The organism is Enterobacter cloacae complex sp. ECNIH7, from assembly GCF_002208095.1.
GTDB lineage: Bacteria > Pseudomonadota > Gammaproteobacteria > Enterobacterales > Enterobacteriaceae > Enterobacter > Enterobacter cloacae_M.
In genome coordinates this window covers 2,407,206-2,464,876 of the sequence record NZ_CP017990.1, presented here as the reverse complement: position 1 = coordinate 2,464,876, position 57,671 = coordinate 2,407,206, and the positions used below count along the sequence as shown (strand labels likewise).

Genomic DNA, 57,671 nt, shown 5'->3' with positions numbered 1-57,671 from the left:
CCCGGCGCGCCGCGCATCGGCTTTATTACCCATATTGATACCGTCGACGTGGGACTTTCGCCGGATATTCATCCACAAATATTAACCTTTACCGGTGAAGATCTCTGTCTGAATAAAGAGAAAGACATCTGGCTGCGGGTTAAAGAGCACCCTGAAATTCTGGCGTATCCGAATGAGGAGATTATTTTCAGCGACGGAACCAGCGTATTGGGCGCGGATAATAAATCGGCGGTTACGGTGGTCATGACGGTGCTGGAAAACCTGACGGCGGAACATCTGCACGGGGATATCGTCGTGGCGTTTGTGCCTGACGAAGAGATCGGCCTGAACGGGGCAAAAGCGCTGGACCTTAAGCGCTTTGACGTCGACTTCGCCTGGACCATCGACTGCTGCGAGCTGGGGGAAATTGTCTACGAAAATTTTAATGCGGCGGCGGCTGAAATCCGCTTTACCGGCGTAACGGCGCACCCGATGTCCGCCAAAGGCGTGCTGGTGAATCCCCTGCTGATGGCGACTGACTACATCAACCATTTTGACCGCCAGCAAACGCCGGAGTGCACCGAGGGGCGTGAGGGCTATATCTGGTTTAACGGCATTCAGGCCGGGCAAAACGAGGCCATTCTTAAGGCCAATATCCGCGACTTTGACAAGGACAGCTTTGCCGCCCGCAAGCAGCAGATTGCCGACGTAGCCGCGCTGGTTGCCGCCCAGTATCCAACGGCCAGGGTGGACTATCGCATTGAAGATACCTACAGCAATATCAGCAATGCGATTGGTGAGGACCGGCGCGCCATCGATCTGATGTTCGAGGCGATGGAATCGCTCGGCATCACGCCGAAGCCGACGCCCATGCGCGGCGGTACCGACGGCGCGGCGCTCTCGGCAAAAGGGCTACTCACGCCGAACTTCTTCACCGGCGCGCATAACTTCCACTCGAGGTTTGAATTCCTGCCGCTGTCGTCGTTCGAAGCGTCTTACAACACGGCCCTGCAGATCTGCCTGCTGGCCGCCCGTTAAGCGGGCTTGCGCGCCAGCATCGTGGCAAAGCGCAGCTTGATGCGGTTGCCGTTTTCGTCGGTGCGGTGCAGTTCGCCAACGTCTTCGTTGTATTTGAGCAACTCCCAGCCTTCATAGTAGTTGCTCAGTTCACCGCTTTTGAACGCAAACGGGAAGCCGACGGTGCACGGGTAATCCGCCGTGTCCATCGCGGCAACAATCAGGTTGTAGCCGCCGGGCCTGGTGCAGCGCTGCATGTTGGCGATAAGTCCCGGGATGGTTTTTGACTCCAGGAACATCAGCACCACGGTGGAGAGAATGAAATCGTACTCGCCGTCAAAACTCAGGTTGTTGAGATCTTTAATCGCCGTGTGGAGGTTATCGATCCCTTCTTCCGCCTTAATGCGCTCGATATTCTCGATGCTCATCGGGTTCTTGTCCCATGCGGTGACATCGTGGCCGTTAGCTGCAAGATAGAGGCTGTTACGGCCGTTGCCGCAGCCCAGATCCAGCGTTTTACCGGGTTTCACAATCTCCGCGCTGTACAGCACTTCTGAATGGGTACGGGTTAAGCCATATTTCTCTGTGAAGTAATTCTCATCGACAGTCATTGTTTTCCTGCGTTCTCATAAAGTGAAAGTGCATCCTGGATGCTATTTTAAGGCGTTTACCGTCTGGTTGCCAGCCGCTCGAAAATCGAAAAATTTGCTACGTTTAGTGAAGACGCTTATCAGAGAAATAAAGATGAACAAATATCGCCTCAGCGACGAAACCCGCCTCTGGCAATGGAAAAATGGCGAAACCACCCACGCTACTACGCTGCGGCAGATTATCGCCACGGCGGACTTTAACGACGTGACTGTCGGGACGAGAGGCGGCTGGATTGACGATGAGCACGCCCTCGCGCAGGACGGCGACTGTTGGATCTACGACGAAAACAGCGTGGTGTTCGCCGGAGCGACCGTGTCCGGCAACGCGCGTCTTACCCTGCCGTGCGTCGTGAGCCATGATGCCCGTATCGGTGACAGCTGCTGGCTGGACGGCGCGGAGGTCAGCCACGGGGCGCGAATAAGTGACAACGTCACTATTCAGCAATCCTGCGTGCGGGGCGAGTGTCATATCTACGGCGAAGTGCGCGTGCTGCACCGCAGCGTGGTCTTTGCTGCCAAAGGGCTGACGCCGGACCATGACCAGATCCTGCAAATCTACGACAAGGCGACCGTCAGCCAGTCGCGCATTGTGCACCAGGCGCAAATCTACGGCGAAGCGATGGTGAATTTTGCCTTTGTTGAGCACCGCGCCGAAGTCTTCGACAACGCGATCCTCGAGGGAAACGAACTCAACAACGTGTGGGTGTGCGACTGCGCAAAGGTCTATGGCAATGCCCGCGTGATTGCCGGTTTTGACGTGGATGCCATTCCGACGGTGCGCTACAGCTCGCAGATTGCGGAGAATGCCGTGGTGGAAGGAAACTGCGTCATCAAGCACCACGTTCTGATTGGCGGTCAGGCATGGCTGCGCGGCGGGCCGATCATGCTGGACGATAAGGTGGTGATCCAGGGACGCGCGCGGATCAGCGGGGATGTGCTCATCGAGCACCGGGTTGAAATCACCGATGATGCGGTCATCGAAGCCTTTGCCGGGGAGAGCATTCACCTGCGCGGCGAAAAGGTGATTAACGGCGACCAGCGCATCACCCGCACCCCGCTGCTGGGGGCGTTATAGGGCGTAGATCTTCCCGTAGATGTTCACATCGTCAAAGCGACCGTTCAGGTATTCCGCTTCCCGCAGGCCCCCCTCCAGCGTAAAACCGTTGCGCACGGCAACGCCGTTGCTGTGCTGATTCGCCACCCGACACTTGATCACAAAACGGCGGATCTCCCCGCGTTCAGCGTAGTAGCGCATAAACGCCTGCAGGGACCGGGAGAGGATCCCCTGCCCCTGATGGCCTTCATCCAGCCAGTAGCCGATATAGCCGGTTTTGTTGGTCGGTTCAATCGTGTTGAACGACAGTACGCCAACCAGCGCATCATCCTTGAAGATCAAAAACATTTTGGCGTAGCCGCGCTGGTGCAGCATCTGGTTACTCTGCACGTTGCGGCGGGTATCCTCTTCGCTGCCTACGTGCTGCGCCCAGTCAAAGGCGGTTTGCAGAAAGGTTTTGTTTTTGACGACGAGATTATGCAGATCGGCGGCGTAGCGCTCTTCGACGGCGCGAAGCTCGAGAGCGTCAGATACCGGGATAATTTCGGATTTTGCTGCGGTCATTGCCCCTCACCCTAACCCTCTCCCGGAGGGAGAGGGAATCGATCGTTAACGCATTATCCGGTCGTCAACGTAGTTACGTTTATCCGGCGCCGGTGGGAAATACTGGTACAGCCAGGTTTCACTGATGGCGTCGCCCTGGCAGCGCAGGAACAGACGCATATCCACAGGCTCCGTCGAATCCGAGGTTGGGTACCAGTCAAACAGGATGCGATAGCCATCAAACGGCTCAACGTAGAGGATCTCAACCTGCTTCGCTTCTCCGCTGGAGAGCGTAATCACCGGCTCGATGCCTTTTGGCGCAGCGGCCTTCAGGTCGCCACCGACGAAGTCGATAGCAAAGCGACGGGCCCACACTTTCGGGTAATTTTCCCCCGGTGCCCAGCCTTCCGGGAAGCCGCCCATGCCGGTACGGGTGGCGAAGACGTTGGCCAGCGGAGAGCGCACCGGCGGCATGGCGCTCCAGTACAGACGATATTTAAAGTCCAGCTCGTCGCCCGCTTTCACCGCTTTTTCCGGCTGCCAGAAGCAGACCACGTTATCAAGCGTTTCGCCGGTGGTCGGGATCTCCATCAGGCCAACCGCGCCTTTACCCCAGTCGTTACGCGGTTCAACCCACAGGCTCGGGCGTTTGTTATACCAGCCCATCACGTCCTGATAGTGCGAGAAATCGCGGTCGAGCTGCAGCAGACCGAACCCTTTCGGGTTTTTGTCCATATAGGCATTAAACTGCAGCTTCTGCGGGTTGTTCAGCGGACGACAGATCCACTCCCCGTTGCCGCGCCACATCGCCAGGCGGTCGGAGTCATGAATTTGCGGGTGAATGGTGTCACACATGCGGCGTTCGTTATTGCCGCAGCTGAACATACTGGTCATCGGCGCAATGCCGAGCTGCTTGATGTCCTTCCGCGCGTAGAGGTGGTTTTCCACCTCCATGATCACCTGGCTCTTCTCGCAGTGGATCACGAATTTATAGGCACCGGTGATGCTCGGGCTGTCGAGCAGCGTATAGACGGTAAAAGTCGTGTCGCCTGGCTTGACGGTTTCAAACCAGAAGGAGGTAAAGTCCGGGAACTCTTCCGGGGTGTCGGTAAAGGTATCTACCGCCAGACCGCGCGCGGAAAGACCGTACTGGTAGGTGTCATCCACCGCGCGGAAATAGCTCGCGCCCAGGAAAGAGACGATATCGCGACGCGCCAGCTCAGGTGCCTTAAAGGCGCGGAAGCCCGCAAAGCCGAGATCGCTTTGCCCTTCCAGCTGTTTGGTATCCACACCCGTTTCGCCGTAGCTGAACAGCTCCGGACGGAAGTGGATCTCGCGGGCCATAGAGGTCGACTGGTCCAGCGAGAACATCCGCACGCGGCGGCGGAACCCCATCCCCATATGGAAGAACTGCACGTCCAGCTGACGCCCTTCTATGTTGTTCCACAGTGACTGTTTTTCATCGTAGCGGATGGCGTTGTACGCCTGCGGCGTCATGGTGGCCAGCGTCTCCGGCAGCGGGCGCGGCGCGCCACCCCACGGGGTTTTTGCCAGGTCATGCGCCATGGATTGCAGTACGGAGAAGTCGAAACGACGGCTCTGGCCGTCAGCAATGTCAGAGTCGGCAGCGTATGCCGCTTTGGAAAACAGGGAAGCAAGGCCAGATGTGCCGCTCAGGGCTGCCACTGCCAGCGAGCCTTTTAGAAAACGTCTGCGATTCATGCCTGGAAAAACGTCCTTATGGTCGTGTGAATGTGTTTCGCGCTCGGCGAAATGACGGCAAGAAAGAACGCACAGCCTAAACAAAAATGGTTAAGAATCCAATTGTTGGCCGGTGATTATATGAACAAAGTGAGAAATATTTTCTGTCGACCAGAACGGCCCGAAAGTGGTGTAAAGAAAGCCTGGAAAATGTGTAGAAAAATGCCCCGGCGCGACATCGTTCGCCGGGGCTAATGAGGCGGTTATTTTACGCTGACATCGATACCCGGGAAGTACTTATCAGCGAGTTTAGCGATCGTGCCGTCGGCACGTACTTTATCGATCGCGGCATCAAGCTGCTTTTTGGTGGCCTCGTCACCCTTACGCAACCCAAAACCGATCCCACTGCCGAGAATAGTGTCGTCAGACACCGGTTTGCCGATGAAGCCAAACCCTTTCCCCTGCGGCTTGCTGAGGAAACCTGCCTGCCCGGCCGCGGACATGACCAGCGAGGCGTCGATACGGCCATTCAGCAGATCGCCCCAGGCCATATTCTGATCTTTATAAGACACCACGGTGACACCCTGCTTTTCCCAGTGCTCTTTGGCATAGGTTTCCTGGATGGATCCCTGCAGCACGCCGATGGTTTTGCCCTTCAGCCCCTCAGGCGTTGCCTCAACCGCCGTACCTGCCTTGCCGACCAGCTGCGACGGAATACGGTAGATCGGCTGGGTAAAATCAATGCTCTTGCGGCGCTGCTCGGTGATGTTCATCGCCGAGTTGATGGCGTCAAATTTCTTCGCCACCAGGCCCGGGATCAGCGCATCAAAGGAGGTTTCAACCCAGCTGCACTTCAGCGCTGCCGCTTTGCAGATGGCATTCCCCAGTTCAACGTCAAACCCTTCCAGTTCGCCCGCCGCATTGCGGCTCTCAAACGGCGGATATTCCGCTTCCAGCCCGTAACGCAGCTCGGTAGCCGCAAAGGAAGAAAAAGTACACAGCAATCCCATGCCGACAACTAACGCGCGTAATTTCATCTACAACTCCTCAGAGCCTATCTCAGCGTGGTTTAACCCGACACAGGGCCTGGGCACCTGCCCGTAACGTCGCCTCATCTTTCGCAAAAGAGAGACGAATCAATTTATTATCCGTACCGTCCGCATAAAACGCCGACAGCGGAATGGTGGCAACGCCGTACTCAACGATCAGCCGTTTCACCAGCTCACTGTCGCGCTCGTCGCTGAACTGGCTGTAGTCCGCCAGCATGAAGAACGATCCGGCGCTCGGCAGCAGCGTAAACGGCGAATCGGCCAGCAGGCTGTGTAGCAGATCGCGCTTGCGCTGGTAAAACGCCGACAGCGACAGCCAGGTTTGCGGGTCGACCATATACTCAGCAAACGCGTGCTGCATTGGCGTATCGGCAGAAAACATTAAAAATTGATGCACTTTACAAATCTCGTCCATCAGTACCGCCGGTGCAACACAGTAACCCACGCGCCACCCGGTGACGTGATAGGTTTTTCCGAAAGAGGAAATAATCACGCTGCGCTCCGCCAGCTGCGGGTGCGTGGCCATCCCGTGGTGTGGCTCGCCGTCAAAAACGACGTGTTCGTACACTTCGTCAGACAAAATAATGATGTCGGTATTGCGCGTCAGCGCCGCCAGCTGCTGCAGGTCACTGGCGGAGAAGACCTGACCGCTCGGGTTGTGCGGCGTATTAATGATGATCATGCGCGTGCGCGGCGTGATCGCGGCGCGAACCTCATCCCAGTTGACGGCAAAATCCGGCACGGTGAGCTTGATGGCAATCGGGGTTGCCCCCTGAAGACGGACAATCGGCGCGTAGCTGTCAAAGGACGGCTCAAAGTAGATCACCTCATCGCCCGGGTGCACCAGCCCGCTAATCGCCGAATAGAGCCCTTCGCTGGCGCTGGCAGTCACCAGCACCTCGCTGGCAGGGTCGTACTGCGTGCCGTAGAGCGTGGCAATTTTATCGGCAATACGTTCTTTGAGCGGCTGCAGACCGGTCATCGACGCGTACTGGTTATGCCCCGCCTCCATTGCGCGGGTGACGCCCGCAATCAGCTTCGGGTCGCAGGAAAAATTCGGTGCGCCCTGAGAAAGGTTAATCGCGTTATGCTGCGCCGAGAGCTGGCCGATAACGGTAAAAATGGTGGTTCCCACATCCGGCAGTTTGGAGCGCGTTTGCACTGGCGTTCGTAAAGTCATCCTCTTTCCCTTCTCATGGACATTGCATAACTATTCAAACAACATCTGTGCTGTCGGGACAATCGAATTGTTGTCATAATAGCCATGAGAAAAATGCATAGCTGAGGTGATTTTTATGTCACGCCGTTCGCTCCCCCTTAATGCCATCGACGCATTTTTAGTCACCGCGCGTCACCTCAATCTTACCCATGCCGCCGCCGAACTGTGTCTGACGCAGGGGGCTGTGAGCCGCAAGATTGCCTCCCTTGAGGCGTGGTTTGGCTTTCCGCTTTTTGAGCGCCACGCGCGCGGGCTGCGCCTCTCACCGCAGGGTAGCGCCCTGCTTCCGGAGCTGCAGTCCGCTTTCGAGCAGCTGCTGTCCGTGGCCGACCAGGCCCGCAGCCAGCACAGGGTGATCCGGCTGAAGGCCCCCACCTGCGCCATGCGCTGGCTGGTGCCGCGCCTGCTGGAGGTGGAGCGCGAGCATCCTGATCTGCAGATCGCGCTGACCACCACCACCGATCACAACGTCAATTTCAAAACCGAATCTTACGACGCGGCCATCGTGTTCGGCACGCACATGAGCGCAGGCGATCTGCTGTTCGAAGAGGCGCTCACCCCGGTGATAAGCCCGGTGCGGGCGGGGGCAACGCTGGGTTCGTTAACGTTCCTTCACCCCACAAGGGATAAGACGGACTGGTCGCTGTGGCTGACGAAACAGGAAGGCCCGGGCTTTGCCATGCACAAAAATCAACACTTCGACACGATGGATCTCGCCATTACGGCCGCTATTCAGGGGCTGGGCGTCGCCATCGCCGACGAAACGCTGGTGGCAGAAGATATTCACGCTGGAAGGCTGGTACGGCCCTATGAGACAAGCATAAAAACTGGCGCAAGCTACCGGCTGGTGCTGCGCGAAACGCCAGACGAGGAAAATGGTCTCGCGGCGTTTCGCGCCTGTTTGCTTAATCGAGGCTGACGTGGTGCTTCATTACCCGCTTGAAGAGGCTCATGCGGGCGCGCATAAAGCGGTTTTCAAGCCTGAACGCTGCATGTTTATTCACGCCAATGCGTAACAGAACGTCCCGACCTTTGCGGCACGCGGGCCAGTGCGTCGGCCCGGGCAGGATGTCGCGAGGACCCGCGTCACGCGCAAAGCTCACCCAGTAATCCGCCACGTGGGCAGCAAACTGCAGATCTCGCTCATTGACGTACTGACGCGAAGGCTCCACCTGACCGAGCGTATCGAAGACGTAGGGAACTTCGTTGCCGTGCCAGGCACCGTTGATGTACGTGGCATGTTCCGCCTCTGCGACATAGTCAAACCAGTAGCGCCAGCACAATCCGCCGACACGCTGCTGGGCCTGCATTACCACGTAGCCCATGGTGGTAAACGCCATGTCGCGGCACACCTGCCTGCCCAGCTCTTCATCGCCCTTCACGCCCGGATAGAGCAATTTAATCAGCCCGAGCCCGAAGCGGCGTTCGCGCCGAAGCTTCTGAATTTGTCCGGCGAGATCGATGCCAAACACCGCCATCACGCTGGCCTCATCGCTGTTGGAGCCAATCATTACCGGCACCGGATGCTGACGGGCGGCGAAAAAGACGTCCAGCATGGCTTCCGGCAGAACACAGTCTCCGGCAATGGGCGCCGGGGCGACGTTCAGCGGCGCGGTGAGCGGCCAGAACGCCTCGGGCGGAATGGCGCGCAGCTGCCCGGCGGTCGCATTTTCCAGGCCGAAATGGGCGGCCAGCGCTTCCCCCTTCTGCAGTGCCAGCTCGCGCGGCGTGTCAGGTAAGGTGTAACCGCTTTGTACAATCGTCTTATGGAACAACCCTTCTGCCAATGGCGAGGCCAGCAGCGAGAGCACGCTGCGCGCGCCAGCGGATTCGCCAAACAGGGTCACATTAGCGGGATCGCCGCCAAACCCGGCGATGTTATCCCGCACCCATTCGAGCGCGGCGATCTGATCCAGCAGAGCAAAATTATGCACCACGCGCCCTTCCTCGCCTTCCAGCGCGGGATGGGCGAAAAAGCCAAGATGGCCGAGACGGTAGTTAATCGTGACCACAACCACGCCGCGCGCGGCCAGCGCTTTGCCGTTATAAGGCGGCAGACCACCGGCACCAATCGTAAACCCGCCTCCGTGCAGCCAGACCATAACCGGCAGCGGCTCGGCGCGCTCTGCGGGAGACCAGACGTTAAGGTAGAGGCAATCTTCGGAAAACTGCCCCGGATCGCCGCCGCCTAGCTCCTGGCAGTACTCGCTGCTTTGCCAGCTTGAGGGCGAGAAGGCCGTGGCCTCGCGCAGGCCATCCCAGCGTTCAGGCGGCCGGGGCGAGCGCCAGCGCCACTCCCCCACGGGCGGCGCGGCATAGGGAATACCGCACCAGACGTGGACATTCTCATCGGTTAAACCAGACAGTGCGCCCTGGCGCGTTTCAACCACAGGGGCGGAAGGATTTTGCATAACGACCTTAATTTTTCCATCACACCCCAGCAGAGTAACGATTTCAGAGCAAACCGCAACGCTGTTTGCTGCGCGTTTCAGCCTCCTGGTAGAGCGTAAACTCGTCATACACCGGGCATCCCAGCACGTCTTCAAACGCATCGCGGCTGGCGTTACCGTGGCTGCGGGCCTGGGTTTCGTTCCCGAGGTTGGACTGGAAAATCCCCGCGGCGCTGACCGGGAGGAAATCTTCGTAGGTGATCGGCTGGGCAACCACCCATCCGCGCTCGATCAGCGGCTGCGGATCGTCTCCGGGACGAAACGCATGCCGATGCGCTTCCCCGGCTGGCGTCAGGCGGTAGCGGAAATAAGCCAGCTCCTGACGGCGCATGAGCATTTCGCTATCCGGGAAGGCGTTAAAAATCTCCCGCAGATGCAGCTGATGGGTCAGGTTATCTTTACCGGTACCGGCCTGGGCGAGGAGGCTATCGTACAGTTCACGGCCTTTCGGGGTCAGCGCCACGCCGCGCTGTTCAATCTCACCGAAGCGCGCGGTGTGGGTGCCTTTATGTTCACCGGCAAACAGCACCGGCTCTTCCAGCGCCTTGAAGCTGGTTTGACGCAATAAAACGGGCACCTCGCGACGCGGCGGCCCTTCGATCAGAATTTTTGGCTCGATACCGTACTTCGGCATCAGCTCCTGCACCCGGTCAATGTCCAGCGTGCGCGGCGTGAGATGGTTAATGTGGCAGCCCGGGAAGCAGACCACGTCGGCAATCAGGCGATGCTCGTTGCTCAGGACCAGATAGGTCTCCCGATCGACCGTCGCGTGACGGTGCCAGCGGAAGGTTTCTAACGCTTCCTGCACAAACTCATGGGCCTGTGCGTCAGAAAACTCCCCTTCCGACTCGTGCAGGTCGATCAGTTCCAGGCAGCGCGGGGTGAAGATGTTGCGGTGAGACAGGATCTCCGCGGCACGCTCGCGCAGCGCGACGTTTTCAATCAGCTCAAGACGCAGCAGCGAGGTAAAAATACGAAACGGATTCCGGCACAGCGCCGCATCCTCTATCGGACGAAACGCCGTTGAGTGGACGGGCACCCCCGCCTGAGAGAGATCGTAATAGCTGACCGGGTACATGCCCATAATTGCAAACATACGGCGCAGGGTTGAAAGTTCCTGTGCCGTGCCGACGCGGATCGCCCCGTGACGCTCCACGTTCAGGCGCGCAAGCTCATCGGCGTTAGCCAGGTGTTCATGTAATAGTGGATTATTTTCCAGAACCGCCAGGTTTACGTCCGCAACCAGTTCAAGCAAGGTGCCGTACTGCGGAACTTCCTGCTGGTACATCGCCGACATAGCCTGCGAAAAGTGTTCCCGAATGTCATCAGCCGTGATGGTGTTCGCCATGATGTCATGCCTCCAGTGAATATTACCTGGAGTGTAGAGAAACCCGTTCCTTCCGGGGGGAAGAATTTCTGAATTGTGATCTTAAGACGACAGTGGTCAAACCGTGTGCTACTGGTCCCTGAACAGCGCCGAACGGAACTGCCCTTTAAACCTGAACGCTTTTATCCAGGATTTTCCTTATAATTATTTAGGGTTCCGCTTTCTAGCTATAAAGGAGTATTTTTTGGGTCTCTCCTGAATGCAAACTAACCAATTCGAGTAAGCCATTATTTTTATCCTCACCTTTCAAATTTTTAGCTCGAAGTTAGGATTAATCTGAATGGCTGTTTACAAGTCCTTCCTGTCTATCCATATTTCCCTTTTAAGCGAAGCGTAAATTTACAAATATTTAAAAATAACGCAACCGCAAATAGCAAAACGCATTTGACGGATGCCGCACAGCGACTAGAGTTATTACTCGAACGACGAGTGATACGGAATATTTTCGTATCGTACTGGCATAACCAATATATGACTATGAGGTTTAATATGGCAGAGCATCGTGGTGGTTCCGGTAATTTCGCTGAAGACCGTGAAAAAGCATCAGAAGCTGGACGTAAAGGTGGCCAGCATAGCGGTGGGAACTTTAAAAACGATCCGCAACGCGCTTCTGAAGCGGGTAAGAAAGGGGGACAGAACAGTCACGGCGGAGGCCGTAAATCTGATAACTCCTGATCTTATTTAATACTCTTTTAATAAAACCAGAGAGCATGCTGCGGGCTGAAAAGCTCGCAGTACCCTTTCTTTATTTTACCGGAGCGTAATTATTATGAATATGAAAAGCGTCGAGGATGTCTTTATTCATCTTCTGTCGGATACCTACAGCGCAGAAAAGCAGCTTACCCGAGCGTTAAGCAAGCTTGCCCGCGCCGCCTCCAGCGAGAAGCTGAGCGCAGCTTTTACCGCACACCTGGAAGAGACGCAGGGTCAGATCGAACGTATCGACCAAATCGTTGAGCAGGAAGACGGTATTAAGATCAAACGCATGAAGTGCGTGGCGATGGAAGGCTTAATTGAAGAAGCCAACGAAGTCATCGAAAGTACGGAAAAAAATGAAGTACGTGATGCCGCACTTATTGCCGCCGCGCAAAAAGTCGAGCATTACGAAATTGCCAGCTACGGTACCCTTGCCACATTAGCAGAGCAACTGGGCTATAAAAAAGCCGTTAAGCTTCTTGCCGAAACGCTGGAAGAAGAAAAAGAGACCGACCTTAAACTCACCGACCTGGCCGTAGGAAATATTAACCAAAAAGCGCAGAAATGACGCAATAATACAGGTTAAATAAAATGAGCATCAGTCCCAGGACAATTAAACGGTGCCATTTAGCGGCAGCCATAATATGGTTCATTCTCGCCACCCCCTCCGTAATATGGTGGAAGAATAGCGTGCTATGGGTCATTATCATCAGTATTTACGCCAATATTGTCGGCCATTTATCTGGCTACAGTGCCGCGCGTGCCGATCAGGCTGCTGAAAGTGAGACCAAATAAGCGAACCCCTAATGAGGATACAATAATGAATCACGTAGAACACTACCATGACTGGCTACGCGATGCCCATGCGATGGAAAAGCAAGCCGAATCTATGCTGGAATCCATGGCCAGCCGTATCGATAATTATCCTGATGTTCGCGCCAGAATTGAGCAGCATATTAATGAGACAAAACGGCAAATTACATTGCTGGAAGAAATCCTCGACCGTAATGATATTTCTCGTTCGGTTTTAAAAGATTCGATGAGCAAAATGGCGGCGCTCGGGCAGTCCATTGGCGGCATGTTCCCGTCGGATGAGATCGTAAAGGGCTCGATCAGCGGCTATGTTTTCGAACAGTTTGAAATAGCCTGTTATACCTCCCTGCTCGCGGCGGCTAAGAAAGCAGGCGACGTCGCCTCGGTGCCGGCCATCGAGACGATTCTGGCGGAAGAACGCGAAATGGCCGACTGGCTGATCCGCCATATTCCGCAGACCACGGAACAGTTCCTGTTGCGTTCAGATGCATCGGGCGTCGAAGCGAAAAAATAATCCGGGAGAATCGCCATGTTCCGACACGTCAAACAGCTGCAATACACGGTTCGCGTTGCCGAACCGAACCCTGGCCTCGCCAACCTTTTACTGGAACAGTTCGGTGGGCCTCAGGGCGAACTGGCTGCCGCCTGCCGGTACTTTACGCAAGGATTGAGCGATGACGATCCGGGCCGTAAAGATATGCTGATGGATATCGCGACCGAGGAGCTAAGCCACCTCGAAATCATCGGTACTCTGGTCGGCATGCTTAATAAAGGTGCCAAAGGCGCGCTGGCGGAAGGGGTGGAAAACGAGGCCGAGCTGTATCGCTCCATGACCGAAAACGGCAATGACAGCCATATCACCTCCCTGCTGTACGGTGGCGGCACCCCGCTCACTAACTCGGCGGGCGTGCCCTGGACGGCGGCCTACGTCGATACCATCGGCGAGCCAACGGCGGACCTGCGCTCAAACGTGGCAGCAGAGGCCAGAGCGAAAATCATCTATGAACGGCTGATCAACGTGACCGACGATCCCGGCGTAAAGGATGCCCTGGCGTTTCTGATGACGCGCGAGGCGGCGCATCAGCTCTCCTTTGAGAAGGCGCTGCAGTCCATCCGTAATAATTTCCCCCCGGGAAAATTGCCGCCAATCGAGGAATTCACCAACAAGTACTACAATATGTCTGAAGGTGGAGAGGTTCGCGGAAGCTGGAACAGCGATAAACATTTCGATTACGTTGAGTCCCCCCAGCCTGCGGTTGACGGCGGCGATGGCAGCGCAAGCGTCACGCTCACGACCGAACAGGCAACCCTGGTCAAGGCGATGTCTGCCCGCACGAAGTCCGATCCACATTCTGACCCGCTGACCGGTGCCGAGCTGGGTGCCGGTAAGACTAAACCGTAATCGGTTTTGCCGGGCAGCCATAAACTGCCCGGCAATTCTCGTGCCCCATCGTTTCAGAGGTACGGACCATGTTCGAACTCGACGCGTTCCATCTGGCCAGAATTCAGTTCGCTTTTACCGTCTCGTTTCATATCCTTTTTCCTGCTATCACCATCGGCCTCGCCAGCTATCTGGTGGTGCTGGAGGGCATGTGGCTGCGCACCAAAAACGACGTCTGGCGATCGTTGTACCATTTCTGGCTCAAGATATTTGCCGTTAACTTCGGGATGGGTGTCGTTTCCGGGCTGGTCATGGCGTACCAGTTTGGCACCAACTGGAGCGGGTTCTCACAGTTCGCGGGCAGTATTACCGGCCCCCTTCTGACCTATGAGGTGTTAACCGCCTTCTTCCTCGAGGCCGGTTTCCTTGGCGTCATGATGTTCGGCTGGAATAAAGTCGGTCCGGGCCTGCACTTCTTTTCAACCTGCATGGTGGCGCTCGGCACGCTGATGTCGACCTTCTGGATCCTCGCGTCCAACAGCTGGATGCATACGCCGCAGGGCTTCACTATCGAAAACGGACAGGTTATTCCGCAGGACTGGCTGGCGATCGTATTTAATCCCTCCTTCCCTTACCGCCTGATTCATATGGCTATCGCCGCGTTTCTGAGCAGCGCGCTGTTTGTCGGCGCGTCGGGCGCATGGCACCTGCTGCGCGGTAACGATACCCCCGCCGTCCGCACCATGTTTTCCATGGCGATGTGGATGGCGCTGCTGGTCGCCCCTATCCAGGCGGTCGTGGGCGATATGCACGGTCTGAACACGCTTGAGCATCAGCCAGCTAAAATTGCCGCCATTGAGGGGCACTGGGAAAATCCGCCGGGCGAGGCCACTCCGCTGCTGCTGTTTGGCCTGCCGGATATGGACGAGGAGCGCACCAAATACGGCCTGGAGATCCCCGCGCTCGGCAGCCTTATTCTGACGCACAGCCTGGACAAGCAGGTCCCGGCGCTGAAGGATTTTCCGAAAGAAGATCGGCCAAACTCGACCATCGTTTTCTGGTCGTTCCGCGTCATGGTCGGGATGGGGCTGCTGATGATTACCCTCGGGCTGATTAGCGTCTGGTTGCGCTATCGCCATCGGCTATACCACTCTCGCCCGTTCCACTGGTTTGCCCTCTGTATGGGGCCTGCCGGGCTGCTGGCGCTGCTCGCCGGCTGGGTCACCACCGAGGTGGGCCGCCAGCCGTGGGTGGTCTACGGCTATCTGCGCACCATCGACGCGGTATCGCTGCACAGCACCCTGCAGATGAGCATCAGCCTGCTGGCGTTCTTCGTCGTTTACTCGTCGGTGTTTGGGGTGGGCTATGTTTACCTCATCCGGCTGATTAAGAAAGGACCGCAGCCTGTCGATACGCTGACGTCAAACACCTCGGGCACGCCCGCCCGTCCGCTGTCTGCCGCTGAGTCTGTTCCTGAAGAGGAGAGAACCTGATGGGCGTCGATATCTCAGTTATCTGGTTTGCCATCATCGTCTTTGCCACGCTGATGTACATCATCATGGATGGCTTTGATCTGGGCATCGGCCTGCTGTTTAACTTCGTGGGCGATGCGAAGGAGCGCGATGTGATGGTCAACAGCGTGGCGCCGGTCTGGGACGGCAACGAGACCTGGCTGGTGCTCGGCGGCGCGGGTCTTTTCGGCGCGTTTCCGCTGGCCTATGCGGTGATCATTGATGCGCTGACGATCCCCCTCACCGCGATGCTGATCGGCCTCATCTTTCGCGGCGTCGCCTTTGAGTTCCGCTTCAAAGCCACGCCGTCGCACCGCAAATTTTGGGATTACTCCTTTGCCGGCGGCTCCCTGCTCGCGACCTTCAGCCAGGGCGTGGTGGTAGGGGCCGTGATCAACGGCTTTGACGTCGAAGGCCGACGTTTTGTCGGCTCTGCGCTAGACTGGCTCACCCCCTTCAATCTCTTCTGCGGTATCGGTCTGGTCGTCGCCTACACGCTGCTGGGCACCACCTGGCTCATTATGAAAAGTGAAGGCGCGCTGCAGGCCCGCATGCGCGAGCTGACCCGCCACGTGCTGCTGGCGCTGGTGGTCGTCATCGCCGTGGTGAGCATCTGGACGCCGCTCGGCTGGCAATACGTGGCCGAGCGCTGGTTTACCCTGCCCAACTTCTTCTGGTTCCTGCCGGTGCCTCTGCTGGTTGCGCTTTTCAGCGTGCTGATCTGGCGCCTGACCCGCAACCCGGCCAGCCACTCCCGCCCCTTCCTGCTGACGCTGGGGCTTATTTTCCTCGGGTTTAGCGGGCTCGGCATCAGCCTCTGGCCGAACATTATTCCGCCGCGCATCACCCTGTGGGAAGCCGCGGCCCCGCCTGCCAGCCAGCTGTTTATGCTGGTAGGCACGTTGCTGATTATTCCGGTGATCCTGGTGTACACCGCCTGGAGCTACTACGTCTTCCGGGGCAAAGTGTCGGATACTGAAGGCTATCACTGAGGAACGCTATGACCGACTGGCATACACGAGCCATTATTTATCAGATTGATACCGCGCTATTTTATGATTTGAACGGCGATGGCTGCGGGGACATCGCCGGGATCGCGGCCAAGCTGCGCTATATTCGCCGCATGGGGGCGACGGTCATCTGGATCACCCCGTTTTACCTCACGCCCTTTCTCGATGAAGGCTACGACGTCAGCGACCACCTCCAGGTGGATCCCCGCTTCGGAAAGCTGGACGATATCATCGCCTTTATCGAGCAGGCCCGCGAGCTGGGCATGCAGGTCATTATCGAGCTGCTGATCCAGCACACGTCGGACGCGCATCCCTGGTTCCAGCAGGCCCGCCGTAACCCGGCGTCACCCTATCGTGATTACTACCTCTGGTCGGATAACGACGAGGACGATACGCCCCCCATGTTTCCCGGCGTGGAAAAGAGCATCTGGACCTGGGACGACGAGGCAGGACAATACTACCGGCACATGTTTTATCGCCACGAGCCGGATCTGAACCTCACCTCGCCCGCAGTGCTTAAAGAGATTGAAAACATCATCCTCTTCTGGCTCAAGCTTGGCGTGTCGGGATTTCGCCTCGATGCCGCATCCCACCTCACCACCCAGGCAGGGAACGGTGATGAAAAAAAGGGTCTGTGGATCCTCGAGCATATGCGGCGTCTTATCGAAGAGCGCAATCCGGACGCGATCCTGCTTGGCGAAGTTGACGTAGACGTTGAGGCCTATAAAGACTACTTCGGCAATAACGACCGCCTGAATCTGGTGCTCAACTTCTGGCTCAACAAGTATTTCTACGTCAGCCTGGCCCGCAAAAGCGCCCGTCCGCTGCGCAATGCGGTGAAGAGGATGATCGTCCCGCCTGACTCCTGCTGTTTTGCCAACTGGCTGCGCAACCACGACGAGCTGGATCTCGAAGGCATTAGTCAGAAAGACAAACAGTTTGTCCTCGACGGGTTCGCCCCTGATGAGGAGATGAACGTCTATCAGCGCGGGATCCGCCGTCGCCTGGCCCCGATGCTCAACGGCGATCGGAAGCGGCTGGCGTTCTGCCACGCGGTGCTGTTTTCCCTGCCGGGTGTCCCGGTGATGCGCTACGGCGACGAGATCGGCATGGGTGACGACCTGGATCTGGAGGAGCGCTACGCCGTCCGCACCCCGATGCAGTGGGCGGGGTCACAGGGAGGCGGTTTCTCTGCAGCCGACCCTGAAAAATTTATCGCGCCGATTATCGACCACGGCCCTTACCGCTATCAGAAAGTCAACGTCGCCGATTCGCTGCTTCACCACAACTCGCTTCTGCACCGGATCATCGATATTGCCAATACCCGCTCGGAGTTCCCCGAAATTGCCGTTGCGCCCTTTCGCCTTATCACAATAGATGATGACGCGGTGCTAGGGCTCTATTACGAGACCGACGAGCGCAGCATCCTGACCTTCGTCAACTTCAGCAACCAGCCGGTGCAGTTCACCGCCAAAGGGATCCGCAACGCCACCTGGACCGCCTGTCTCGAGGACAAGCGCTACGATGACGCGCTGATTTGCGGTAAAACCGTAAAGCTCAGTCTTGGCGGCTACGGCTATCGCTGGTTCTGGACGCACCGTAGCGCGCTGCGCTGATTACGGTTTCCGGCGGGTTATCAGACGCGTCAGCACTATTCCCGCCACCGCGAGGGCGCCCAGCGCCACCTTACCCGGCATGCCGGAGGTGACGGACGGTGCGCGGGTTTTCGCCTCGTTAGTAAAGCGGCCATGGATTTTATGCAGATCGTTAACCGGCTGGTCGAGATAGTCCCGACGATCCGGCGCGTTGAGATCGTCGGTCATCTGGCCTTCCCACGCCTTTTTCACCATCAGCCGGTCGAGAAAACCGGGGAAGAAAAATTGCCCGACAATTGACTGGATGGTGCTGCTGCCGACCCACAGCTCGCGAACCGGTTTTTGCGCCACCCTGAAGATGGCGCTGGCGGCCACCTCAGGCTCAAAGACAGGCGGCACCGGGCGCATCGCCCAGGCAAACTTATTCCTCGCCCATTCGAACTGCGGGGTATTGAGCCCGGGCATCTGCACCATCGAAAGCTGAACCCGGCTGTTCTCATGCATCAGCTCGGTACGCACCGCGTCGGTGAACCCGCGGATCGCCGCTTTTGCCCCGCAGTAGGCTGACTGCAGCGGAATGGAACGGTAGGCCAGCGCGGACCCCACCTGGATTATTACGCCCCTGTCGCGCGGAACCATAAGTTCGAGCGCGGCGCGAGTGCCGTTCACGTAGCCGAGGTACGTCACCTCAGTCACGCGCCGAAATTCGTCCGGCGTGAGGGTTCGAAACGGTGCCAGAACGGCCCCCATGGCGTTGTTCACCCAGACATCAATCGCGCCGAGGCGATACTCAATTTCGTTAGCGGCATCCACCACCGCCTGGCTGTCGGCGACGTCCGCCTGCACGGCGTGGGCATTAACGCCAAAGCGCCGTAGCTCCTCTTGGGTAGAGTGCAGGCTGGCTTCATCGCGGGCGATGAGCCCCACGTCGTAACCCGCCTTTGCAAAGTGCAGCGCCGTGGCTTTTCCCACGCCCGCTGTCCCGCCGGTAATCACTATGACAGCCATAGAACCTCCACGTGAGTTTATTCGTTATTCCCGTCCGACAACGTTGTCACCAGTTCAGCCAGCGAGTAATGCACCGCTTTTTCGACCACGTCCTGACAGTCACCGGAGAAAAGCACGGTGCGGGTCTTCGTCTCGCCGCGTATGTTCCACGCAAAGCAGACCGTCCCCGCCGCCGTGCCGTCGTCGCCCCCTTCCGGGCCCGCGTAGCCGCTGATGGCGATGCTGATATCCGCCTGGGCGATGTCGCGGATACTGGCGGCCATTTCGGTTACCGTCTGCTCGCTCACGGCAGTAAACCGCGCCAGCGTCTCAGGGCGCACGCCGAGGATCCGCGCTTTGGCTTCATCGCTGAACACGACCAGGCCGACATCATAAAATTCGGCGGTGTTTTCCTCTGCGCAAAGCGCCACCGAGAGCTTTCCGCCCGTGCAGGATTCCGCGGTGGTTAAGCGAAGCCCGAGATCGGTTAATTTGCTCGCCAGCTTTTTCGTCAGTTCACCTACGGTATTATTGCTGTCGTGAAAAAGATTGCTCATCTTGCCGCCTCTTATTTCTCGAAAGGAATGATTGAAATATGGCCATTGCGCTCAAGTATGGCATATTTAATGTCGCTTACTTCCGTAATGCCATTATTTTGACGCGCTGACACCAGAATATCATCACAGGACACGTCAACTTTTTTCAGTTTATCGGCTAACGGCACGCCGTTCTCAACCAGAATAACAGGAGTGCCATCCAGAATATTCTCAACCGGCGAGAAATATTTCTTCATCAGCCCGAAAATAATATCCACTACCACCAGCGTGGTAATGGTAATCATCGCACCGGTGACGGAAAAATCCTGTCCGAGAAGCGCCTGCTGCGTGGCTTCACTAATTATAAGGAGCAGAATGAGATCGAAGCTGGTCATCTGCAGCAGCGCGCGCCGCCCTGCCACTTTAAATACCACCACGAGAAACAGATAAATAGCCAGCGCGCGAAAGACCATATCCATATCAGCCTCCTAGGGGTAAATAAATTGCCAGATGTTAATTTCCGGCTCGCTGTTGACGCGGAAGACGGTGTTCCATTTACCGGCTCTGGAAGGTGTCGTGAAGAGTAACACGGAGAAGCGGTCGGTTTTTTTCAGGTTGTTATAGACAAAAAAGAGGGTCTTTCCGCGGCTGAACATAGCGTCCGGCTGCGGCCAGACGCTGCCGGGCTCATACGCATCGCTGCTCTCGCTGGCCATGCTGAGGACATACTTCCCCTCCGTTTGCACCGGAAACGCGAGCGCCATCCGCGTCTCTGTCTCCCGTCGCCCAAAGCGTTCATAGTTTATAGTCAATGATTTAGCAGAATTCGTTTTGACAGTATCACTGACCATTCCGCTGGAAAAAAAACCGGCAATCGCCGCGACGATAATACCCAGCAGAACAATAAAACCCACCTGACGAAACGCGTATTCAAACGTCAGCAAACGGTAACTCTCATCTATCCCGGGTAACTTTTCATTTTCACGCTTCATGGCCATCGTCACCGTTTCGCTTATTATCCGATAATTTTGATTTCTAACGCGAATGTTTTTAGGACTTATCACATTTGCCACATAAAGGAATAGCAACAATACTTAATAAGTCAAGACACGCAAAATGAAGGATATCGGATGAAATTATCACTTATTTCCGCTTTATTGATATTTCTGGTTCCGGCCGCATGGGCAGATAATAACGGGGGTTTACAAAAAGGCGAAGCACCACCGCCTCCCCACGCGCTTGATAGCGGATATCGCGGAACCGACGACGCGCGTATTATGACCATCAGGCAGGCAAAAGAATTGCATGATGGGGCGACAATTTCATTACGCGGTAATCTTATTGACGGTAGCGGCGATAAGTTTGTATTTCAGGATAAAACCGGAAAAATCGACGTTATTATTCCCCAGGCAGTCTTCGACGGCAGAACGGTAAAACCCGACCAGATGATCAGTATCAACGGTTCGCTTGATAAAAAATCATCTCCTGCCGTCGTCCGTGTCGATCGTTTGCAGAAATAATTCAGCGAAGCGTTAACGCTGCAGTTATCCATCAAATCTCACCCCTTGGCTTAAGGAGTCAGCTATGAGTGATACTAAACAACGTACGAACGCTTACCCGCAGCCCCCGTTCCCGGAACAGCCGCAAACGCCCCCGGGACTGGCATCCGAAATGCAGCCTGTACCCGACCACGGGGAAACAAGCTACAAAGGACATGGCCGCCTGGCCGGCAAAAAAGCGCTGATTACCGGCGGTGACTCCGGTATTGGTCGCGCGGTCGCTATCGCCTATGCTCGTGAAGGCGCTGACGTTGCCATTAACTACCTGCCCGAAGAGGAAAAAGACGCCGCTGAGGTCATCGACCTGATTGAAGCCGAAGGTCGCAATGCTATCGCGCTGCCGGGAGACGTCCGGGACGAAACCTTCTGTCAGAATCTGGTCGAAGAAGCCGTGTCGAAACTGGGCGGGCTGGACATTCTGGTCAACAACGCCGGTCGTCAGCAGTTCCGTGAATCGCTTGAGGAACTGACCACGGAAGATTTTGACGCAACGTTTAAAACCAACGTTTACGCCCCTTTCTGGATCACCAAGGCGGCGCTGCGCCACCTGAAAGCGTCGTCCGTGATCATTAATACCTCCTCCGTTCAGGCGGTGAAGCCTAGCCCCGTGCTGCTGGACTACGCCCAGACGAAAGCCTGTCTGGCGGTGTTTACCAAATCCTTAGCCAAACAGCTGGGTCCGAAAGGTATTCGCGTCAACGCGGTTGCCCCTGGCCCTTACTGGACGGTACTGCAGTCCAGCGGCGGGCAGCCGATGGAAAAAGTGAAGGAGTTCGGCGGCGACACCCCGCTGGGACGTCCGGGCCAGCCCGTCGAGATTGCCCCGCTGTACGTCACGCTGGCCTCGGATGAATGTTCATTCACGTCCGGCCAGGTGTGGTGTTCCGATGGCGGTGACGGCGTGATCTAAACCTGTAAACGCCCCCCCCTCCGCAATGAGCAATAAATGAACAAGGATGTTCGCTTTTATTCCCCCGCCAAAAAACATGTTGTAACTCAAACAGATCAAATGTTAAAAATATTTTGCTATCAGGTTATCAAAATTAAACAACTTAACTTGTCACCCGCATCGCTCTGTTTTTAACATCGCCTATGGAAAAAAATGGTCTGTTCAGTCAGCGCATACGCTTGCGCCATTTGCATACATTTGTGGCCGTCGCTCAACAGGGAACTCTGGGGCGTGCGGCTGAAACTCTCAACCTGAGCCAGCCTGCGCTCTCAAAAACCCTCAACGAGCTGGAACAGCTGACCGGTGCCCGTCTTTTTGACCGCGGCCGGCTGGGGGCGCAGCTTACCATCGTGGGCGAACAGTTCCTCACGCACGCCGTGAAAGTGCTGGATGCGCTCAATACCGCAGGCCAGTCCCTGCACCGAAAAGAAGAGCAAACCAGTGAGGTGGTGCGGGTGGGTGCTTTGCCTACCGCGGCGCTGGGCATCCTTCCACCCGTTATCGGCCAGTTCCACAAGCAGCAGCGGCATACCACGATTCAGGTCGCTACCATGAATAACACCATGCTGCTCGCGGGGCTGAAATCGGGCGAACTGGATCTCGGAATCGGTCGCATGTCCGACCCTGAGCTGATGGGCGGCCTCAACTATGAACTGCTGTTCCTGGAGTCCCTGAAGCTGGTGGTTCGTCCCGATCACCCCCTGCTGCAGGACACAGTCACATTAAGCCGCGTTATGGAGTGGCCGGTAGTGGTTTGCCCAAAAGGGACAGTTCCCCGCCAGACCGCAGAAACCTTGCTGCAAATGCAGGGGTGTACGCTGCCCTCAGGATGTATCGAAACGCTGTCGGCCTCGCTTTCGCGCCAGCTTACGCTGGATTATGACTACGTCTGGTTCGTCCCATCCGGCGCGGTGAAAGATGATTTACGTCAGGGAACGCTGATCGCCCTGCCGATTACCTCCCCCGGCCCCGGTGAACCTATCGGCATTTTGACCCGCGTAGACACGCCGCTTTCAACGGGTGCGCAGACGCTGCTGAGCGCTATCCGTAAATCAATGCCGGTCTGACATCTTTCTCTTCTCATCCTAACCCTCTCCCCAGCGGGGCGAGGGCATTGTCCTGCGCCCTAATCAATTAATGCGAAATCATTCATTAACAATTGCGTAAAACAATTTAACAGTTTTATCATAGCGGCGAATTCACCAAATGGTTCGCAAAGCATTTTGTAACTCCGAATTCACCCGTATTAATCATTCTTCCCTCCGTATTTATTACCCAACTGGTACATGCCCAGCACGACGGGGGGATCTTAAGGAGACAGAAATGGCATTTGGCAGCGCGCCACGTGGGATACCGCGTATCCTGCAGTGGCTTCTTGCCGGACTGATGTTGCTCATCGGTCTGGCGGTCGGCGGGCTGGGCTTTAAGCTCGTCACCGTAGGCGGAAGTGGATACTTCCTGATAATGGGCGTGGTGATGGTGATTGCCGCGATCCTGATTTTCCTTAACCGCAGCAGCGGGATCGTGCTTTACGGCATCGCCTTTATTGCCTCGCTGTTCTGGGCGGTAAGCGATGCGGGCTGGGATTTCTGGCCGCTCTTCTCTCGCCTGTTTACCTTTGCCGTACTGGCCTTCCTCTGCGCCATCGTCTGGCCTTTCCTGCGCGCGGCAAACCACAGCGCCGCGAACAAGGCTCCCGCTTTTGGCGTCGCGGCCGTGCTCGCGGTGGCGATGTTGGTCAGCCTGGGCTGGATGTTTAAGCCGCAGACCCTCGTGGCAGCGAACGAGCCCGTTCCGGTGAAACCCGTCGCCCCCGGCGAGCAGCAAAAAAACTGGGAGCACTGGGGCAATACCACCCACGGCGACCGTTTCGCCGCGCTGGACCAGATTAACAAGCACAACGTCAGCGACCTGAAGGTCGCCTGGGTTGCGCACACCGGCGATATTCCGCAGAGCAACGGCTCCGGCGCGGAAGATCAGAACACGCCATTGCAGATTGGCGACACGCTGTACGTCTGTACTCCATACAGTAAAGTGCTGGCGCTGGACGTGGATTCCGGCAAAGAAAAATGGCGCTACGATTCCAAAGCCACGGCGCCTAACTGGCAGCGCTGCCGCGGTCTGGGCTATTTTGAAGACCATTCCAGCGTGACAACGTCACAGGCAGAAACACAGCCTGCGGCATGCCCTCGCCGCCTGTTCCTGCCGACCACCGACGCCCGCCTGATTGCCATCAACGCGGATACCGGCAAGGTCTGCGAAGATTTCGGCGACCATGGTACCGTGGATCTGAGCGTCGGCATGGGCGAGATCAAGCCCGGATATTATCAGCAGACCTCTACGCCGCTGGTCGCAGGCAATGTTGTCGTCGTCGGTGGTCGCGTCGCGGATAACTACTCAACCGGCGAACCGCCGGGCGTGGTGCGCGCCTACGACGTGCACACCGGTAAGCTGGCGTGGGCGTGGGACCCGGGTAATCCGAACCTGACCGGCCTGCCGCCGGAAGGCCAGACCTACACCCGCGGCACGCCGAACGTCTGGTCAGCGATGTCCTACGACGCTAAGCTGAACCTGATCTACCTGCCAACCGGCAACGCCACCCCGGATTTCTGGGCGGGCGAACGTACCGCGCTGGATGATAAGTACAGTTCCTCCATCGTCGCCGTCGACGCGACCACCGGTCAGGTGCGCTGGCATTTCCAGACGACCCATCACGACCTGTGGGACTTTGACCTGCCTTCCCAGCCGCTGCTGTACGATCTGCCTGACGGTAAAGGCGGCACCACGCCTGTGCTGGTGCAGACCAGCAAGCAGGGCATGATCTTCATGCTTAACCGCGAAACCGGCAAGCCGGTGGCGAAGGTAGAAGAACGTCCCGTTCCGGCAGGTAACGTTGAGGGTGAACGCTACTCTCCGACCCAGCCGTATTCCGTTGGCATGCCGATGATTGGCAACCAGACGCTGACCGAATCCGACATGTGGGGGGCGACGCCTGTCGACCTGCTGCTGTGCCGCATTCAGTTTAAAGAGATGCGCCATCAAGGCATCTTCACCCCGCCGGGTCTCGACCGTTCCCTGCAGTTCCCCGGCTCTCTCGGCGGGATGAACTGGGGCAGCGTCTCCGTTGACCCGAACAACAGCCTGATGTTCGTCAACGATATGCGCCTGGGCCTGGCAAACTACATGGTGCCGCGCGCTAACGTGGCGAAAAACGCCAGCGGCATCGAGATGGGCATCGTACCAATGGACGGCACCCCGTTCGGCGCAATGCGCGAACGCTTCCTGTCGCCGCTGGGCATTCCGTGCCAGAAGCCGCCGTTTGGTACCATGTCGGCCGTTGACCTGAAAACCGGCAAGCTGGTGTGGCAGGTGCCTGTCGGCACGGTGGAAGATACCGGCCCGCTGGGCATTCGCATGCACATGCCAATCCCAATCGGCATGCCGACGCTGGGCGCTTCGCTCTCTACCCAGTCCGGCCTTCTGTTCTTCGCCGGCACGCAGGATTTCTACCTGCGCGCGTTTGATACCGCCACCGGGAAAGAGATCTGGAAAGACCGCCTGCCGGTCGGCAGCCAGTCCGGCCCGATGACCTACGTGTCGCCGAAAACCGGTAAGCAGTACATCATCATTAACGCCGGGGGCGCCCGCCAGTCTCCGGATCGCGGGGATTACGTTATCGCGTACGCGTTACCCGATAAGCAATAAGATGTGAAAAAGGGACCGAAAGGTCCCTTTTTTGTAGGTCAGATTTTGTAGGTCGGGTAAGCGAAGCGCCACCCGACACTGCCGACAACTCAGAACGTCTCCCAGTTATCCCCGGAAACCGTCGCCGCCGGACGCAACGGCGCGTTCTTCGCCACTGGCGCAGACGTCACCGCGCGGCCCGACTTTGCACCGCTCAGACGAAACGCCCCGACCGCCTCGGTCAGACGCGCGCCCTGTTCTTCCAGAGACGCCGCCGCCGCAGAGGCTTCTTCCACCAGCGAGGCGTTCTGCTGGGTCACTTTATCCATCTCAGAAATCGCCTGGCTCACCTGGACAATACCGCGGCTCTGCTCGTCGGACGCGGCGGCAATCTCCAGCATGATGTCGGTCACGCGTTTAACCGCTTCGACGATTTCATTCATGGTGTTACCGGCGGCCACAACCTCACCGGAGCCCTGGTCGATCAGCGAGACCGATTCGTTAATCAGGCTTTCGATCTCTTTTGCGGCATTCGCACTGCGGCTTGCAAGGGTTCGGACTTCGCTTGCCACCACGGCAAACCCGCGCCCCTGCTCGCCCGCACGCGCCGCTTCTACAGCCGCGTTAAGCGCCAGGATATTGGTCTGGAACGCAATGCTGTTGATGACGGCGGTGATCTCGGAGATTTTTTTCGAACTGGTGGAGATATTGCCCATGGTTTTGACCACGCCGGAGACCATCTGGCCGCCGCGGCTGGCTTTCCCGGAGGCATCTTCCGCAAGCTTGCTGGCATGATGGGCGTTATCAGCGTTCTGTTTCACCGTCGCGGTGAGCTGTTCCATGCTTGCGGCGGTTTGCTCAATGGCCGCAGCCTGCTGTTCGGTACGCGAAGAGAGATCGGTGTTACCGGCAGAAATCTCGCTGGTGCCGCGGTAGATCTCCTCCGCCCCCTGACGTACGGTGCCCACGGTATTTTCCAGCGAGTGCTGCATGGTTTGCAGATCGCGCGTCAGGCGGCCAATTTCGCTGCGCCCGGCCACGTCGTCCGGCATCGTCAGGTCGCCTTTGGCGATATTCTCGATACGTTTCGCTGCACGCTGTAAAGGATTGATTACCGTACGGCGCAGCACGACAAAGGTCATCGCCGTCAGCACCAGCGCCAGCGCAAACGCGCCCACCATAAACATCAGGCCCAGCTGCGTGCGGCTGTGCGCCTGCGCCGTCAGCGCATTGGCACGCTCGGTACGGATCTTGATCGCCTTTAGCAGCACGGCGTTGTAAGCGTCATCCAGCGGACGCGCCGTTTCGTTTTCGTGGTTGATAATCGCTTCGAACATGCCGTTTTTGGCAAATTTCACCATCGGCTGCATGCCCGAGATATAGGCGTTGTAGCGTGCTTTCAGATCAGCGTCCAGCGCTTCGTCTGAAGAGGTGCGCACCGTACGGTTCATATAGGCGGTAAAACTGTCCTGGGACTGCTTTATGCGCTTTTCCGCCTCGCTGATGTTCTGCTTCATCGCATCCATCTCCGCGATGCGGCTTGCCGCACCGGCGTGGATCAGATTGATACGCGCGGTTCGCAGATGGTTTGAGCTGTTCGACAGCCCCATACGCACCTGAATTTCGGATGTGACATCCTGCTGATCGTTATCGGCCTGCAGCAGGAAATACCCCGCCAGACCCGAGCTCAAGGCGAAGAGAAGAATAATGCCACCGAGAATGGAGGAAAACAGCGGAACCAGCCTGATGTGATGCAAGAAGCTCAGCTTGCGCTGCGCCTGCATCGAAGTAGTGTTGTCCATGACCGTCGACTCTCTTGTAGGTAAGATGCGTAAAAACATGCGTGTTAAATAGTCATCGGCACGGTGGGGATTTAGATTACGGCTAAAAACGCCGCACTGGTCACACTTTAGAGAAGATTATTAAAGAAACGCCAGCGGTGAAAAACCGCTGGCAGAAGAGTTACTTGTCGCCGAAATGAATGACGGTACGGATGGATTTTCCTTCGTGCATCAGATCGAACGCGTCGTTGATCTGCTCCAGCGGCAAACGGTGGGTAATGAACGGGTCGAGCTGAATCTTGCCGACCATAGCATCTTCAACCATACCCGGAAGCTGGGTACGGCCCTTCACGCCGCCAAACGCGGAGCCGCGCCACACGCGACCGGTGACCAGCTGGAATGGACGGGTTTTAATCTCCTGGCCCGCGCCGGCCACGCCAATGATGATGCTCTCGCCCCAGCCTTTGTGGCAGCATTCGAGCGCGGAACGCATCACGTTCACGTTGCCGATACATTCGAAGCTGAAGTCAACGCCGCCATCGGTCATCTCAACGATGACATCCTGAATCGGTTTTTCGTGATCCTTCGGGTTAACGAAATCGGTCGCGCCCATTTCACCCGCGAGCTTGAATTTCTCCGGGTTGGTGTCGACCGCAATGATACGACCGGCTTTCGCCTGCACCGCGCCCTGAATCACCGCCAGACCAATGCCGCCGAGACCGAACACCGCCACGGTGTCGCCCTCTTTGACTTTTGCCGTGTTATGCACCGCGCCGATACCGGTGGTCACGCCGCAGCCCAGCAGGCAGACTTTATCCAGCGGCGCCTGCGGGTTCACCTTCGCCAGCGAGATCTCCGCGCAAACGGTGTATTCGCTGAAGGTGCTGGTGCCCATGTAGTGATAAACAGGCTCGCCGTTATAGGAGAAACGGGTGGTACCGTCCGGCATCAGCCCTTTCCCCTGAGTGGCGCGAACCGCCTGGCAGAGATTAGTTTTACCGGATTTACAGAACTTACACTCGCCGCACTCCGCCGTGTACAGCGGGATAACGTGATCGCCCGGCTTCAGGCTGGTCACGCCCTCGCCCACTTCCACCACAATCCCGCCGCCTTCATGGCCGAGTACCGCCGGGAAAACGCCTTCAGGATCGTCACCGGACAGCGTAAACGCATCGGTATGGCACACGCCGGTATGGGTGATTTTGATCAGCACTTCGCCTTTCTTCGGCGGTGCCACGTCGATTTCAACGATTTTCAGCGGCTGGCCGGGACCAAATGCAACTGCAGCGCGAGATTTCATCATGTCTTCCCTTTTTGTCAGGTGTGTGGGTTTATTTTAGATAAGAGCGCAGCAAATGGCCGACTTCTGCCATGCGTACGGCTCGCTGATCCGGCGTGGTTTCCCCCGTCACCAGCTCATCTTTGAGGTGAATTTCAACCATTTCGCCCATCAGGCCATTGGCAGCCCCGCGCACGGCGGCGATTTGCTGCAGGATGGCCAGACAGGGGTCGCCCGACTCCAGCGCGCGTTCAAGGGCCTCAACCTGGCCCCGAATGCGGCGGACGCGAGTAAGAATACGTTTTTTATCTTCGGGTGAATGCGGCATACGCCCTCCTGATACTATAGGGGGGTATTGTACATATTTTATCCTTGATATGTAAACACTCTGTTTTTTATGGTTAATGCGCATTTCGTTAACGTTGCGTATTACTCCGGCAGCGCTATACCTGAAATCTCAGTACAAATATTAATGAGACGATCCTGCAATGCAACGTCGTGCGCCTGCGGATTAGCCGTCATGCGCTTCATGTGATAGAAATATTTCCCCGTTACGTCAGCCTCAGTATCACGGCTGGCGGCAAGCCAGGCCTGGGTCAGGTGCGCCTGGTCCATATCGTCCGGGGCATGCGGCCCCCCCATCTTTGTCGGCACCCAGCCAGGCTCGAGGCTGTTACTACGCACATCACGCCAGCGACGCGCCAGAGCAAAAGCCAGCATAGCGTCGTGCAATTTACTCTCCGCATAGGCGTCGGCCCCATTCCAGCGACGTTTGCGCCAGAGAATATCATCCAGGTTTGCCCGGGCATGATGATGCATACCCGAACTCAGGTAGACGAGGCGATGCGGACGTTCAATCACCGCGGTGAGGATGTAAGCCGAGAGCGTGTTGATCGCGAAAACGTGCGGCAGCCCGTCGCGGGTCACGCGATACGCTTCATTGTAGCCAACGGCAGCATTGTGGATGACGGCATCGAAGCGTCCCAGGGCGTTGACACGTAATGCCGTTTGCCTGGCACCTTCAATTGTCTCCAGGTCACCGACAACGACGGCTTCAGCCTGGGGTAAGGCGCGTTGCGCATCTTCTGCACGGTTCGCATTACGCGCGTGCAACACAACCTGATGTCCTTGTTGAACCAGCAGTTCGGCCGCCATCAGACCCAGGCCTGTGGACGAACCGGAAATAAAAATGCGTGACATACAATTTCTCCAGATTAGTAAACCGACAGCAAGCGCTGCCGGCTCGGATATTAATTCAGGATTGCTGCATCCGAGACGCACTCGCAATCAGTGCCCCCAGCAGCGCACAGGCCGCACCAGACAGATATACAGCGGCATAACTAAACTGACCGGCGATCAGGCCAGCTACCGGCCCGGCGATTCCATAAGCGACATCCAGAAATGCAACGAATGCGCCCATTGCACTGCCGCGGTTGGCTTGTGGAACACGTTTTAAGGCTTCAACGCCCAGTGCGGGGAAAACCAGTGCACAGCCCAGTCCGGTAACCAGAGCACCTGCTAGTGCCATCCATTCGTTTGAACCCAACCACAACATTGCCTGGCCAAGCGCTTCAACCACCAGTGACCAAACCGCAACGCGATAGCCGCCTGTTTGGTCTGGCAGATGCCCCAGGGCGAGGCGAACGAAAATAAAACCCAGACCAAACGCAGTCATCACCAGGCCGGCGTTCTGCCAGTGATGTGCCGCAAAGTACAGCGAGGCAAAAGCGGTTAGTCCTGACAACCCAACGCCCTGCAGCATTAATCCCAGCCCTTCGCGCCAGATGCGCCCTACTACGCGATGGAATGGCAGTCGCGGACCTCCAGGCGATATATATGATGTGGTACAAAATGCAACCAGAGCGGCCAACATCGGTGCAGCAATACAGGCAATCATCGCCATTGTGAGGCTGTAATGCTGATATAACGCCATGCCAACAGGAGCACCAATCGACAGCGCCGCGAACATCGCGATGCCGGTCCAGGACATGGACATACCGGCGCGCTGAGGGCCAACTGAGGCAATGGCCCAGGACACACATCCCGTCACGAACTGACTTTCGCCAAAACCGGCCATCAGACGACCTGCGATAACAATGCAAAGGGTTGCAGCAGGCGATAAATCCGTTACCGAAGCCACCAGATACAGCGCCCCTGCTATCGCTGAAAGGATTGCTCCCTGCAGAGCAGAACGTTTACCGCCCTGCTGGTCCGTAACCCGTCCGGCATAGCCGCGGGTGAGCACCGTGGCCAGAAACTGGATGCCGACCACCAGTCCCACCACCAGGTTGCTGAAGCCGAGATGACCATGGATGAACAATGGAATCACCGGCAGTGGCAGTCCGACTGCCAGATAGCCAAAGAAAAGTGCGGCAATAACGCCCGTTGCCGGGCGGGGAAGCAGGACGCGCGGGGTGTTATCCTCCGCGAGCCGCTTAATGGCGAGGGCTCCCATGTCATTATCCTTTATGAAATATGATTAAGTGGGTTGAACGGCCCGGTGTATCAGGCCGCTCTGTCATCAGGATGCTTTAAAAAGATCGATGTGATAGCCGCTGGCGTTGAGCAGGTAATCACGAGAAGCGGTTATCTCTGTGCTTAGCGCCGCCAGATCAATATCCACCAACTTGCCCGCACGTTTACGAAGCTGGCCGGCCACCATCACGGTATCCACATCAGACCGCTCTATCGCCTGCACGACGGTACCAATTACGTTGGTTACCGGGAAAACAGCGGCTCCGCTGGTGCGAACCATGATAATGTCGGCCTGCTTGCCTGGCGTAAGGGTGCCAATCTGATCCTCCAAACCGGCCGCACGCGCGCCATTAACCGTTGCCGCTTTCAGGACCTCCTCGGCCGTGATGGGTGACGGCACATTGTCCTCACCACGGAAGCGACGGTAGCGCATAGCCGATCGCTGTTGCCCGAACAGAGCATGCATTTCACCGAACATATCGCTGCCAAAGGCAGTATCAAGGTCAATGCCCAGTGCCGGGGTCAAGCCGCGATCGACAGCCTGCTGGTAGGCAAAACTTTCATCGTCGAAGCCAAATAGCGCATCCGACCGTGGATTGACCGTGATGTTTACTCCTGAATCGGCCAGGAACTTCCAGGTATCCTGAGGAACCCTTGAACAGTGGTTGAAGATGTTATGTGTGCCCAGTACGCCCGGCGTGGCAAACTCAGGGCCTAGATTGGCGAGATCGCCGATGAATTCGGTCAGAATACGCATGTCGAGTTTGCGAGCGACCTTCCACCAGTCAAGATTGAGCTGACCAAACAGACCAACGTGCACCAGGCTGTCACTTGTATTCCAGCTTCGCGAGAGTCGCTCCAAATCGGCAGGCAAATGCGCCGATGAAGCTTCTTTATCCATTGCTGCACCGACCATATGTAACGCGCGGATGCCGCTTTCCTTTAGAGCATCTAATGCTGCATCAGTATGCTCGGGGCTGCGCGAGTTGTGGCAGGCATCAATGATGGTAGTAATACCGGCATCCAGTGAGGCAAGTGCCGTGAGCCTGGTACTCAGGTACATGTCCAGGGGACGATAATGTTTGCCCAGTTTCTCTGCGACCACATCAATGTAATCAAACAGATCGTCGACATTTGGCATCATGCGGCGCATTACGCCAAGCCACATATGGTGATGAGCATCCACCAGGCCGGGCATGACGATATGGCCAGCTGCATCAATCACCAGGGCATCATCCGCCTGCAGTTCCGGACCCACAGCTGCGATACGGTCGCCATGGACGAGAACATCGCCCACGGAGAGGTTGGGTATATCGGCATCCAAAGTAAGGATGATGCCGCCTTTAAAAAGAGTGCGCGTCGTTGTCATTTCGTATTCCTCAGGGTTAAGTGATGCCGTTCGTTGCGAGGTTTGCCCAGCCGGGGACAGGGAAAATAGCGCCTGGCAACGAATTGGCTGACACAATAGGTTGCGCACCATTTTTGATAAAGGTAGTTTTATGCAAATTATATTTGAATAAATTCAAAGGTGAGTCTCTATGAGTTTTGACGGAAGGCTACTGTCAGGATTGAGCGTGTTGGCCGCAGTTGTCGAGGCGGGTAGTTTCAGTCGCGCTGGCGAGGTGCTGGGACTGTCCGCTTCTGGCGTGAGCAGATCGATAGATCGCCTTGAAGAGAGGCTCGGTGTGCGTTTGCTAAACCGTACGACGCGTACGATGAACCTGACGAACGAAGGCCGGGCTTTGTATGAGCGCGCCTCGCCACATCTTGAAGGGATTGAAGTTGCGGCAAGCTACGTATCCGGTGCCGCCATTGCTGTACGAGGATCATTACGGGTCAGCGTTAATCCAATCTTCGCTCGTTATATTTTGGCCCCGAAATTGCCTCTTTTGCGCGAACGTCATCCGGAACTGGAACTTACAGTAGTGCAGCAGCCTGACGTAGGGGATCTTGTGACAGAGGGTATAGATGTTGCGGTGCGTTTCGGGCCGCAACTCCCCTCAACTATTTCTTCGAAATTGCTCTTTCAGACGCGCGTACTCACTGTGGCATCACCGGCATATCTGAAACGGCATGGTCGACCTGAGCATCCTGAAGAACTAGTCACGCATGAGTGCATTCAGTATATCGATCCTCGCCGCGGGAAACCGTTTGAGTGGGAATTCCGTCGTGATCGCGAAGTACTGGCTATTGATACTCATGGTCATTTGACGACAACCGATGTAGATCTGATGGTGCAATCCTGCGTAAGTGGTGTTGGCATTGCCCAGGTACTTTCACTCAGCGTCACGCAATTGATCGCTGACGGAATGCTGGTCGAACTTTTTCCGGAATGGCCTGGCGAAACCTATCCGCTGTATATCACGCGGCCATCTCGTCGACTGCCCCCCGCTGCTGTCGAAGCCTTTATGGAATTTTGCGCTGAAATTTGCGTAAATCATGCAGCGAATTGAAAAAAAGAAGCTATCAGCTGCTGGCCGCACTTCAGCGGCGAGCAGCTGATGGCCTCAGCGATAATCAAAGAATTTGTCTGCTCACAAGCATGGCCCAATTAATTTATTCCTTATTCGAGATTATTTAATCTGCCTCAACATGTACGCTGATGTTCAGCCGTTTTGCTTCCATGGATATCATTTTTTGGGCAAGAGCCATATTGCCGCCATGTACTTGATCTATTAGGTTTTGAACGAGAGTCATCATCAAATAATCCTTATTAGCCGGATAAAAATCGATCATATCAATCCCGCTATCCTGCAGCTGCTGGTGCGTAGTTCTCTCCGTTTCAGCAACAATTTTGGCTACGCTGGCCTGCATCTTTTCGATTTGCTCAAATACAATACGGTTTATGATTTCGATTTGTTCTGGGTTTAAGTCCTTTTCCATCATTACCCCTCATAAAATTTTGTAGCTAAGAAAATTTGGATTATGACAAACCTAATATAAGTACAGGAAGTGAGTCTTCATTCATCATTCAGCAGTATCTTAGGTACGACGTAACGATTGCTGCCGCACAACGATATACCGCCAGTATAACCTCTACATAATCAGCAAGATCGGTCAGGATTTTGGCCGTTCGGTGAGGCAAAGTAGGTCATCAGGAGGATGCAATGAACGATGCAATCAAAACGGCTTACCGCGAGCGCTTCACGACGGTGTGCGACTATATCGCCCAACATCTCGATGAACCGCTCACGCTGGAGAAGCTCAGCGCGTTAGCCTGCTGTTCGCCTTATCATTTTCACCGGCAGTTCCTGGCGTTTAGCGGCCAGCCTTTGTATCGCTATATTCAGTGGCTGCGCCTGCGTCATGCGTCCTGGCGACTGGCGTTTAATCCTCAGGATAAGGTGATTGATATTGCGCTCGATGCCGGGTTCCAGAGCCCCGAATCGTTCAGTCGCGCCTTCAGAAACGCGTTTGGAAAAAGCCCGCGTCAGTTTCGGCAGCAGCCGGACTGGCTGAACTGGCACCAGCGCGTACCGAAAATGACCTTTCAGGAGCAAAAAACGATGGAAATTAAGATTGTCGATTTCCCACAGACCCAAGTGGCAATGCTTCAGCACCGTGGCAACCCGGATCGGGTAAATGACAGCGCGGCGAAATTTATTGCCTGGCGTAAAAGCTCGGGCCTATCGCCAGTACACGAAAGCAGCACGTTTGGTATCGCCTGGGATGACCCGGCAACCACGCCCGCAGACGCCTTTCGTTTCGATATCTGCGGCAGTATCTCTGAAGCGATACCAGAAAATGAATTCGGGGTTTGCAGTGGCGAAATCGACGGCGGACGTTACGCCGTAGCCCGCCACACGGGTTCTCTGGATACCATTTCCGCCACGGTGTGGGCGATGTTTCGCGACTGGCTACCGGCCAGCGGCGAAACGCTGCGCGATGCCCCGGTATTTTTCCACTACCTCAACTTCATTCACGAGGTGCCAGAACATGCGCTGCAAACGGATATCTACCTGCCGTTAAATTGACTATCCCTTGTTTCCACCTTTTCCGGGTAGCGCTGAGCTTGCCCGGCATAGCCCCCCCTTGCAAACTGCGCCAGCGTTGACGTTCCTCCTTGAGATAGCAACTGAAACCCTGTCACTAATGGGCCATCCGCGCCTGCGCGATTGGTGCAAAAAATCAAACACACCTTTAGATAAAGGCCACTTATTCTGGCATACGTTCCCAGGTAGTATTCAGACACATGACGAGTAAAGTTGTGACTTAATAGTCGCAGGACCTTTAATGCAGATAAACCAACCCACGGAGATAAAATGCTGGTATTTTTAACAATGTTTATATTTTCACTGACGCTTTCATTTTCTCCTGGCCCCGTTAATATGGTGATTATATCGTCTGGTGCCGTTCACGGCTTTAGAAAGACCTTCTCATTTGTCTCCGGTGCAACGATAGGGTTTACGTTATTACTTATCTTTATATGTTTCGGCTTTTACGCTGCAATCGAAAAATATCCAGTGTTTTTCCGGTATCTTAATATTGCCGGTTCTTTATTTATCATGTATCTGGGCTATAAGATAGCGTCGTCACGGTCCGATATGTCATTAACAAAAACGGATTCACCCGGTTTTATTCAGGGTTTTGTCATGCAGTGGATCAACCCAAAAGCATGGACCGCGTGCGCCTCAGGGGCTGCGATGTTTTCTGAACCCTCAACCCCTGTGACAGCTCTCGTCTTTATCACGGTCTATTTTTTAGTCTGTTATATGTCGCTTTCAGCATGGGCCTTGATGGGAGAAAAAGTATCTGTGCTGCTCAGGAGCACGCGGCAGCTCCGCACGTTTAACGTGTTGATGGGCGGACTGCTGCTTATTACGGCGTGTTACATGCTCTTTTTAGCGTTTTAAACCCGTTATAACGCGTGAAACTCAATCGCGTTATAAATATCATTAATCAATTTGTAGGCAATACTGCTGGTCGACATATTAGAAGGCCATACGGCATAGACTTTCAGCGGATCTAATGACCAGTCAGGAAGTATTTCCTGCATTTCTCCGCGCTTAACATCCTCTTCGCTTAAATAGCGAGGAGGTGCTGCGAGACCAATTTGTTGTCTGGCAAGGGCATAAGCGGCTTCGACATTATCTACATACACCTTGGGCGTATACGTTACGACGGCCACTTCTCCATTTTTATGTCGAAATTCCCGGTTATTCTGCCTCATATTGAGTCCAATCCATGGCAGTTTCGCCAGGTCATCAGGATGCGTAATCGTCGGGTAATGGCTGAGCAATTCCCGGGACGCAACTACCTGGCGCGGGAGCACAAAAAGATGGCGCGCTTTAAGAGAACTGTCCGGAAGCTCGCCGATTCGAAATGCCACATCGATACCGTCGGCAATAATATCTCTGCGCGTATCGCTATAAGAGATATTCAGTAAAATGCCCGGATGACGTTTTATAAAATCGGCCAGATGGCGGGTAAACGCACTCTTCAGAAAAACGGCAGGAAGAGAAACAGTCAGCTTATTCGCCGTTGAGATCGAACGCTGCTTAAATTCAATGACCCCCTGCTCATACAGCGCCAGCATCGATTTGGCCGTTTCCAGCAAGTTGGCGCCATCGTGAGTCAGAGAGAGTTTACGGGTATTTCTGTACAGTAACGCGCAGCCAAGATTTTTTTCCAGCTTTGATAAATGCGCGCTTGCCGTTGCGGTTGTAAGCCCTAACGCTTCCGCCCCACCTGAAATGGATCCTGCCTCAGCAATCTTTGCAAACACTATCAGATAACGGATGTCATCAATCATTTATCGTCCTGTTGCGACGGTGTTCCTGCGAACTACGCGTTTAATCATAGAGTTACGATATCGTACTTTCTTCTCCGGTCGCATCTCTTTTTATCTTTTGGACTTTAGCGCCCTACTCATTTTGCGAGGCGCTGCAGTGTCAACCCGGCGACATCCTCTTCTGGGAGCCGGACAGCCCGTAATGACGCGTCTGCGCCAGCGTTTGCAGCTCCTCCTTAAGCCAGCGCGTTGCGCCCCGCTGGCCGCTGCGTTTATGCGAGTAAATTTTCACTTCAAACGTGCGTATCGAAAACGGTAAAGGAAAAATCCTCAGGTCCGCTGCCGCAGCCAGCTTCTCAGCGGCAAAACGGGGGATCGCCATCAGCAGGTCGCTTTCCGCAACGATAAACGGCGCGCTGAGCATCGACGGCGTTTTGATCGCGATTTGTCGGGTATAGCCCAGTTGTTCCAGCCGCACGTCCAGAACGCCCTGCTTCTCATTCCATGGGGTCACCACCAGATGTCGGGCCGCGAGATACTCCTCCAGCGTGAGACGCGTCCGCCGCGCGTTGCTGATGACCACATACTCATCTTCAAACCAGTCGATCTCTTCCAGCTCCGGGTGCCGGATATCATCCTGAGTGCTGAACCCCAGCGCGAGATCCACCTCGCCCGCCAGCAGTTCCGTCAGCGCAGGGCTGTGCGGCAGATAGCGCAATTCGAAACGCAAACCCGGAGCAGCAAGCTGCAGTTTGTGCATCAGCGCCGGGAAAATGCACAGCGCGGTAAAGTCCGTAATCCCAATTTGTAAGCTTTCGGTACTGCTGGCCGGGTCAAACTCCGGCTGCGGGGTCAGCTCATGATTGAGGAACGACAATGCGGAAGCAATCGAAGGCGCGAGCTGAGAGGCATACACGCTGGGGGACATGCGATGCCCTTCGCGAAAAAACAGCGGGTCATTCAGGGTGGCACGCAGGCGCGACAGCGCATGGCTGAGCGCGGACGTGCTCATCGCCAGCTCGTCAGCGGCCAGCCGAACGGAACGGTGGCGGTAAATCGCGTCGAAAACGGGCAGCAGGTTTAAATCAAGACGCCTCAGTACCGGATGCATAATATTCATCATTTGTTGATTTCATTGCACTTAATTCTTCGGACAATACTCCGTATGCTTAACGCCATCAATCGAAACACAGGAAAAACAATGAGCATCACCATTCGTCAGGCCCGCCCCGAAGATGCAGCGGCAATATACGCCATGATCTACGAGCTGGCGGTGTATGAAAAAGCGCCGGAAGAAGTGGTTACCACGCCGGAGGAGATCCGCGAAACGCTCTTTGGCGCAGGCACAAAAACCGAAGCGTTGATCGCGGAGTTTGACGGCAAGATAGCCGGCTATGCCGTGTTCTTCACCAGCTATTCGACCTGGCTGGGACGCAACGGGATTTATATGGAAGACCTGTACGTTTCTCCGGATTATCGCGGTAAAGGCGCGGGAAGAGCGCTGCTGAAACATATCGCGCAGCTCGCGGTAAAACGGCAGTGCGGCCGCCTTGAATGGAGCTTGCTGGACTGGAACCAGCCCGCCATTGATTTTTACCTTAGCATAGGCGCGCTGCCGCAGTCCGAATGGGTTCGCTATCGTCTTGATAGCGACGCGCTGCTGAAATTTGCCGAATAGCGACACGTGGTACCGGAGAAGATCCCGCCCTGCGGGATCGCTCTGTCCTGCCTTGATCCCGCCTCAACAGATTCTGAATTTATGCTACCCTTCCATAAATTTCATAAACATATTGCAGAACGCCATGACGACAGCCCCTTTTATCCGCCCACAACTTTCCCTGCCAGACGGTGCCGACAGGCTGCTGTTGCACTCCTGCTGCGCCCCCTGCTCGGGTGAAGTGATGGAGGCAATCCAGGCGTCGGGGATTGACTACACGATTTTCTTCTACAATCCCAATATCCATCCGCAGAAGGAATACCTCATTCGGAAGGAGGAAAATATTCGGTTTGCGGAAAAACACGGCGTGCCGTTTGTTGATGCCGATTACGACACCGATAACTGGTTTGAGCGCGCGAAAGGCATGGAATGGGAACCCGAGCGTGGCGTCCGCTGCACCATGTGCTTCGATATGCGTTTCGAGCGTACGGCGCTCTATGCGGCAGAAAATGGATTCAGCGTCATCAGCAGCTCGCTGGGGATCTCCCGCTGGAAAAACATGCAGCAGATAAATGACTGCGGCCAGCGTGCTGCCGCGCGCTATCCGGGTATGGTTTACTGGGACTATAACTGGCGTAAACAGGGCGGCTCCTCTCGCATGATTGAGATCAGCAAGCGGGAGCAGTTTTACCAGCAGGAGTACTGCGGGTGCGTTTATTCACTCAGGGACAGTAACCTGCATCGTAAGTCTCAGGGACGCCCGCTGATTCGCATTGGGAAACTGTATTACGGTCAGGATGACAATGAGAAATAACGGGTTCCCGGTATAGAGATATATCCGAAAACAGCCCTGACGTGTACCGAATTTAGCCTTATGTTTCCCACATCCAGAAAGAGCGGCTATCCTTTAATTATCAACAAAAGGAGGTAAAAATGTCTGATTTCGGTACTGATAAAAACACCCAGTTTGCTGAAGATAAAGCAAAAAATAAATTTGACGAGCTTGCAGGTTCAGCGCAGCAGCAGTTTGGTGAATTCGTCGATTCACCAAAGCATCAGGTAAAAGGTGCGGCTAAAAAATATGCCGCACAGGCCAGCGATGCCGTTTCCGACGTTACTGAAGCTGTCAGAAATAATCCCCTCACCGGCCTCGTCGCAGCGGGTGCGGTCGGTATTGTTCTCGGCCTGCTGCTGGGTCGAAAATAATAAAAGGCCCTTCGGGGCTTTATTTTTTCTTAGCTAAAAATCCTGACCATGCGATCTAACTCTTCCTCTTTCACGGCCCGCGATAAATAATATCCCTGAAAGTTTTTGACGCCCAGCGCGACTAATTTTTCAAACTTTTCTTCACTGTCAACCCCCTCGGCAATACAGTCCGTTCCGGTCATGTCGCTGTAAATCTGTATCGCTTTAATCAGGTTATAGTCATTGTCGTTTGCCACAAAATGCTCAACGATGTCCCGATCCAGCTTAAGACCATCAAAATGCACCTGTCGCACCGGGAACATAGTTTGATGATTAGAGAAGCAGTCATCCAGGAACAATCGACACCCCGTATTTCGTAAATGCCGCATGGTTTCAGGGATCCTTTTGTCCTTCGTCACGTCAATATCTTCGGCGAATTCAAAGACCAGCTTCTCGGCCCACTGCGGTTTGAGCAGCATGTCGATAGCTTTCTTTGCCATATCAGGCAATGCATTCCCGGAAGCCAGGCGAGGCGGAATATTCACAGAAAAATAGTATTTACCGTTATACTTATTAATCCCGGACACGGCGGCATGGATGACTAACGCCGTTATTTTTAACCATATCTCATGGTTTGAAATATCCGTGAGAAAACTGGCCGGCTTGACAATTTTACCGTTTTTATTCCAGCGGATCAGTATCTCAAAGCCTACGCCTTTTTTGTCACGATCGGTAATGATCTGATAAGCAGGGAAGATCTCTTTTTTATATAATGCATTGAAAATCTCTGCTTCCTTATCCGTAAACTCCGTATTTTGACTCCGCCGCTTGATACTTCTTTCCGCATTAAAATTGTGCGAATCGTGTAACCACCGCTTAATTAAGCGTAATTTCAGCACGCCTTCCTTACGGTGCGTATAAACCGTTTTATTAGAAAGCCCCATTTCATCGCACATTTCTTTTACGGACATTCCGCGGTAGAAATTTAATAAAACGTCAATCTCTCTTTTTGTTAGCCATTTTACGTTGTCTTGCGAAGAATTATCCTTGTAGCGATCGCGTAATAAGTACGAACGATCTTTAAAAACATGATGGTGCGTTTGAGAACCAGTGACGACATCTGAAACGCGGGCTATGCGAATCAATGATAATTGATAACTATTATTTAAAAGAGTGCCCAGGGTGCGATATAGCCAGCCATCCGGTATGTCGCCATACAGGGTGACGCGTCGAATAACGGGAAGTGCATTGAGCACGGATGCCAGTCGCTTCAGGCTCTCCAGGAGACTGACGATACCTTTACCGAGAAACACCACAATATGAGCGCTCTGATTTATAAGGATATTTTCCAGATCCTGTTGGGATGCCTCATCCCCGTCAAAGTGAATATGCGAAGCCTGTATTCCGTACTGGTTAAGGATCAGACGATATCCCTGGAACGTAAAACCGCAGGCGGAGATGACAAATTTATGTTCATCGCACGCCTCATTTCTGAGAGAAATTTTGTGGGTCATAAACTGCTCCTGGGCACTAAGGCGCCATTTCCATTTGTGAATACGTAAAATTTAACGCACCTGTTATAAACATTAATTTTACAGTACCGCCTCAGGGTAAGAAACAGATATCAGCTGAACTCACAGGAACATCTTTGCGTTAATCACCGTCGTTTAAATGTACTTTTCTTTGCAAATAACAACGGCAAATATCTTATTCTCAGGGTATAATGAAAATTCCGAAAAGAAGAGTGGACACTTCATCTATCGGCTCATTCAAATACGAGAAAAATGCTATGGATAATCACATCTCATCCAGGGCCTTGCTACATCGAAGGGATGTTATAAAGAACAATCCGCGATTCGGTGAGGCAATATTAGAGCACTACACAATTAATGACTCCATCTACAAAAAACAACCTTTGTTCTACAAGACAATGCTGCAGGAATCACGATTTAACATTATTCTCTCCATGTGTTGTTTTATTTTTGGAAATCAGGCCGAGTCAGTTTCAGAGATTAAAGAGCTATGCTCTCGCTATAAAATAGCCAGCCCCAACAGCGTGATTGCGATCATTACGATACTGAGAACCACCGGGCGCATCAGGACCTGGCGCTGCACGGATGATCGACGCAAAACGAGAATCGCGCCAACTGAAAAAGGACTCAATGAACTTAAGCGTTATATGTCCGGCGCTTTTTTGCCCGTCAGCATTCTTTATCCGGCATTTAATATTAATGTTAATCTGCTGGATAATGATATTTTGAGAAACAACTTCTTCCGCCGCGCGGCTGAATATCTTTTTCGGGGATTAACGTTCAGAAAGGTGTTGCCTGAGGTGGGATTATTTATTGATAAAGATGGAGGTCGTATGATTATGCTTTATATCTATCTGCAGGCCATGAAAAATAAATCCGCTCACGGTGCGGTCATTGACTATTCAGCCAGCACGCTCGCAAAAGAATTTTTTGTTTCACGCATCCACGTCAACCGAATTATCAAATCGGCACAAGAGGCGGGATATCTTAAAGATCGTGGTGATGGTCGGATGTCGATATACCCGGCGTTTATCGACCTTGTCGAAAATTATGCCGGTTTATATTTTGCGTATGTTACGCATTACATCAACGTTGTGCCTAAAGAGCGACGCCACGCTCACAACGTGACGTCAACCGTATAATCCAGCAGGCGTTCGGAGTCCCGAACGCCATTCCCCTATCGTTCCCGCAGCGCCTCTTTTGCCTTGTTCAGCGGTTTCAACAGATAATCCAGAATGGTTTTGCTGCCGGTTTTAATATCAACGGTGGCAATCATGCCCGGAAAGACCGGAAATTCCTGACCCTGCTTATTGGTCAGATGGTTACTGTCGGTACGAATATAAACGCGATAGTAGTAGACATCCCTTTTCACCTCATCCTGCAGGGTGTCCGGCGAAATCATGGTCACTTCCCCTTCCAGCCCGCCGTAAATGGAGTAGTCATAGGCCGTAATTTTCACCAGCGCTTTCTGGCCAGGATGAATAAACGCCACATCGCGCGGCGAGATTTTCGCCTCGACTACCATCTGATCGTCAAGCGGGACAAGGCTCATCAGCTTGCCGTTCGGCGGGATAACGCCTCCCACGGTCGTGACGTCAATATCCTTCACGATCCCGCGAACCGGGGCATTGAAGGTCAGCCGGGTCAGGGAGTCCTCACGCCCTTTCATCACCGAACGCTGGGCCTCAATCTCCGCATTGGCTTTTGCCAGCTCTTCACGGGCGCGAACGTAATACTGGTTTTTCATCTCGGTGATTTTATTCTCAAGCTCATTTTTTTGACGCTCAAGACGTAACACCTCAACCTTGCTGGCCGCTCCCTGGGTCACTAGCGGTCGGGTTAACGACAGCTCGCGCTGCACCAGCTCGGCGCCCTGACGCAAGCCGGCCAGCCCTTTTTCGAGGCTTTCACGACGGGACTGATAGAGCGCCGTTTCCTGTTTGACCAGCTCAACGTCGTCATCCAGCTCCTCCGGAAACGCGAGCTCCGTGTCGTTCACCTCGGCCTTCAGGCGCGCAGCGGTTGCCAGCGCCGCATTCAGGCGAGACTCGCTCTCCAGCACGCTCGACTCGGTTTTTGTCCGGTCAAGCTGCGCGAGCTGCTGGCCGCGTTCCACGATGTCGCCTTCGCGCACCATCAGGCTGTGGATGATGCCGCCTTCCAGAGACTGGATGACCTGCTCATGCGAAGACGGTATGACCTTGCCGCTGCCGGTCGTCACTTCATCCAGATGGAACAGGCTTGCCCAGGCGATAAACACCGCCAGCAGGGCGAACAGGGACCATGCCACCAGCGACGAGCGCGGCAGGCGCGGCTCCTTCAGTCGGCTATTGAAACGAGAGAAATCATTCATGCTGCGCCCTCCTCTGCAACCGCCGCCGGCTTCATGGTCACCGTACGCTGCGCGGCTTTCTGCGGCGCCATGCCGTGCTGGTGCAGGATCGCATCGCGCGGGCCGTCCATCACCACCTTGCCGTTTTCCAGCACGATGATGCGGTCGACCAGGTCCAGAATCGGCAGGCGATGCGTCGCCACCACCAGCGTCCGGCGTTTACCCAGCCATTTGTGAAGATGCTGAATAAACTGCTTCTCGCTCATTTCGTCCAGCCAGGCGGTAGGCTCGTCCAGCAGCAGGATAGTCGGCGAGGTAATCAGGGCACGCGCCAGCAGCAGCGCCTGACGCTGGCCGCCGGAGAGGCCAGCCCCGCCCTCGTTGATGATGTAGTTCAGCCCCATTTTCTGCTTGCGCACAAACTCCAGCGCGCCGCTGTTAACCAGCGCCTGATGAATCTCATCGTCGGTGGCTAACGGGTTCCCCATCAGGATGTTGTCCCGCACGGAGCCAAAGAACAGCCGGGCCTGCTGGCTGAGCAGCTGCATGTCGCGACGCACGTCGGCCGGGTCCAGATGATTGAGGGCGATATCGTCGAGCAGGATGCTGCCCTGCTGCGGCTCCTGCATGCCCGCCAGAAGCTGTAGCAGCGTGCTTTTACCGGAGCCGTTGCGCCCGAGCACCGCCACGCGCTCTCCGGCGCGGATCTGCAGCTTGCTGATGTTGAGCACGGTGAGTTTCTCTTCCTCGTCGTAATAAAACCCGACGTCCTCAAGGCTATAGTCGCCGCGCAGGTGGGCTTTATGCACCTTCTTGCCGTGCTGCGGATCGTCAATCGGGCGCTGCATCAGATCGTCCAGCCCCTTGCGCGCCACCTTTGCCGACTGCCAGCGCGAGAGCACGCCTGAGATCTGCGACAGCGGCGCGATAGTGCGCGATGCCAGAATCGAGGTTCCCACCAGCGCACCGGTGGTCATGTCACCGCTGATGACCAGATAACAGCCCACCAGCAGCACCACCGCATAGACGATGGACTGCACCTCCTGCGTCCAGGTGAGCAGCAGGCCCGTCAGCCAGCGCTGCTTCATGCCGACGCTGGCGGCGACGTCGTTGGTGTTGTTCCACTGGTTCTGGAAACGCTGCTCGGCGCGCATCAGCTTGATGTCTTCAATGCCCTGCACCGCTTCCACCAGCGTGGCGTTGCGGATGGCGGATTCACGCATCCCTTCGCTGGAGAGTTTCCCCAGCGGGCGCTGCACCAGCAGGCCGGGGATGAGCAGCAGCGGCACGGCGAGCAGGACCACCAGCACCAGCGGGCCGCCAATCATCCACAGAATAAAGACGAACAGCAGGAAGAACGGCAGATCGGAAATCGCCGCAATGGTGGTCGAGGTGATCAGCTCGCGCACCGACTCCAGCTCGCGGATCTGCGCGATAAACGATCCGGTTGATTTCGAGCGCGCGCCGTTTTTAATCCGCAGCGCGTGGGCAAAAACGCGTTCAGAGATACGCAGGTCGGCGCGCTTGCCCACTACGTCAGAAATATGCACCCGCAGCATACGCATGATGAATTCGAACACGATGGCAATCATCACGCCGCCAAACAGGACCCACAGCGTGGCTTCCGACTGCGACGGTACCACCCTGTCGTACACCTGCATGGAGAAAACCATGCCGGAGAGCGCCAGCACGTTGGCAACCAGCGCCACCAGCATAATGTCGCTGTAGCGTCGCCAGTCCTTCAGAGCCAGCTGCCAGAACCAGTTTTTCTCATAGGGTTTGATGTAGTCGTCCACGCGGGCATCCGGCGTGGATTCGAGCGGGCGCAGCACCATCAGCCCTTTTAACCGCGCCCCGAGCTCATCGCGCGTCAGCGTGGTCTCCAGCCCCGCGTCGCCGCTAAACTGCAGGCTGACGTTGCCTTCGCTGTCCATGCGGTTAATGACCGCGATTTGTCCGCCGGTGAATTCCGCCAGCAGCGGCAGGCGCCACGGATCGAGGGATACCGCTTCAGCCGCCACCATACGCATCCCCAGCCCAAGCTGGCGCGCCATCTCCTCCAGCAGCAGCTGGCGCGGAGACTGGCTTTCATGGTTAATCGTGACCCGAACATGCTCCGCTGAGAAATCCAGCCGGTAGTGCTTCGCGATGATGAGCATGCCCTGCAGCCAGGGTTCGTACTGTGGATGTGTCTTCATAATGCTACGTCCTGTCCAGAGCGGTAATTTCGCACTGAAATGATACCTTTACGGAATGATTAAAAATCGAACACTCTCTAAACGAGCCCGCAAAATAATCTTGTGAAATATAGGGTTATCGCTATTCATGTAAAGAAACGCAAAAGGCCGCGAGGATCGCTCCCCGCGGCGTTGTTTTACGCAATTAACAGCTGATGGTTCGCCAGCAGCGTTGCCAGATCCGTCTGCACGCCGTTCAGCGTCACCAGGGTGGTTGGCGAGAACTGACCGCCGGTACCGTCCAGGTCAACCTGGATCTCGGTATTGCTGCCGTTTTGCACCACGCGGATGTAATCGCTGATATTGCCCGCGCTGCTGTCCAGCGTGGCGACGCCGTTCACGTAGCTCGCCGAGCCCGTGCCCGTATAGCCGCTGCCGGAGAGCAGATCGCGCAGGTCAATACGATCCGTGTCCGCGGTCCCTTCCCAGGTGCCGACCGTAAAGCCGTTCACCACGTCGTGACCGTTACCGCCCGTCGCATCCGAGGCGTTGATCAGCTTGTAGAGCAACGTATCGTGACCACCGCTGCCGATGTTGAAGGTGTCGTTTCCGCCGCGCCCTTCGAACTGGTTATCACCGCTGTTGCCGGTAATAACGTCGTCGTAATCCGAGCCGTTGATGCCTTCAATGTTCAACAGTCGCGTGGTACCGAACCCGGTGTTCTGCGCGGTTGAGAGGCGCAAATCAACGTTAACGCCGGAGGTCGCGTTGCGGTAATCCACCACGTCCATCCCGCCGGTGTTGCTCCAGGTGTCGTAGTCGGAGTGGGTATTCCAGCCGCCGGAGCCGTTGTAGGTATAGGTGCCGTCCTCTGCGATAAAGGTGTCGTTATACCCGGTCCCGGTGATGGTCCCGCTGTGGCCGCCGGTGGCGGCTTCGGCCGTCAGGACGTAGCCCTCTTTGCCGTTGCCCGCCTCCAGACCGCTCCAGGTGACGTTATCCGACACGCCGTTGGTGATCTTCAGGATCTCGGCCGAATAGGTTTCATTCGGATCCAGACCGTAGAAGCTCACCAGCGCAGAGGTATCGTTCGACCCGATACCGGACTGGGCGTTGATGATCTGCGAGGCCACCAGCACGCCCGCGGCGTTGTACAGATTGACCGTGTTGCCGTAGTAGGCGTTGATGCCCTCGCTGTCGACAATGTGCAGGTGCATCGCGGTGCCGTCAGCAATGGTTTTGCTGTTTTGCACCAGCACCACCTTGCCGTTCTGCTGAGAGACCAGCAGATCCTGCGCGCCGTCCCAGTTGTAGTCCACCGCCGCCACGCCGGTCGCGTAGGCAATACCGGACGCCAGCTGGCTGGAGGTCCAGGTGGAACCGTAGCCGCTGTTGGTGAACAGGGTCGCCGTCTGCGAGCCGCCGTAGGTGCTGAGCTTGATGATGTCCATCTGCCCGTCGCCGTTCCAGTCCACCGCCACCGACAGATAGCCTGCCGTGGCGTTAGAGGCTTCCACCGCGCTCTTGGTGGCAGAGAGCTTCCCGGTACCGTCGTTGTAGTAAATCACCCCGCCGTTGTTGTTGTAGCTGCTGCCCAGGTACAGATCCATGTAGCCATCGCCGTTGAAGTCCGCCCACGTCATGGACGCCGCCGTGGTGGTATTCGAGGCGTTGACCACAAACACGTTGGTCAGGTTCTGACCGATAGAGAGCGTGCCGTTACCGTTGTTGTTGATCACGGTTAACGAGTACGCGCCGCTGCGGTTGGTGTGCTGAACAATATCCACCGTGCCGTCGTTGTTCAGGTCAACCCCGGAAATTTCGCGCCCGGAATCGAACTGACCGTAGAACCCGCCTTCCCCGCCGGTGCCGTCCGGCGACAGAACGCCATTGTTGTTCACCAGGTAGGTCAATGAGTCCATACCGGCATCGCCGTACGCCAGATCCAGATAGCCATCCCCGGTTTTATCGTAGGCAATCACGCCGCCGTACCAGATGGTGGTGCCCATCGCCAGCTGGCTGGCGTTATAGGTGCTGCCATCATAGGTCCACATCACCTGCGTTGACCCGGCGTAGGTATTTTCCGTCGCGAAGATATCCTGCGTGCCGTTACGGTCAAAGTCGGCGGCGGTCTGGCTCACCACGTAGTAGCCGCGGGTGTTGGTCAGCGCATTTCCGGCATAGGTCGAGCTATCGCTGCTGGAGTATGACTGGCCGTTAGCAATGATGTTCCACAGACCGCTGCTGTTCATACCGAGGGTCATGGTGGAGTTGTTGCTGTTCCCCGCCGTGGTTGCCCAGTCGGTATTCACCGAGGTGGTATCAATCACCAGGCTGCCGGTCGCCGTACCGGTGGTATTGCCGTTACCCGCGCTGCTCTTCACCTGCGCCGTCACGCTGTAGCTCGACACGCTCAGCGCATCGCCGTCCGGGATCTGCAGATACCAGGTGTTGTGATCCGGATCGACCACCACCGCGCCGCCGGTCTGGGAGGTGTAGGTTTTTCCGTTCACCGTAACCACCAGGTATTCACCGTTCACCAGGTCAGCGGAGACGGTACCGCTGACAATCGGCGTGGTGTCCGACGTGGTCTGCGCGGTAATCGCCGCCGTGGTGGTCGGGATGCTGGTATCGACGTTCAGCACAAAGCCGTCCGATTCCGTGTAGTTACCGGCCCTGTCGGTGACGCGCACAATGTAGGTGTGGTTGCCGTCGCTGAGGCCGTTGTCCTGGAAGGACCAGCTTGCGCTGCCGTTCATGGTCACCTGGCCGAGCAGGACCCCGTCACGATAGAGCTGCACAATTTCACCGTCGTCCGGGGCGCGGTTAAGCGTACCGTTGATCAGCGGCGAGTTATCGTCCGTTGCCACCGCACTGCCAAAGGTGCCCTGACGCTCGCCTTCGCCGTCGGTATAGCTCACTACCGTGCCTACCGTCGATGGCGGCGTGGTGTCTACCGTCACCACCTGAGAGGCGGTGGAGCCGACGTTGCCCGCCTGGTCGATAATCCGCACCTGGTAGGTGTAGTCCCCGTCAGGCAGATCGCGGGTATCGGTGTAGCTCCAGCGCTGGTTGGTGACCGTGGTATCGAGCCAGGTGTTCCCGCCGTCCAGGCTGATCTGCACGCGCTCGTCGTTTGCCAGCGCGCTGCCCAGCGAACCGTTGATGGTCAGCGTGGTGTCCATGGTGATGAAATCACTCCCGGACTGGCCGGTATCTTCGCTGATGCTGTCGATGGTGACGCCGTACTGCGGCGCCTGCGTATCCACCGTCACCGCCTGCGAGGTGGTTGCCCCGACGTTCCCCGCCTGGTCAACAACCCGCACCTGATAGTTATGGCTGCCGTCGGTCAGGGTACGGGTGTCGCTGTAGCTCCACTGCGTACCGCTGACGGTGGCGTACACCCAGGTGCTGCCGCCGTCCATGCTCACCTGCACGAATTCACCCGCGCCAGGCTCTGCGCCGAGCGTTCCGTGCAGCGTGTACGAGGTCGAACTGGTCAGGAAGTCGTTATTGTCGAAGCCGGTATCCACGGTGATGTTATCCACGGTCACCGTAATCGCCGCATCCGGGGCGACCGTATCGACGGTCACCTGCTGATGGGCGCTGGCCCCCACGTTGCCCGCCGCATCCACCACGCGAACGTAGTAATCATAGGTCTGGTTACCCAGCGTGCGGCTATCGACGTAGTACCAGCTGTTGCCGGTGACGATCACGTTCTGCCAGGTGACGCCGCCGTCGATGCTGATCTGGGCATATTCGCCGTCGGCCAGCGTTGCGCCGAGCGAGCCGTGCAGCGTCAGGGACGTATCGTTAGTGACAAAGTCGCTGCTGCTCAGGCCGGTATCGTCGCTGATGCTGTCGATGGCGATGGTTTTGCTGGCGTCCGGCGCAACCGTATCAATGGTCACTACCTGGCTGGCGGTGGCGCTGATATTGCCCGCGTCGTCAATCACGCGCAGCTGGTAGTTATAATCCCCGTCGGCCAGCGTGCGGCCATCGACATAGGTCCAGCTCAGGCCGCTGACGCTGACGTCTATCCAGGTAACGCCGCCGTCGAGGCTGATCTGCGCGTGGTCGCCGCTGCCCAGCGCCGCGCCGAGCGTCCCTTTCAGGCTGATCTGGTTGTCGCTGGTGATAAAGTCGCTGCCGGACAGACCCGTATCCTGGGTGATGGAATCAACCGTAATCGTCGTTGCTACAGGCATGGTCAGGTCAATCACCACGTCCTGGCTGTCCGTCGCCCCCACGTTGCCCGCGTTATCGATCACGCGCACCTGGTACTGATACGTACCGTCCGTCAGGGTGCGGCCATCGGTGTAGCGCCAGGTGGTGCCGGTCACGGTCAGGTCAATCCAGGTGGTGCCGCCGTCGAGGCTGATCTGCGCCTTCTCGTTATTGCCGAGCTGCGCGGTCAGCGAGCCGTTGACCACCACCTGAGCATCGTTGGTGATGAAATCACTCGCGCTCAGGCCGGTGTCGTTTTGCAGCGAGTCAATGCTGATGCCCATCGACGGCGCGGTGAGATCCACGGTGACGGTGTGGTTATCGCTGCCGCTGTTGCCGATGGTGTTGCTGACCTGTGCGTTAATCACGTACGAACCGCCGTCCGCCAGCGCGGTCACGTCTGCGCTGCCGACCGTATAGCTCCAGGTGCCGTCATTCTGGACGGTCGCCGTGTAGGTTTTGCCGTTCAGCGTAATGGTCACCGTCTGGCCCGCCGGGGCGTCGGTGGTACCGCTGACGACCAGCGGCGTACCGTGCTCGGCGGCGTTAACGATATCGTCCTGCGCAAAGGTGTTGATGGTGATGGTTGGGACATCGCCGTTCAGCGTCACGTCGTGCGTTGCGCTGCCCGGGTTACCCGCCTTATCGCTCACCGAAGCGGTGATGGTGTAATCCCCGTCGCTCAGGCCGAGGAAATCACGGCCCGGCACGAAGACCGACCAGGATCCGTCCGCGCCGACGGTCGCCTGATAGCTGTGCCCGTTGAAGGAGACGGTCACCGTCTGGCCCTGTTCCGCCGTGGTGGTGCCGCTGATGGTCTGGCCCGCCAGCTGCTCCGCGTTGTTGACGATATCGTCATCGGCCACGGTGCTGATGGTCACGGTTGGCGCGACGGTGTCTACCGTTAAGGTGTGCGTGGTCTGGCCGTTATTACCCGCTTTATCGTTGACCGAGGCGGTGACCGTCAGCGCGCCCTGGCTCAGGGCGGCCAGGTCTGCCGCCGGCACGTCGAGCGTCCAGGTGCCGTCGTTTGCCACGGTTGCAGTGTAGGATTTGCCGCCCAGCGTCACGGTGACGGTCTGACCCGCCTCCGCGCTGGAAGAGCCGCGCACGGTCAGCGGCTGCTGCGCTTCTGCCGCGTTCAGCATATCGTCAGCCGACAGCGTCGCAATGCTCACGACCGGCGCAGTAGTATCCACGCTGATGCCGTGCGTCGCCGACGCGCTGTTGCCCGCGCTGTCCTGCGCCGAAACGGACACCTGATAGCTCGCGCCATCGGCCAGCGCGCCCACGTCGGCGGCCGGAACGGTGGTCGTCCAGCTGCCGTCGCTCTGGATGGTGGCCGTATAGCTCTTGCCGTTCAGCGTCACGGTGACCTGCGTACCGCTGGCGAACTGGGCGCTGGAGCCGTTAATCACCAGGGACGAACCGGCTTCAGCCGCGTTAATGACGTCATCTCCGCTAACGGTGTTGATGGTCAGCGCCACGGAGGCGGTGTTCACTACCACATCGTGGGTCTGGGTGCTGCTGTTGCCCGCGCTGTCGGTAATCGTCGCGCTGAGGGTCACGGTGCCGTCGTTCAGCGCGGAAATCACGCTGGCCGGCACGCCCACGATCCAGTTACCGCTAGCGTCAACGGTGGTGGTGTACTGGTTCGAACCGATGGTGATGACCAGCTTATCGCCGACGCTCGCGCCGGTTGCGGTGCCGCTGACGATCTGCGCCTGCCCGTGCTCCACGCTGTTAATGACGTTATCGCCCGCGACGTCGTTAAAGCTGACGGTCGGCGGCGTGGTATCAAGCGTAATCGCTTTGCCCGCGCTGCCCGGGTTACCCGCGGCGTCGCTCACGCTGACCTGCACGGAGTAGCCGTTATCCGCCAGTGCGGACAGGTCTGTGCCCGGCACGTTCACGCTCCAGACGCCGCCCTGCTGCACCTGCGCGGTATAGCTCTTACCGCCCAGCGTCACGGTGACCGTCTGACCGACTTCCGCCGTGGTGGTGCCGGAAATGGCCACGCCCGCAGCCGCTTCGCTGGCGTTAATCACGTTATCGCCTGCGACCGTATCGATGGTCACGGTTGGCGCGGTGGCGTCCACGCTGTACTCCCGGCCCGCCGAGGCGCTGTTGCCGTGCGCGTTGGTGACGCTCACCTGCACGCTGGCATCGCCGTCTTTAAGGCCCGCGAGATCCGCAGACGGCACGGTGGCCGTCCAGTTACCGTCAGCATCCACCTTCGCGGTGTAAGTCTTGCCGCCGAAGGTGATGGTAACGGTCTGGTTTTCCTCCACGTTCGAGGTGCTGCCGGACAGCACCAGATCCGCGCCTTTCTCCGCCGCGTTAATCACGTCGTCGGTGGCAATCGCATCGATGCTGATAGCCACTGCTGACAGATCGACGGTGACATCGTGGCTGATGCTCACCGGGTTGCCCGCCGCGCTCTGGCCTGCAGCGGTCACGGTGACCGTGCCTGCTGCCAGGGCCCCGACGTCCGCCGCCGGGATCGCCGCGCTCCAGGTGCCGTCTGCCAGCACGGAGGCCGCATAGGTTTTGCCGTTGACGGTCACGGTGAGCGTGGTGCCTGCCGCCAGCCCGTCGCTGGAGCCGGTAACGATCAGGTTCTGCCCGTGCTCAATGCTGTTGATCACATCGTCGCCCGCCACGGTATCAATGCGCAGACCCGGCAGGCTGGCGTCTATCACGATTTCGCGCTCGCCCGCGCCGGTGTTGCCGTGACCGTTGGTGACGGATGCTGACACGGTCAAATCGCCGTTGCCCAGCGCCGTCAGGACGGATTCCGGCACGTTCACGGACCAGGTGAGATCGCTCTGAACCGTTGCGGTGTAGCCGTTGCCGCCGATGGTCACGGTTACCGTGTTGCCCGCTTCCGCGTTCGCTACCTTACCGCTGATGGTCTGGCCTGCGGCCACTTCCGCCGCGTTGATGACGTTATCGCCCGCCACGGTATTGATGGTGACGGTCGGCAGCGCGGTGTCGACCAGCAGGTTCGCCGTATTGCTGACGCTGTTGCCCACGCCGTTGGTCGCAGTCGCGCTCAGTGTGTAGTTGGCTTCGCCCAGACCCGCCAGGTCCGCCGCCGGAACGGTCAGGCTCCAGGTGCCGTCTGCCGCCGTCGTGGCCGCGTAGTTTTTGCCGTTCAGGATCACGGTCACCACGGTGCCTTCCGCGAGGTTGGCGCTGGTGCCGCTGACGCTCAGATCCTGACCTTTTTCCACCGCGTTCAGCACGTTGTCGCCGCTGATGGCGTTGAACGCCACGGACGGCAGGCCGGTATCAACGGTCACGTTATGCGTGCCGGTGCCGGTGTTGCCCGCCGCGTCGGTGACTGACGCCGTGACGGTCACGGTGCCGTCGCTGAGGCCGGAAATCACGCTGGCCGGTACGCCCACGCTCCAGTTCCCCGCGGCATCCAGCACGGTGGTGTAGGTCTGGCCGCCGATGGTCACGGTGACCTTATCGCCCGCTGCCGCGCCGGTGGCGGTGCCGCTGACGATATGCGCCTGAGCGTGCTCAGCGATGTTAATCACGTCATCGCCCGCCACGGTGTTGATCGTCACCGCAGGAACGGTCACGTCCACCGTCAGAGTATGATCGACCGACGCCGGGTTGCCCGCCTTGTCGCTGACGCTCGCCGTCACGGTGACGCTGCCGTCGCCGAGCGATGCCAGATCCGCCGCAGGAACGCTCAGCGTCCAGCTGCCGTCCGCGCCTGCGGCTGTGGTGTAGTCTTTGCCGTTCAGCGTCACGGTCACGGTCTGGCCCGCTTCGGCGGTGGTGGTGCCGGATACGGTCAGATCGGACTGCGCTTCTGCGGCGTTCAGAATATCGTCAGCCGCAAGGGTGTTGATGGTCACGGACGGCGCGGTCGCATCCACGCTGTACTCGCGGCCCGCCGAGGCGCTGTTGCCGTTGACGTTGGTGACGCTCACCTGCACGCTGGCGTCGCCGTCCTTGAGGTGTACCAGATCCGCAGACGGCACGGTGTAAGTCCAGTTGCCGCTGTCGTCTACTGTCGCGCTATAAATTTTGCCGTTCAGGCTGATGGTCACGGTCTGCCCGGCTTCCACGTTGGTGGTCGCACCGGACAGCACCAGATCCGCGCCCTTCTCCGCCGCGTTAATTACGTCGTCGGTGGCGATGGCGTTGATGCTGATGGCAACGGTCGCCAGATCCACCGTCACGTCGTGACTGATGGTGATCGGATTGCCCGCAGAGCTGTCGCCGGTCACGCTGATTTTGACGGTCCCTTCCGGCCACGCGCTCACGTCGGTGGACGGGATCGCCGCGCTCCAGGTGCCGTCCGCCAGCACCGTGGCCGCATAGTCTTTACCGTTGACGGTGACGGTCAGCGCCGTGCCCGCCGCCAGCCCGTCGCTGGAACCGGTGACGATCAGGTTCTGCCTGTGCTCGATGGTGTTGATCACGTCATCACCCGCGACGGTGTCGACGCGCAGGCCCGGGAGGTTAGCGTCGATAGCGATCTCGCGCTCGCCGGTGCCGGTGTTGCCGTGGCCGTTGGTGACGGTCGCCGTCACGCTCAGGCTGCCGTTGCCCAGCGCGGTCAGCACGTCGGACGGCACGTTCACGGACCAGGTCAGATCGTTCTGCACCGTTGCGGTGTAGCTGTTGCCGCCAAGGGTGACGGTGACGGTATTGCCCGCTTCGGCGTTCGCCACGGTGCCGCTCAGGGTCTGGCCTGCCGCCACTTCCGCGGCGTTGATGACGTTATCGCCCGCCACGGTATTGATGGTGACGGTTGGCAGCGCGGTGTCCACCAGCAGGTTCGCGGTGTTGCTCACGCTGTTGCCTACGCCGTTGGTGGCGGTCGCGTTCAGGGTATAGTTGGCCTGGCCGAGACCGGCCAGATCCGCTGCCGGAACCGTCAGGCTCCAGGTGCCGTCTGCTGCGGTTGTGGCCGTGTAGTTTTTACCGTTGAGGGTCACGGTCACCACGGTGCCTTCCGCCAGGTTGGCGCTGGTGCCGCTGACGCTCAGATCCTGACCTTTTTCTACCGCGTTCAGGACGTTGTCATCGCTGATGGCGTTGAAGGCCACCGATGGCAGGCCGGTATCAACGGTCACGTTATGCGTGCCGGTACCGGTGTTGCCCGCCGCGTCGGTGACGGACGCCGTGACGGTTACGGTGCCGTCGCTGAGGCCGGAAATCACGCTCGCCGGTACGCCCACGCTCCAGTTCCCCGCGGCATCCAGCACGGTGGTGTAGGTCTGGCCGCCGATGGTGACGGTCACCTTATCGCCCGCTGCCGCGCCGGTGGCGGTGCCGCTGATGATCTGCGCCTGGCCGTGTTCTGCGATGTTAATAACATCGTCGCCCGCCACGGTATTGATGGTCACCGCAGGCGCGGTGATATCTACCGCCAGATTGTGATCCACCGACGCCGGGTTACCCGCTTTATCGTTTACCGATGCGGTGACGATCACGCTGCCGTCGGTGAATCCTGCCAGATCGGCCGCCGGGACGTTCAGCGTCCAGCTGCCGTCTGCGCTGACGGCTGTGGTGTAGTCTTTGCCGTTCAGCGATACGGTAACCGTCTGGCCCGCTTCGGCGGTGGTGGTGCCGGATACGGTCAGATCGCTCTTCGCTTCTGCGGCGTTCAGAATATCGTCGGTCGCCAGGGTATTGATGGTCACGGACGGCGCGGTTGCATCCACGCTGTACTCGCGGCCCGCCGAGGCGCTGTTGCCGTTAACGTTGGTGACGCTCACCTGCACGCTGGCGTCGCCGTCTTTCAGACCCGCCAGATCGGCCGCTGGCACCGTGGCGGTCCATTTGCCGTCGGCGTCTACCGTCGCGGTGTAGCTCTTGCCGCCGAAGGTGATGGTGACGGTCTGGTTTTCCTCAACGTTCGAGGTCGCCCCCGAGAGCAGCAGATCCGCGCCCTTCTCAGCCGCGTTAATCACGTCATCGGTGGCGATGGCGTCAATGCTGATGGCAACGCTCGCCAGATCCACCGTCACATCGTGGCTGATGGAGACCGGGTTACCGGCGCTGCTCTGGCCCGCAACGGTCACGGTAGCCGTGCCTGCACTCAGTGCGCCGACGTCCGCCGCAGGGATCGCCGCGCTCCAGGTGCCGTCCGCCAGCACGGTCGCCGGATAGGTTTTGCCGTTGACGGTCACGGTCAGCGCCGCGCCCGCCGCCAGCCCGTCGCTGGTACCGGTGATAATCAGGTTCTGCCCGTGTTCGATGCTGTTGATCACGTCGTCACCCGCCACGGTATCCACGCGCAGGCCCGGCAGGTTAGCGTCTATCACGATTTCGCGCTCGCCCGTTCCGCTATTGCCCACGCCGTTCGTGACGCTGGCCGACACGGTCAAATCACCGTTGCCCAGCGCGGTCAACACGTCGGACGGCACGTTCACGGACCAGGTGAGATCGCTCTGCACCGTTGCGGTGTAGCTGTTACCGCCAATGGTCACGGTCACGGTGTTGCCCGCTTCGGCATTCACCACTTTACCGCTGATGGTCTGGCCGGCTGCCAGCTCCGCCGCGTTAATGACGTCGTCACCCGCAATGGTGTTGACGATCACGCCCGGCAGAACGGATTCCACGTTCACGGTGTGCGACGTGCTGGTATTGTTGCCGACGCTGTCCGTTGCTGAGGCGGTGACGGTATAAAGCGCCTCGCCCAGCTGACCGACCTCGTTCGCCGGAACGGTAGTCGTCCATTTTCCGTTATTGTCCACCTGCGCGCTGTACGCTTTGCCGTTCAGCATCACGGTCACCACCGCGCCTGCCGCCAGGCCGGAAGCCGTACCGGATATAGTCAGATCCTGGGTTTTCTCGGCGTTGTTGATCACATCGTCACCGGAAACGGTGTCAATGGTCAGCACCGGCGCGGTCAGATTCACCTCTACGCCGTGCGTGGCGCTGTTGCTGTTGCCCGCTTTATCGGTCAGCGCCGCTGTAATGGTGTAATCTCCGGCGGCCAGCGCGGTAACGTCCGCCGCAGGCACGCCCACGCTCCAGTTGCCTGAGGCGTCCAGAGTGGCGGTGTACGATTTGCCGTTGAGCGTGACGGTGACCACGTCGCCCGCCGCCGCACCGGTCACGGAACCCGTGACAATCAGTGCCTGCGCATGCTCGGCGCTGTTGATCACGTCGTCGTCGGAAACGGTGTGGATGGTCAGCTGCGGGACGGTGGTATCGACCAGCACGTCGCGATCCGCAGAGGCCGGGTTGCCCGCCTTATCAGACACGGCGGCGCTGATGGTGTAGTTGCCGTCGGTAATGCCGCTCAGATCCGCGGTCGGCACGGTCACGCTCCAGCTGCCGTTTGCCTGCACGGTGGTGGTGTAGTCCACGCCGTTCAGCGTCACGGTGACGGTCTGGCCCGCTTCGGCGTTGGTCACGCCGTCAATAACCAGATCCTGCTGCGCTTCGGCCGCATTGATGATGTTGTTGTCGCTTACAATTTCAATAGACACCGTCGGCGCGGTGGCGTCCACGCTGTACTCGCGGCCTGCCGACGCGCTGTTGCCGT

46 protein-coding genes (2 of these 46 cut by a window edge) are annotated in these 57,671 nt (G+C 57.1%); 22 read left to right on the top strand and 24 right to left on the bottom strand.

From position 1 onward, the window contains the following. Positions 1–1,017: the 3' portion of a peptidase T gene (gene pepT, locus WM95_RS12190; RefSeq protein WP_063408414.1), read on the top strand. Its footprint begins 213 nt before the window's first position; 1,017 of the gene's 1,230 nt are visible here — the last part of the coding sequence; the start codon falls outside the window, past its left edge; it ends in the stop codon at positions 1,015–1,017. On the opposite strand, the gene tehB is transcribed toward pepT, so the two are convergent. Further along, the gene (tehB, locus tag WM95_RS12185) at positions 1,014–1,607 is read right to left on the bottom strand and encodes a tellurite resistance methyltransferase TehB (protein WP_059445509.1); all 594 of its coding nucleotides are present in this window, start codon (positions 1,605–1,607) and stop codon (positions 1,014–1,016) included. The two genes, pepT and tehB, sit on opposite strands and share 4 nt — an antisense overlap. A gap of 133 nt (positions 1,608–1,740) precedes the next feature. On the opposite strand from tehB, the gene ydcK reads away from it, so the two are divergent. Beyond that, positions 1,741–2,721 (top strand): YdcK family protein, encoded by a 981-nt coding sequence (ydcK, locus tag WM95_RS12180; protein ID WP_088544786.1) that lies wholly within the window; start codon positions 1,741–1,743, stop codon positions 2,719–2,721. Here the strand turns inward: ydcK and rimL are convergent. The 4 genes from rimL to WM95_RS12160 all read right to left on the bottom strand — a co-directional run bounded on the left by rimL (position 2,716) and on the right by WM95_RS12160 (position 7,173). Next, positions 2,716–3,264, bottom strand: a complete 549-nt coding sequence (gene rimL / locus WM95_RS12175; protein WP_059445511.1) for a 50S ribosomal protein L7/L12-serine acetyltransferase — start codon at positions 3,262–3,264, stop codon at positions 2,716–2,718. The genes ydcK and rimL overlap by 6 nt on opposite strands. Before the next feature lie 45 nt (positions 3,265–3,309). Further along, positions 3,310–4,965 (bottom strand): glucan biosynthesis protein D, encoded by a 1,656-nt coding sequence (locus WM95_RS12170; protein ID WP_023311684.1) that lies wholly within the window; start codon positions 4,963–4,965, stop codon positions 3,310–3,312. A 242-nt stretch (positions 4,966–5,207) separates the two neighbouring features. Then, a complete protein-coding gene (locus WM95_RS12165; RefSeq protein ID WP_025756391.1) occupies positions 5,208–5,981 on the bottom strand; it encodes a transporter substrate-binding domain-containing protein in 774 nt (257 codons plus the stop codon). A gap of 22 nt (positions 5,982–6,003) precedes the next feature. Beyond that, positions 6,004–7,173 carry a pyridoxal phosphate-dependent aminotransferase gene (locus WM95_RS12160; RefSeq protein WP_059445512.1) on the bottom strand — a complete coding sequence of 390 codons (1,170 nt, stop codon included), beginning with the start codon at positions 7,171–7,173 and terminating at the stop codon, positions 6,004–6,006. Positions 7,174–7,288: 115 nt separating this feature from the next. Between WM95_RS12160 and WM95_RS12155 the strand changes: the two genes are divergently transcribed. Further along, entirely contained in the window at positions 7,289–8,131 is an 843-nt protein-coding gene (locus WM95_RS12155) for a LysR family transcriptional regulator (RefSeq protein ID WP_059445513.1), read from the top strand. Here WM95_RS12155 and WM95_RS12150 read toward each other — a convergent pair. Then, entirely contained in the window at positions 8,118–9,623 is a 1,506-nt protein-coding gene (locus WM95_RS12150) for a carboxylesterase/lipase family protein (protein ID WP_059445514.1), read from the bottom strand. The genes WM95_RS12155 and WM95_RS12150 overlap by 14 nt on opposite strands. Positions 9,624–9,666: 43 nt before the next feature. Further along, positions 9,667–11,010, bottom strand: coding sequence for a 2-oxoadipate dioxygenase/decarboxylase HglS (gene hglS, locus WM95_RS12145; RefSeq protein WP_063408412.1), 1,344 nt, complete (start codon positions 11,008–11,010; stop codon positions 9,667–9,669). A gap of 528 nt (positions 11,011–11,538) precedes the next feature. Between hglS and WM95_RS12140 the strand changes: the two genes are divergently transcribed. The 8 genes from WM95_RS12140 to WM95_RS12105 all read left to right on the top strand — a co-directional run bounded on the left by WM95_RS12140 (position 11,539) and on the right by WM95_RS12105 (position 18,076). Further along, a complete protein-coding gene (locus WM95_RS12140) occupies positions 11,539–11,724 on the top strand; it encodes a general stress protein (RefSeq protein WP_004150795.1) in 186 nt (61 codons plus the stop codon). A gap of 94 nt (positions 11,725–11,818) precedes the next feature. Beyond that, positions 11,819–12,313, top strand: coding sequence for a YciE/YciF ferroxidase family protein (locus tag WM95_RS12135; RefSeq protein ID WP_023311678.1), 495 nt, complete (start codon positions 11,819–11,821; stop codon positions 12,311–12,313). Positions 12,314–12,336: 23 nt separating this feature from the next. Then, positions 12,337–12,540, top strand: coding sequence for a hypothetical protein (locus WM95_RS12130; protein WP_063408411.1), 204 nt, complete (start codon positions 12,337–12,339; stop codon positions 12,538–12,540). Between the two features lie 25 nt (positions 12,541–12,565). After that, positions 12,566–13,072 (top strand): ferritin-like domain-containing protein, encoded by a 507-nt coding sequence (locus tag WM95_RS12125; RefSeq protein WP_024908416.1) that lies wholly within the window; start codon positions 12,566–12,568, stop codon positions 13,070–13,072. A gap of 15 nt (positions 13,073–13,087) precedes the next feature. Continuing rightward, positions 13,088–13,960 carry a manganese catalase family protein gene (locus WM95_RS12120; RefSeq protein WP_008502274.1) on the top strand — a complete coding sequence of 291 codons (873 nt, stop codon included), beginning with the start codon at positions 13,088–13,090 and terminating at the stop codon, positions 13,958–13,960. 68 nt (positions 13,961–14,028) lie between these two features. Then, positions 14,029–15,432, top strand: coding sequence for a cytochrome ubiquinol oxidase subunit I (locus tag WM95_RS12115; protein ID WP_023311676.1), 1,404 nt, complete (start codon positions 14,029–14,031; stop codon positions 15,430–15,432). Continuing rightward, positions 15,432–16,442, top strand: coding sequence for a cytochrome d ubiquinol oxidase subunit II (cydB, locus tag WM95_RS12110; protein WP_063408409.1), 1,011 nt, complete (start codon positions 15,432–15,434; stop codon positions 16,440–16,442). The genes WM95_RS12115 and cydB overlap by 1 nt, the downstream gene beginning before the upstream one ends. A gap of 8 nt (positions 16,443–16,450) precedes the next feature. Beyond that, entirely contained in the window at positions 16,451–18,076 is a 1,626-nt protein-coding gene (locus tag WM95_RS12105) for an alpha-amylase family protein (RefSeq protein ID WP_088544785.1), read from the top strand. On the opposite strand, the gene WM95_RS12100 is transcribed toward WM95_RS12105, so the two are convergent. Genes WM95_RS12100 through WM95_RS12085 form a run of 4 tightly spaced genes read right to left on the bottom strand, consistent with a single transcriptional unit; the run spans position 18,077 to position 20,570 of the window. After that, positions 18,077–19,063 carry an SDR family oxidoreductase gene (locus WM95_RS12100; RefSeq protein WP_059445520.1) on the bottom strand — a complete coding sequence of 329 codons (987 nt, stop codon included), beginning with the start codon at positions 19,061–19,063 and terminating at the stop codon, positions 18,077–18,079. Between the two features lie 17 nt (positions 19,064–19,080). After that, a complete protein-coding gene (locus tag WM95_RS12095; protein ID WP_059445521.1) occupies positions 19,081–19,599 on the bottom strand; it encodes a 2-oxo-tetronate isomerase in 519 nt (172 codons plus the stop codon). 11 nt (positions 19,600–19,610) lie between these two features. Beyond that, positions 19,611–20,057, bottom strand: a complete 447-nt coding sequence (locus WM95_RS12090; RefSeq protein ID WP_045354912.1) for a DUF421 domain-containing protein — start codon at positions 20,055–20,057, stop codon at positions 19,611–19,613. 9 nt (positions 20,058–20,066) lie between these two features. Then, positions 20,067–20,570 (bottom strand): hypothetical protein, encoded by a 504-nt coding sequence (locus WM95_RS12085; protein ID WP_045355011.1) that lies wholly within the window; start codon positions 20,568–20,570, stop codon positions 20,067–20,069. Positions 20,571–20,708: 138 nt separating this feature from the next. Here WM95_RS12085 and WM95_RS12080 point away from each other — a divergent pair, with 138 nt between their 5' ends. The 4 genes from WM95_RS12080 (at position 20,709) to WM95_RS12065 (ending at position 25,791) form a co-directional block, all read left to right on the top strand. Next, positions 20,709–21,098 carry a YdeI family stress tolerance OB fold protein gene (locus tag WM95_RS12080; protein ID WP_039262530.1) on the top strand — a complete coding sequence of 130 codons (390 nt, stop codon included), beginning with the start codon at positions 20,709–20,711 and terminating at the stop codon, positions 21,096–21,098. Between the two features lie 64 nt (positions 21,099–21,162). After that, positions 21,163–22,047 (top strand): SDR family oxidoreductase, encoded by an 885-nt coding sequence (locus WM95_RS12075; protein WP_063408407.1) that lies wholly within the window; start codon positions 21,163–21,165, stop codon positions 22,045–22,047. Positions 22,048–22,229: 182 nt separating this feature from the next. Next, entirely contained in the window at positions 22,230–23,153 is a 924-nt protein-coding gene (locus tag WM95_RS12070; protein WP_023311667.1) for a LysR substrate-binding domain-containing protein, read from the top strand. A gap of 256 nt (positions 23,154–23,409) precedes the next feature. After that, positions 23,410–25,791, top strand: a complete 2,382-nt coding sequence (locus tag WM95_RS12065; RefSeq protein ID WP_063408406.1) for a glucose/quinate/shikimate family membrane-bound PQQ-dependent dehydrogenase — start codon at positions 23,410–23,412, stop codon at positions 25,789–25,791. Positions 25,792–25,880: 89 nt separating this feature from the next. Here the strand turns inward: WM95_RS12065 and WM95_RS12060 are convergent, their stop codons facing one another. From WM95_RS12060 to WM95_RS12035, 6 genes are all read right to left on the bottom strand, one after another. Then, positions 25,881–27,572, bottom strand: coding sequence for a methyl-accepting chemotaxis protein (locus tag WM95_RS12060; RefSeq protein WP_063408405.1), 1,692 nt, complete (start codon positions 27,570–27,572; stop codon positions 25,881–25,883). A 160-nt stretch (positions 27,573–27,732) separates the two neighbouring features. After that, positions 27,733–28,851, bottom strand: coding sequence for an S-(hydroxymethyl)glutathione dehydrogenase/class III alcohol dehydrogenase (locus WM95_RS12055; protein WP_032668253.1), 1,119 nt, complete (start codon positions 28,849–28,851; stop codon positions 27,733–27,735). Between the two features lie 31 nt (positions 28,852–28,882). Then, positions 28,883–29,158 carry a metal/formaldehyde-sensitive transcriptional repressor gene (locus WM95_RS12050; protein ID WP_023311663.1) on the bottom strand — a complete coding sequence of 92 codons (276 nt, stop codon included), beginning with the start codon at positions 29,156–29,158 and terminating at the stop codon, positions 28,883–28,885. A 101-nt stretch (positions 29,159–29,259) separates the two neighbouring features. Next, positions 29,260–30,030: an SDR family oxidoreductase gene (locus WM95_RS12045; RefSeq protein ID WP_063408404.1), complete on the bottom strand. Its 771-nt coding sequence runs from the start codon at positions 30,028–30,030 to the stop codon at positions 29,260–29,262. Between the two features lie 55 nt (positions 30,031–30,085). Next, a complete protein-coding gene (locus WM95_RS12040) occupies positions 30,086–31,285 on the bottom strand; it encodes an arabinose transporter (protein WP_081247929.1) in 1,200 nt (399 codons plus the stop codon). Positions 31,286–31,351: 66 nt separating this feature from the next. Continuing rightward, positions 31,352–32,674 (bottom strand): amidohydrolase family protein, encoded by a 1,323-nt coding sequence (locus tag WM95_RS12035; RefSeq protein WP_063408403.1) that lies wholly within the window; start codon positions 32,672–32,674, stop codon positions 31,352–31,354. A gap of 169 nt (positions 32,675–32,843) precedes the next feature. On the opposite strand from WM95_RS12035, the gene WM95_RS12030 reads away from it, so the two are divergent. Further along, positions 32,844–33,758 (top strand): LysR family transcriptional regulator, encoded by a 915-nt coding sequence (locus WM95_RS12030; protein ID WP_063408402.1) that lies wholly within the window; start codon positions 32,844–32,846, stop codon positions 33,756–33,758. A 124-nt stretch (positions 33,759–33,882) separates the two neighbouring features. Here the strand turns inward: WM95_RS12030 and WM95_RS12025 are convergent, their stop codons facing one another. Next, positions 33,883–34,188, bottom strand: a complete 306-nt coding sequence (locus tag WM95_RS12025; protein WP_063408401.1) for a hypothetical protein — start codon at positions 34,186–34,188, stop codon at positions 33,883–33,885. Between the two features lie 224 nt (positions 34,189–34,412). Between WM95_RS12025 and WM95_RS12020 the strand changes: the two genes are divergently transcribed. Together WM95_RS12020 and WM95_RS12015 are read left to right on the top strand one after the other, a co-directional pair. Beyond that, entirely contained in the window at positions 34,413–35,279 is an 867-nt protein-coding gene (locus WM95_RS12020) for an AraC family transcriptional regulator (protein ID WP_045620237.1), read from the top strand. 288 nt (positions 35,280–35,567) lie between these two features. After that, on the top strand, positions 35,568–36,158 hold the full coding sequence (locus WM95_RS12015) for a LysE family translocator (RefSeq protein ID WP_063408400.1): 591 nt from the start codon (positions 35,568–35,570) through the stop codon (positions 36,156–36,158). A 5-nt stretch (positions 36,159–36,163) separates the two neighbouring features. On the opposite strand, the gene WM95_RS12010 is transcribed toward WM95_RS12015, so the two are convergent. Next, on the bottom strand, positions 36,164–37,057 hold the full coding sequence (locus WM95_RS12010) for a LysR family transcriptional regulator (protein WP_063408399.1): 894 nt from the start codon (positions 37,055–37,057) through the stop codon (positions 36,164–36,166). A gap of 139 nt (positions 37,058–37,196) precedes the next feature. After that, positions 37,197–38,159, bottom strand: coding sequence for a LysR family transcriptional regulator (locus tag WM95_RS12005; RefSeq protein WP_063408398.1), 963 nt, complete (start codon positions 38,157–38,159; stop codon positions 37,197–37,199). A gap of 78 nt (positions 38,160–38,237) precedes the next feature. Here WM95_RS12005 and WM95_RS12000 point away from each other — a divergent pair, with 78 nt between their 5' ends. The 3 genes from WM95_RS12000 to WM95_RS11990 all read left to right on the top strand — a co-directional run bounded on the left by WM95_RS12000 (position 38,238) and on the right by WM95_RS11990 (position 39,899). Continuing rightward, positions 38,238–38,714: a GNAT family N-acetyltransferase gene (locus tag WM95_RS12000; protein WP_063408397.1), complete on the top strand. Its 477-nt coding sequence runs from the start codon at positions 38,238–38,240 to the stop codon at positions 38,712–38,714. Between the two features lie 124 nt (positions 38,715–38,838). Next, entirely contained in the window at positions 38,839–39,507 is a 669-nt protein-coding gene (locus WM95_RS11995; RefSeq protein WP_023311652.1) for an epoxyqueuosine reductase QueH, read from the top strand. A gap of 119 nt (positions 39,508–39,626) precedes the next feature. Further along, positions 39,627–39,899, top strand: a complete 273-nt coding sequence (locus tag WM95_RS11990) for a DUF883 family protein (protein ID WP_023311651.1) — start codon at positions 39,627–39,629, stop codon at positions 39,897–39,899. Between the two features lie 29 nt (positions 39,900–39,928). Here WM95_RS11990 and WM95_RS11985 read toward each other — a convergent pair whose 3' ends face one another. Beyond that, positions 39,929–41,392, bottom strand: a complete 1,464-nt coding sequence (locus WM95_RS11985) for an EAL domain-containing protein (RefSeq protein ID WP_063408396.1) — start codon at positions 41,390–41,392, stop codon at positions 39,929–39,931. A gap of 275 nt (positions 41,393–41,667) precedes the next feature. Between WM95_RS11985 and WM95_RS11980 the strand changes: the two genes are divergently transcribed. Further along, on the top strand, positions 41,668–42,552 hold the full coding sequence (locus tag WM95_RS11980; RefSeq protein WP_088545038.1) for a MarR family transcriptional regulator: 885 nt from the start codon (positions 41,668–41,670) through the stop codon (positions 42,550–42,552). Between the two features lie 35 nt (positions 42,553–42,587). On the opposite strand, the gene WM95_RS11975 is transcribed toward WM95_RS11980, so the two are convergent. From WM95_RS11975 to WM95_RS11965, 3 genes are all read right to left on the bottom strand, one after another. Next, on the bottom strand, positions 42,588–43,763 hold the full coding sequence (locus WM95_RS11975; RefSeq protein WP_029740549.1) for an HlyD family type I secretion periplasmic adaptor subunit: 1,176 nt from the start codon (positions 43,761–43,763) through the stop codon (positions 42,588–42,590). After that, positions 43,760–45,940, bottom strand: coding sequence for a type I secretion system permease/ATPase (locus WM95_RS11970; protein WP_063408395.1), 2,181 nt, complete (start codon positions 45,938–45,940; stop codon positions 43,760–43,762). The genes WM95_RS11975 and WM95_RS11970 overlap by 4 nt, the downstream gene beginning before the upstream one ends. Before the next feature lie 176 nt (positions 45,941–46,116). Beyond that, a protein-coding gene (locus tag WM95_RS11965) for an Ig-like domain-containing protein (RefSeq protein ID WP_088544784.1) crosses the window boundary here: on the bottom strand, positions 46,117–57,671 show its 3' portion. 6,451 nt of this gene lie beyond the right edge of the window; the window shows 11,555 of its 18,006 coding nt (coding positions 6,452–18,006); its start codon lies beyond the right edge, outside the window — the gene reads right to left on this strand; the stop codon is at positions 46,117–46,119.

What these genes read in the sequence shown, in the direction of transcription:
- tehB (WP_059445509.1), bottom strand. Translation starts at nt 1,607, where the DNA reads ATGACTGTCGATGAGAATTACTTCACAGAGAAATATGGCTTAACCCGT.
- ydcK (WP_088544786.1), top strand. Translation starts at nt 1,741, where the DNA reads ATGAACAAATATCGCCTCAGCGACGAAACCCGCCTCTGGCAATGGAAA.
- rimL (WP_059445511.1), bottom strand. Translation starts at nt 3,264, where the DNA reads ATGACCGCAGCAAAATCCGAAATTATCCCGGTATCTGACGCTCTCGAG.
- WM95_RS12170 (WP_023311684.1), bottom strand. Translation starts at nt 4,965, where the DNA reads ATGAATCGCAGACGTTTTCTAAAAGGCTCGCTGGCAGTGGCAGCCCTG.
- WM95_RS12165 (WP_025756391.1), bottom strand. Translation starts at nt 5,981, where the DNA reads ATGAAATTACGCGCGTTAGTTGTCGGCATGGGATTGCTGTGTACTTTT.
- WM95_RS12160 (WP_059445512.1), bottom strand. Translation starts at nt 7,173, where the DNA reads ATGACTTTACGAACGCCAGTGCAAACGCGCTCCAAACTGCCGGATGTG.
- WM95_RS12155 (WP_059445513.1), top strand. Translation starts at nt 7,289, where the DNA reads ATGTCACGCCGTTCGCTCCCCCTTAATGCCATCGACGCATTTTTAGTC.
- WM95_RS12150 (WP_059445514.1), bottom strand. Translation starts at nt 9,623, where the DNA reads ATGCAAAATCCTTCCGCCCCTGTGGTTGAAACGCGCCAGGGCGCACTG.
- hglS (WP_063408412.1), bottom strand. Translation starts at nt 11,010, where the DNA reads ATGGCGAACACCATCACGGCTGATGACATTCGGGAACACTTTTCGCAG.
- WM95_RS12140 (WP_004150795.1), top strand. Translation starts at nt 11,539, where the DNA reads ATGGCAGAGCATCGTGGTGGTTCCGGTAATTTCGCTGAAGACCGTGAA.
- WM95_RS12135 (WP_023311678.1), top strand. Translation starts at nt 11,819, where the DNA reads ATGAATATGAAAAGCGTCGAGGATGTCTTTATTCATCTTCTGTCGGAT.
- WM95_RS12130 (WP_063408411.1), top strand. Translation starts at nt 12,337, where the DNA reads ATGAGCATCAGTCCCAGGACAATTAAACGGTGCCATTTAGCGGCAGCC.
- WM95_RS12125 (WP_024908416.1), top strand. Translation starts at nt 12,566, where the DNA reads ATGAATCACGTAGAACACTACCATGACTGGCTACGCGATGCCCATGCG.
- WM95_RS12120 (WP_008502274.1), top strand. Translation starts at nt 13,088, where the DNA reads ATGTTCCGACACGTCAAACAGCTGCAATACACGGTTCGCGTTGCCGAA.
- WM95_RS12115 (WP_023311676.1), top strand. Translation starts at nt 14,029, where the DNA reads ATGTTCGAACTCGACGCGTTCCATCTGGCCAGAATTCAGTTCGCTTTT.
- cydB (WP_063408409.1), top strand. Translation starts at nt 15,432, where the DNA reads ATGGGCGTCGATATCTCAGTTATCTGGTTTGCCATCATCGTCTTTGCC.
- WM95_RS12105 (WP_088544785.1), top strand. Translation starts at nt 16,451, where the DNA reads ATGACCGACTGGCATACACGAGCCATTATTTATCAGATTGATACCGCG.
- WM95_RS12100 (WP_059445520.1), bottom strand. Translation starts at nt 19,063, where the DNA reads ATGGCTGTCATAGTGATTACCGGCGGGACAGCGGGCGTGGGAAAAGCC.
- WM95_RS12095 (WP_059445521.1), bottom strand. Translation starts at nt 19,599, where the DNA reads ATGAGCAATCTTTTTCACGACAGCAATAATACCGTAGGTGAACTGACG.
- WM95_RS12090 (WP_045354912.1), bottom strand. Translation starts at nt 20,057, where the DNA reads ATGGATATGGTCTTTCGCGCGCTGGCTATTTATCTGTTTCTCGTGGTG.
- WM95_RS12085 (WP_045355011.1), bottom strand. Translation starts at nt 20,570, where the DNA reads ATGAAGCGTGAAAATGAAAAGTTACCCGGGATAGATGAGAGTTACCGT.
- WM95_RS12080 (WP_039262530.1), top strand. Translation starts at nt 20,709, where the DNA reads ATGAAATTATCACTTATTTCCGCTTTATTGATATTTCTGGTTCCGGCC.
- WM95_RS12075 (WP_063408407.1), top strand. Translation starts at nt 21,163, where the DNA reads ATGAGTGATACTAAACAACGTACGAACGCTTACCCGCAGCCCCCGTTC.
- WM95_RS12070 (WP_023311667.1), top strand. Translation starts at nt 22,230, where the DNA reads ATGGAAAAAAATGGTCTGTTCAGTCAGCGCATACGCTTGCGCCATTTG.
- WM95_RS12065 (WP_063408406.1), top strand. Translation starts at nt 23,410, where the DNA reads ATGGCATTTGGCAGCGCGCCACGTGGGATACCGCGTATCCTGCAGTGG.
- WM95_RS12060 (WP_063408405.1), bottom strand. Translation starts at nt 27,572, where the DNA reads ATGGACAACACTACTTCGATGCAGGCGCAGCGCAAGCTGAGCTTCTTG.
- WM95_RS12055 (WP_032668253.1), bottom strand. Translation starts at nt 28,851, where the DNA reads ATGAAATCTCGCGCTGCAGTTGCATTTGGTCCCGGCCAGCCGCTGAAA.
- WM95_RS12050 (WP_023311663.1), bottom strand. Translation starts at nt 29,158, where the DNA reads ATGCCGCATTCACCCGAAGATAAAAAACGTATTCTTACTCGCGTCCGC.
- WM95_RS12045 (WP_063408404.1), bottom strand. Translation starts at nt 30,030, where the DNA reads ATGTCACGCATTTTTATTTCCGGTTCGTCCACAGGCCTGGGTCTGATG.
- WM95_RS12040 (WP_081247929.1), bottom strand. Translation starts at nt 31,285, where the DNA reads ATGGGAGCCCTCGCCATTAAGCGGCTCGCGGAGGATAACACCCCGCGC.
- WM95_RS12035 (WP_063408403.1), bottom strand. Translation starts at nt 32,674, where the DNA reads ATGACAACGACGCGCACTCTTTTTAAAGGCGGCATCATCCTTACTTTG.
- WM95_RS12030 (WP_063408402.1), top strand. Translation starts at nt 32,844, where the DNA reads ATGAGTTTTGACGGAAGGCTACTGTCAGGATTGAGCGTGTTGGCCGCA.
- WM95_RS12025 (WP_063408401.1), bottom strand. Translation starts at nt 34,188, where the DNA reads ATGGAAAAGGACTTAAACCCAGAACAAATCGAAATCATAAACCGTATT.
- WM95_RS12020 (WP_045620237.1), top strand. Translation starts at nt 34,413, where the DNA reads ATGAACGATGCAATCAAAACGGCTTACCGCGAGCGCTTCACGACGGTG.
- WM95_RS12015 (WP_063408400.1), top strand. Translation starts at nt 35,568, where the DNA reads ATGCTGGTATTTTTAACAATGTTTATATTTTCACTGACGCTTTCATTT.
- WM95_RS12010 (WP_063408399.1), bottom strand. Translation starts at nt 37,057, where the DNA reads ATGATTGATGACATCCGTTATCTGATAGTGTTTGCAAAGATTGCTGAG.
- WM95_RS12005 (WP_063408398.1), bottom strand. Translation starts at nt 38,159, where the DNA reads ATGATGAATATTATGCATCCGGTACTGAGGCGTCTTGATTTAAACCTG.
- WM95_RS12000 (WP_063408397.1), top strand. Translation starts at nt 38,238, where the DNA reads ATGAGCATCACCATTCGTCAGGCCCGCCCCGAAGATGCAGCGGCAATA.
- WM95_RS11995 (WP_023311652.1), top strand. Translation starts at nt 38,839, where the DNA reads ATGACGACAGCCCCTTTTATCCGCCCACAACTTTCCCTGCCAGACGGT.
- WM95_RS11990 (WP_023311651.1), top strand. Translation starts at nt 39,627, where the DNA reads ATGTCTGATTTCGGTACTGATAAAAACACCCAGTTTGCTGAAGATAAA.
- WM95_RS11985 (WP_063408396.1), bottom strand. Translation starts at nt 41,392, where the DNA reads ATGACCCACAAAATTTCTCTCAGAAATGAGGCGTGCGATGAACATAAA.
- WM95_RS11980 (WP_088545038.1), top strand. Translation starts at nt 41,668, where the DNA reads ATGGATAATCACATCTCATCCAGGGCCTTGCTACATCGAAGGGATGTT.
- WM95_RS11975 (WP_029740549.1), bottom strand. Translation starts at nt 43,763, where the DNA reads ATGAATGATTTCTCTCGTTTCAATAGCCGACTGAAGGAGCCGCGCCTG.
- WM95_RS11970 (WP_063408395.1), bottom strand. Translation starts at nt 45,940, where the DNA reads ATGAAGACACATCCACAGTACGAACCCTGGCTGCAGGGCATGCTCATC.